A 55,591-nucleotide genomic window follows, 5' to 3' on the forward strand; every position below is an offset into this window, starting at 1 on the left:
GCCCCATAGTGGAAACAACTTGGGGGTGTTGCTGGGTAAAAGTTCCCAGAACACAGCGAGAATGCCGCCTGTCGCAAGGGCTAACGCCTTGTAATAAGACACCTCCGCCTCGCGGGACGCAGGTGGGGGAGCATTCATAATCTATCTAGCGATAGAAAAAACTCGTCCCATCGAGGGAAAAACCCCTTCGATCCCTCATGCGATCGCAACACTCCCGCGATCGAAATCGAGTATTTTTCGGCGATCGTTGCCGAGAAAGCGCCTCCGGCGTGGCGTCCCCTACCACACAGATTGGATGTCGATGGTATGATGACCTTGAATTCTAATCGCGAAAGGGCAACTGAGTTATGAGTCAAGCACCTGTATCTCCGGTGGTGCTGGTGATTCTAGACGGCTGGGGATATCGAGAAGAAACCAAAAATAACTCCATTGCCACAGCAAAAACCCCCGTAATGGATAGTCTCTGGACTGCATATCCCAGAACGACGATCCGCACGTCAGGTAAAGACGTGGGGTTACCAAACGGGCAAATGGGAAACTCCGAAGTCGGTCACCTCAACATCGGTTCGGGACGGGTGGTGCCTCAAGAACTGGTGCGAATTTCTGACGCGATCGAGGAAGGCACAATTCGAGATAACCCGGCGATTAACAAGCTGTTCGACGCCGTAAAAGCTTCGGGAGGGAAACTCCACCTGAGCGGTTTGTGTTCGGACGGTGGGGTTCACTCGCACCTCGATCACTTGTTAGGACTGATCGACTTGGCAAAAGCTGAAGGGATCGATCGCATCTGTATTCACGCCATTACCGACGGCCGCGATACGAAACCAACTTCGGGAATTCAAGCGATCTCGAACTTACAAGAGCATCTCGATCGCGTGGGAGTCGGCGAAATCGTCACCATTAGCGGTCGTTACTACGCCATGGATCGCGATCGCCGCTGGGATCGCACGGAAAAAGCTTATCGAGTCATGACCGAAAACGAGCCGAGGGTCAACAAATCGGCCGTCGAAGTCATGCAAGACTCTTACGCCGAAGAGGTGACGGACGAGTTCGTCCTTCCCACGCGCATCGCCCCCGGTGCAGTGGAAGCCAACGACGGATTTCTATTCTTTAACTTCCGTCCCGATCGCGCCCGTCAGCTCACGCAAGCCTTCGTGCAAGAGGGTTTCGACGGCTTCGATCGCGATCGCATCGAACCGCTACACTTGCTCACCTTCACGCAATACGATCCGAATCTTCCCGTGTTGGTCGCCTTCGAGCCGCAAAATCTCACCAACATCCTCGGAGAAGTCGTGTCCGACAACGGACTGAAACAGTTCCGTACCGCCGAAACCGAGAAATACGCTCATGTGACCTATTTCTTCAACGGCGGGAAAGAAATGCCGTTTGACGGCGAAGACCGCCATTTGGTCAACAGTCCTATGGTGGCGACTTACGATCGCGCTCCGGCCATGTCCGCCGAAGACGTGACGAATATCGCCGTAGACGCCATCGGACAACAGGTTTACTCCCTGGTGGTCATCAACTACGCCAACCCCGACATGGTGGGACATACGGGGATGATGGACGCGTCGGTACAGGCGATCGAAACCGTCGATCGCTGCTTGGGACGACTCCTCGAAGCCATCAGCCAAGCCGGAGGAACCACCCTCATCACCGCCGATCACGGAAACGCCGAATATATGAAAGACGAAAACGGCAATCCCTGGACGGCACACACCACGAACCCCGTTCCGTTTATTCTGGTAGAAGGGGAAGGGGTGAAAGTTCCCGGCCACGGTGGCGACGTGGTCTTGCGCGAAGACGGTCGCTTGGCCGATATCGCACCGACGATCCTGCAATTGCTCGGTTTACCGCAACCGCCGGAAATGACGGGGCGATCGATGATCGTTCCGGCTGGATACGAAGTGCGTCCGAACCGGACTCCGGTAACCGTGCGCGTTTAATCCCTCGAACCCGAGACAAAACCTAAACTGTAACCTACACAAGACATTTCGAGAATGACCACTATTCAACTCGTTCAAATTGCTTGGGTCGTTTCTGCGGTCAGCCTGATCGTGTTGGTGTTGCTACACTCCCCCAAAGGAGACGGCATCGGCGGGATTGGCGGACAAGCGCAACTGTTCACCAGTGCTAAAAGTGCCGAAACCACCCTCAACCGCATCACCTGGACGCTGACGATTATCTTTATGGGTTGCACGCTCCTTCTCAGTGCAGGATGGGTTTAAGACATCACAAACGCCTTCGACTCAAGCGACACTGCGTCTCGAGTAGATGGTATTACATAGGGCTGGCTGCGATCGCAGTCGCCCTTGTTTTATGGAATTCCCCGTTCGCAACGGGAGGCGTTTCAGCACAATTACCTCGCTTCTCATCGATCTCGAAAACCCTCGACTCGGCGATCGATCGCCTTCCCTTGCGTCCTCATCCCCTCCCCGAACTGCTGCAACAGGTGGAACTCGACGGCGACGACTATAGCGATCGCCTCGAATCTACTCCAGTCGGGGCGTTAGTTTGGTCGTCGTTTCCCGTTCGCGTTTACGTCGATGCTGACGCTCCCGCTGAGTGGAGAACTGCTGTCGAATCCGTTATAAACGAATGGAGCGCGTATTTGTCCCTCAGCCTCGCTCTAGACGCCGAAACCGCAAATATTACTATTTGGCGGCGCAACCCACCGCCAAGGCGTGAAAACGGGGATATACGTGCCGCTTCAGCCCGGACAATCTATCGGTTATTTTTGGACGATCGAACGCTACGCCACCAATTTTCGATTTTAGTCAGTCCGACTCAAGTGGGAGAGTACGTCAAATCAGCCGTTCGCCACGAACTCGGTCATGCTTTAGGAATTTGGGGTCATAGCGACGTGGAAACCGACGTGATGTATTTTTCCCAAGTCCGCCGTCCTGCGTCCATTTCGCCCCGCGACGTGCGGACGCTGCGACGAGTGTACGAACGACCGACTCGTTTGGGCTGGAACCTTGAAGAGTAGAAAAGCTGGATTTTTCGCCTTCGATCGAGATGAGAGAAAGGTCGAGTTTAGAATAGCGTTAGCCATTGGAGACGGTGGCTAACGATGCGTTTGAGATTTTGATATCGTCAACTAGGGTTATATTTCGTATCTCCCAATTACTTCTATTTTTCCCACGATATTCGCATTGAGTTCTTCTAGAAGATCGGCAGGAATCCACCATTCAGTATGGTAAGACGCACCGACCTGTTGAATATCGAAGCGATCGATAAAACTTTTCTTGACCTTAAATTTTGTCACGTAACCGATACCACCATCTCTAGCATTCCATTTTGTTGTAATTTCTTTAGCATATTGTTCGTTGGTTACGGGATAAAAGATAGGCTGACCTGTCAACCTCGGCGGCCACTTGGTATAGTTTGATGCTTTTACCAATTCTAGCTCTTTCGATCCAGTGGGTCGATATAAAGTAACTGTTTCGACATTCATATAACTCACTTAATTTTCAAAAATTTCGCTGAAGTCGAGGACGAATCCCGGTAATACGGGATCGCCAGAAACTTGGGTGGGGTTTTCGAGAATTTCGACGGAGCGATCGTCCCCATAGACTTCGACGATTTTACGCTGAGGATCGACAAGCCAACCGAGTTTTGCCCCATTGTCCATATACTCTCTCATTTTAGTTTGCACTTGACTCAAACGGTCTGACGGCGATCGCAATTCAACGACGAAATCGGGACAGAGGGGAAGGAATTTTTCTCGTTCTTCTGGGGTTAAAGCGTTCCAGCGATCGATTTTCAACCACGACGCATCGGGAGATCGATCTGCACCGTTGGGTAGTTTGAAACCTCCGGCAGAGTCGAAGACTTTTCCAAGTCGAGTTGTGCGGTTCCACGCTCTCAGTTGAAAGTTAATTTCAGAGTTGCGATCGCTAGTTGCCCCTCCAGTAGGTGGCATGATGATGAGTTCTCCCGTAGCGGTTCGCTCGAATTGCAACTCTGGATTATTTTGACATAAATTCCAAAATTGCTCGTCAGTGAGTTTGAGATCGAGTTCTAATGGAAAAGTTAGAGCAGTCATGGCAATAGAGGAAATGCTTAATTCTACAATCTGCTCGGAGGACAGGAGCTTAAAAGCCTGCGTTACGGGTTTCGATACAGTTTTCTATCTGCTCTCGTTGTTCGTTTTTTTTAATACGAACAATCATCTTTCTAGACAGTCTAAGACTACTGTTTTCTGCGTTTAACTTCTTTATACGGAATCTGAGTCCGAGCGGAGTCTAGAAACTCAAATACTGATTTTGCCCAACCCGGCAAGTCCCTCTCTGTGTCCTCTGTGTCTGGTGTGGTGAAGACTTCTTGAAAACTAGCTTATCGGAAACGGATTCCGTATTAGGTTTAAAGATATAGAAAATAGACTTCCCCGTAGAAGCGCTACCAACAACGTCTCTACGGGGCTAAAAACGAATGGAATTCGGTAATTTACCACTTCAACAGGTTGAACCGTTCCATATCGATAGTGTCGCGGTTGCGATAAATCGCCAGGACGATCGCCAAACCCACCGCAGCTTCGGCGGCGGCGATCGTAATGACGAAAACCGAAAACACCTGTCCTTTAGCGGCTTCGTCCAGGTAGTTCGAGAACGCCATCAAATTGAGGTTGACGGCGTTTAACAACAATTCGATCGACATCAACACGCGAATCGCGTTACGGCTGGTAATCAAACCGTAGATACCGATACAGAACAGCGCAGCCGCAAGGAGTAAATAATACTGGAGTTGCAGTTCCATTAATTTTCTCGTGATTTTCTCGAGTGACGAATTGCGAAAACGAAGTTGACGCTGAAGCGATCGCCCGTCAGGAGTTCTCCGACGCCGAAGAAGACTCACCAATCGCGCCGACGGGTTCGCGGGGACGCTCTGGCAAGCGGAACACCACTTCGCGCTGAGCGTCCGTCTCTTCAGGGACGAACTCGCGACGCGCCAGCACGATCGCGCCAATCATCGCAATTAACAGCAACACCGACGCCAGCTCGAAGGGGAGCAGAAAATCGCTAAAGAAGTGTTCGCCCAAGCGAATCGCCGTGCTTTCGATGGGTGCGACGCTATCCAACACCGCCCACGAGGTCGATCGCACCATCGTCGCCAGCAGAGCGAACAGTCCCACACACACCAAAGCGGTTGCTCCTTTGCGGAACCAGGCATTTTTCATCGGTTGGAACACTTCCGTTTTGTTCACCAGCATAATGGCGAACAAAATCAGCACGTTAATCGCACCGACGTAAACCAACACTTGGGCGGCGGCCACGAAATCCGCGTTCAGCAGCAGGTACATTCCCGCAATGCTGATAAACACGCCCCCCAACAAAAAGGCAGAGTAGACGATATTTTCCAACAGCACTACGCCCAGAGCGGCGGCGATCGTCGTTGCTGCCAAAATTCCAAACGAAACGAATTGAACGCCTTCGGCTAAATTCACGACTTTTTCCTTATCTCTTGTCTTTTGCGAACGGGGTCGAGCGACGGAACGGGACTCGAACCCGTTCCTGACTTCCTGTTGACGAGTTTCTAGTTTTTCTCGGCATCAGAAGCCGCATCGTCTCGATCGCCCTGTTCCCGTTCTAATTGTTCCAGAATTTGCTCCGGGCGAAGACCTGCCCGTTTAGAACCTTTGGGCAAATCGTGGGGATCGTTCACACCTTTGGGCAGGTACGCAAACTCGCGCATCGGCGTCACCATCGGGTCGAGGGTGACTTTTTCCGGCAAGCGACCCAAGGCCACGTTGTCGTAGTTCAACTCGTGGCGATCGTAAGCACTCAACTCGTACTCTTCCGTCATCGACAAGCAGTTGGTGGGGCAGTATTCCACGCAGTTCCCGCAGAAAATACAAACCCCGAAGTCGATGCTGTAATGGTTGAGTTTCTTTTTCTTTTGTTCTTTATTAAATTCCCAATCCACCACGGGCAGGTTGATCGGGCAAACCCGGACACAGACTTCGCAGGAAATGCACTTATCGAACTCAAAGTGAATCCGACCGCGATACCGTTCCGACGGAATCAGCTTTTCATACGGATACTGCACCGTCACCGGGCGACGGCTCATGTGGTCGAAGGTAACAGACAAACCTTGACCGATGTATTTGGCCGCTTGAAACGACTCTTTCGCGTAGTCGCTAACTTGTTTGAGGAACTTAAGCATGGTGTTCTCCCTATCTATCTCGTTGTCTGACGCGATATCTCACGCGATCGCGGACAACTGCACGAACTGGTTTAACCGCCAAACGCCACGGGGAAAGCCAGTTTCAACCCAGCAGTAATCAGCAGGTTTGCCAGGGAAACCGGAAGCAAGAACTTCCAACCGAGGTTGAGCAATTGGTCGATACGAACCCGAGGCACCGTCCAGCGAAGCAAAATCGCCAAGAAGACGAGTAAATAAGTTTTCAGCAAAACCATCGTGATGCCCAGGGATGCCGTAACCACTTGCACCCAAGGGGACATTTCGCTCAATCCCAACCAACCCGCGATCGCTTCTACGGGAACGGGGAAACTCCATCCCCCCAAGTAGAACACGGCGAACAGCAGGGCGCTCAGTACTAGGTTCACGTAAGACCCGAGATAAAACAGGGCGAATTTCATCCCGGCGTATTCCGTCTGATATCCCGCGACGAGTTCTTCTTCGGCTTCGGGTAAGTCAAAGGGCAAACGCTCGGTTTCTGCCAACGCCGCCACCCAGAAAATGATGAAGCCCACGGGTTGACGCCAGACGTTCCAACTGAGAATGCCGTAACCGGATTGCTGTTCTACGATGTCGATGGTGCTGAGGCTGTTCGACATCATGACGATCGCCAGAACGGATAACGCCAGAGGAATTTCGTAGCTGATCGATTGCGCGGCCGCCCGCAAGCCCCCGAGAAGGGCGTATTTGTTGTTGGACGAGTAGCCGGACATCAACAGCCCGATGGGGGTAATGCTGGACAGGGCAATCCATAGAAACGCCCCGATTCCCAAGTCGGTAATAACGAGGTTCTGTCCGAAGGGAACGATGAGATAGGACAGAAACACGGGAATTACCACCAACGCCGGGCCGATGGTGAACAGCCAGGGATCGGCACGGTTGGGGATAATGTCCTCTTTGAACAAAAGCTTTAGCCCGTCTGCAACCGGTTGCAGGCTTCCGAGGGGACCAGCGTATTCGGGGCCGATGCGCTGTTGCGCGGCGGCGGAGATTTTCCGTTCCAACCACACCGCCACGAGAACGCCCACCGTTGCCACGACGAGCATCAGCAACATGGGCAGGGGCATCCACACGACTTTCGCGACTTCGGACGGTAGGCCGAAGTTCGTGAGTAGGTCGATGAGACTGCCTTGAAGGTCAATTCCTGATTCCATATTGACGGATAAAATATGAAGATTTTTTACCAATACTTTTTCTAGTGTACATTGCAAGGTGAGGAGAGATGGCCGCAGGACTCATAAGAATTCCTACTCATTTGGGTTGAGGTCGATGATGAGGGGATGATGGGGTGATGAGAAGATTGGCGATCGCACTGCTGCTATGTGGGCTGTGGTTGGCGGGGTGTCAGCCTCAGTCGCCCCAAGAAACGGAAACCGCCCGCGTGGTGCGGGTTGTCAGCGGTCAAACGGTGGAAGTCGAATTCGCCGGAGAAGTCGAAACGGTACGCTTGCTCGGTCTCGATGTGCCGGATTTGCAACAAGTGCCGTGGGGTGAAGCGGCGAAAACGGCATTGGAAGCCGACATCGGCGGGAAAACAGTGCAGTTGGAATTCGATCTCGAGACCCGCGATCGCTTCGATCGCCGACTGGGATATATTTGGCTCGACGGCACGTTAATTAACGAACGGGCGATCGCCCGAGGTCACGGACTTTTCGCATCCCGTCCGCCGAACGTTAAATACGACACCCGACTCCAACACGCTCGCGATCGCGCCCGCATCTTAGGCTTAGGCATCTGGAATCCCGACGATCCCCTGCGCCAAACCCCCTCAGAATTCCGACGCCAACGCCGCTAACGCTAAATCCTTCTTGAAAGAAACCTGTCAGGGGCGGTGCGTGACGCGGCAAATCTCATGTTGCTGTCAATACAAGACATTTTCTGGCCGCGTCACACACCCTACCGCTGGCGACTGGTGACTGCACTAGCGCGGATACCAAAACATACCTTTAATACCCTCGGGGTCGGACATAAAGCCCAAGCCTCGGTAAAAATCGACCACGTGGGGGTCGGCGAAGAGAGTGATATTGCTAATATCTTCGCGACGGAGCTTACTAATTAAATAGTTCATCAACGCGCGGCCGAGACCCTTTCCTTGAAATTCCGGCCGGATAGCCACGTCCCAAACTGTGGCGTTGAAGGCGTAATCGGAGGTCGCGCGAGCAAAACCGATCAACCGCTTTCTCGCACCTCGAATTTCCCACATCGACACGACGAGGAAACTGTTTTCGAGTGCGCGGCGCACTTTGCGGAGGGGACGACGGGCCCAACCGACCGAGTCGCACAGTTCCTCGAGTTCGTAGAGGTCGATATTGCGATCGGTACTGAAGAAGATACGACTTTGCGTGCCTAAACGCTCGATCGTCCCTGGCGCAGCGTACTCTTCCAAAGACAGTGCTTTCGGCGACGGAGCCGGATCGGAACTACTGAAAATGCTTTTCCAAAAACCCATGCAGGCGTGGTAATGGTTAGTAGAAGTTCGCGAATGGGATAGTTGCCCTAGAGCTTCATTATATCTGGGGATTGCCTGTTCCAAGCGACGACCTCCCACAAATCCACGATTGTCGTCTATCCGTGCCAGGACGAAGGACTCGAAATCGCTTGGGGTAAGCCGATGTTCGACCCGTAAACGCCCGAACCTCTAACTTTCTATCGATCGCCTACAGTAGAATAGCGTTCTTCCGTTATCCATCGTGGTTGCATCTGACAAAGTCGCGCTCTCCCGTTGGGGCGCCATATCGACCGACGACCTGGCCTGTAACTGGACAATATCTATGGCTCCGGGCTTAAAATCATCTACCTTAGACCTGTTGAAACGCTTTAACCGGGCGTTTCCGCAGTTTTACGAGCAGTTTGTCAGCAGCGAGATCCAACTGCAAAACTTGAAGTTGGCGTACCATCTCTACAAAACGCGCCAAGCGGTCATCGAACTTCGTCCAGAAGGTCAGAAAAGCGCTCTACACTTCGCCTATCGCAATCAATCCTTTCTCCTCAGCGATATTTTCGGGGTGCTGGCGGCTTACGGACTGACGATTCACAGTTTGAGTTTGTACGGCCAGATCGCGCCGCCGATGTTGGTATTTATTAAGTTGGTGGTGTCTCGCGGCGGTCAGGCGCTTTCTGAGAAAACCTCCGAAAACGTGGCGCGTGCGGTTCAGGAGGCGCTGGCGGGACACTTCGAGGTCGAAGAGATGTTGGCGGTGGAGTTCAATCTCGATGCGGGGTTGGAGGATGTGGAAACGGAGTTTTACGTCGATCCCGTGTTTCACCTTCCGGCGTTGTTAATCGAGGCGGACAACCAACCGGGTTTGTTTTATAAGGTGATGTATGCCATTTGGCAAGAAGATTTGTTGGTGGTGAATGCGAATTTGTTGGTGTGGCGCGGTCGCACTCGGTTGATTTTGTATTTGCTGGGGCCGAATGAGTGCGCGATTCCCGATTATTTGGGAAATCAAATTGCGGACAGCGTGCGTCAGCGTTTGTTGGGAAGTTCTTAGGGTGGGGAGAAGTGAGGGCGATCGCACACTAACTCAAATTCCATCAAAATAGCGCCTAAACAGAGTCCATGAATACGATTACGCTATCGATTCCCAAATCCATCGAACTAACAGACGAACAGTTCGATCGCATCTGTACGGCGAATCGTGATTTGAGATTCGAGCGCACGGCGACGGGAGAATTAATTATTATGACACCGACAGGGGGCGAAACGGGACGGCAAAATTCAGAAATTCTCGGTCAACTGTGGCTGTGGAACCGCCAACACGAACTCGGTCACGTCTTCGACTCCTCTACGGGGTTCAAACTCCCAAACGGTGCGAATCGTTCCCCCGATGCGGCGTGGATTCCCCTGCAAACTTGGGAGTCTCTCAACGTCGAAGTCAGAAAGCGATTTCTTCCCCTGGCTCCCGATTTCGTCGTCGAGTTGCGATCGCTCAGTGACGAGTTAAAGTCGTTACAAGAGAAGATGCGGGAATATCTCGAGAATGGAACGCGCCTCGGTTGGTTGATTAATCCCGAGAATGAAGAAGTGGAAGTCTATCGTTTTGGGGAAGATTTACAAGTTTTGAACCGTCCTAACTCGTTGTCTGGCGAGCCACTTTTACCCGGTTTTGTCCTCGATTTATCTAATATTTGGCTCTCGAAAATGTAGAGCGATCGATGCCCACCAATAATGCTTTTTTGTAGCTAGAACAGCGGTACAAAAATCGCGTGGGGTGCGATCGCGGGAAACAAACCTAATTCGCGGGAAATCCAGTCCACAAACTTTCCGCAAACGCACTAACCCCCCATCACAACATCAAGCCTCCTGACTGGGTGTATCTCACTTTTGTTATCGCAACCCCACCCATCCTCCCCGAGATCGCGGGGAGGTACCGGAGGACGTTTGGCGAGCGCTCAGTCGAGGTGCGGAGGGGTCATGGCCAGTCACCAGTTACTGGCGATAGCGGCGCAACATTCCTGCAATTCGTTCGGCGCGATCGCGCTCGTAGTCGAGCAGTTTTCCGTAATACTCGTGTTCGCTCAAATTCAACGATAAATAAACGTGCTGTCGGGGATTTTTAAAGCCTTTGCTCGTGAAGAAATTAATCGCGGCTTCGTTGGAGGGATCGGTATCCATTAAAACGGTTTCAGCTCCCTGTCCGATCGTCCGTTCGATGAAGCGATCGACCAATTTTCCGGCGATACCAAGTCGATGAAAGTCTGGACTCACTCCCAACCAGCGAATATAACTGTAAACATTGAATTTTTTATCGGCTTTTTTCTCGACGATCGTGCCTAAAATAAACCCTGCAAATCGACCGCCTACTTCTGCCACTAAACACAAATCGGAATCGGTGTTGTAGGCTCCGGAGACTTCCCATTCATCCCAGGTTCGATAAAGTGAGGGATACAATTCGCTCGAAAAAAGTTGTTCGCCTAAATGGAAAATGGGCGCAATATCGTCAATTCCCATTTCGCGAACGGTAATTTCAGGGTGGGGGTTTGCTGTTTCTTCAGACACGATCGCTCCTTTATCATCAATGAATTTCAAATCAAACGCTAACGAGCTTGAAACTTGGGATATATCTCATACGGAATCTGTTTTCGATCGGCTAGATTTGCAAGAAGTTTTCACCACATCCCCCCTTAGCCCCCCACCCCAAAGGAGAGGGGGATGGAGGGGCTTGTCGGGTTGGGCAAAACCAGTATTTGAGTCCCCGATTTCGCTCGGACTCAACGCTGAGCGGAGCCGAAGCGAGCGGAGTCGAAGCGTTGAAATTCGGATTCCGTATTACACACTTCAGCGTTAACCACACTTAATGTAGAGGTCGGTGGGCATTGCCCACCCTACGGATAGCTTTCAAGCGCCCGATCTCTCGTGGTATCGACAGCACTGAAAGCCTTTTTGAAACGAGGTATTTCGAGTTAAATCGAAACGATGCTTCAAACGGCACTTTTCTGCTTCTTGCTCCGTTTCTTCTCCAACTGTTTCTGCTTTTGTTTCTCCCGCTTCTGCTTCCGCTTCTGTTCCTCTGCGCGTTGCTTTGCCTCTAAATCTGCCTTCACTCGCGCTTCTTCTTTTTTATCTAAGTAATAGTGATAGTCGCCGTTGTACAAATGTAACTCACCGTTTTCGATTTCGACAATTTTGTTGGCAACTTGCGAGATAAAGTAACGATCGTGCGAGACGATTAACGCCGTACCGTCGTATTCTTTCAGCGCCGTTTCTAACATCTCCTTTGCGGGAATATCCAAGTGGTTCGTCGGCTCGTCGAGAACCATCAAGTTCGCCGGACGCAACAGCATTTTCGCTAACGCCAACCGCGCCTTTTCACCACCGCTCAAGGAAGAAACAGGTTTAAAAACAGTTTCTCCACTAAATAAAAACCGTCCTAATAAGGTACGAACTTCTTCGTTTTTCCACGTTGGAACTTCTTGATGAATCGTTTCCATGACGGTTAGATTCAAATCCAAGGCTTCGGCTTGGTTCTGCTCGAAATAACCGGGGACGACGTTATGTTTTCCCAGTTCGACTTTTCCTTCCTCAATGGTTTCCATGCCCATAATCAACCGTAACAGGGTCGATTTGCCGCAACCGTTGGGGCCGAGAAAGGCAATACGATCGCCCCGTTCGACGAACAAATTGGCACCCAAAAATAAGATGTTGTCGTCGTAGGTATAGGTTAAATCTTCGATAGTGACGACTTCTCGTCCGCTGCGGGGCGCGGGGGGAAAGTGGAATTTCAAGCTTTTCGTGCTGCCCGCGGGAGCGTCCACGAGTTCCATTTTCTCGAGCTGTTTTTCGCGGCTTTTAGCCTGGGTGCTGCGGGTGGCACTGGCGCGAAATCGCTCGATAAAGGCTTGTTGTTTTTCGAGTTCTTTTTGTTGCCGTTCGTAAGTCGACAGTTGAGCCAGTTGACTTTCGGCTTTTTGCTCGAGATATGCCGTATAGTTGCCTAAATAGGTAGTAGAAACGCCCCGTTCGGTTTCGACGATTTGAGTACACAGGCGATCGAGAAATTCTCGGTCGTGCGACACGATAACCATCGGGGTGTTAATCCCTTTGAGGTAATTTTCTAACCATTCAATGGTTTCGAGATCGAGGTGGTTCGTCGGTTCGTCGAGGAGGAGAACGTCGGGGTCTTGCAGTAAGATTTTCCCTAAACTCATCCGCATTTGCCAGCCGCCGCTAAAGTCGCTGACGAGACGATCGCCGTCGCTGACAGAAAATCCCACTTCGGGAAGGATTTTTTCGATTTGAGACTCGAGACTGTAACCGTCGAGGGCTTCAAACTTGCGTTGGTGGCGATCGAGATCGTGAATCAGGCGATCGAGTTCCTCTGGGGAGGCGGTTTCCATCGCTTTCGTCACGTCGGCGATTTTCTGCTGGATGCAGTTGGCTTCCTCAAACACCGTCCAAAACTCAGCCCGGACGGTTCGCGTCGGTTCGACTTCAAACTCTTGAGTCAAATAGGCGATTTTCAAACTCGCCGGACGAATGACTTCGCCAGCGGTGGGTTCGATTTCGTCGGCGACGATTTTTAACTGGGTGGATTTTCCAGCCCCGTTAGCCCCGACGAGTCCGATGCGATCGCCGGGTTTGACTTCCCAAGTTACATCTTTGAGAACTTCGATCCCGCCGGGATAGATTTTGCTAATACGTTCGAGTCTAAGCATAAAATACGGTGTGAGGACTCCGGGTGTGCGGTGAGGTTTTGGCGAAGCAGTCTGCAAACTGCTCTCACTGTAACAAACCGTTACAACAATCCCAAGCATCAAATGTTACACGATGTTGGGGATGGGAGAGGAACGGGGCGCGTCTGGAATTTTAGGGTGTCAACGCAGTTGAAGAAACGCAGGGTTTGACAACGTGCGATCGTCAAGGACAGCAAGGGGGAGCAGGACGTCGGACAGTCGATCGCTGAAATTTTCCGAGATACTGTTCTAAGGCGGTAAGTTGAGAAAAATTAAGGCTGTAATACACCCAACGCCCTTCCTGACGAGGAGAAACTAACTTAGCGTCGCGTAAAACTTTCAGGTGAAACGACAGTTTCGATTGAGGCGTATCGAGGAGATCGCACAGTTCGCAGACGCAATGTTCGCGATCGCACAGCAAATCGAGAATTTGCAATCGCAGGGAATCCGACAGGGCGCGAAATCCCAGCCCGATCGATTTTTCGTCTAACACGTTCGGCGTTTTCATCTCTGCCTGCCAATACATCGATATTTCATTGTAACGAGTCGTCCGATTTTCCTAACTCGCCGTCTGTTGTCGCACCCGTTCTGAATAATCGGGCGATCGCACCCGTCGAAACAGTTGAAACGCCAACTTCCGCACGCTCGAGGGAAGATACGACAACCCCAGCCCCAATCGCGCTTTTTTCGACCCACCGCCGACCGCGATCGCTTGCTTTAACAAAGCGCGTCCCCGAGTCGCGTCTCCGGTTTCGATATATCGCAACCCCAAAGCTTCCTGAGTTCCCGCCAGTTTTTGACGCCGCAACTGTTCTAACTCCGCGTCGTCGAATCGATAACTGTCGAGACAGATGACTTTGGCGTTGAGAAAGCGCAGGTTCTGCTCGGGGCGAGTTTGTTGTCCGCCGTGAATGCGGTACTCCATTAAATATTCGGGAATATAGTACCCCTGCTTTCCCGCCAAGGCCAACCGGACGAGTAAATCGAAATCTTCGCAGCCGTCAGCCTCGGGGGGAAACGTCCGCATAAAATCCACCGCTCGCAACGCCTCGAGACGAAACAGCGTCGAACCGATTTGTAAGCTTTGATGGTGAAACGTCTGTAACGTTAAATCGGCAATTTTCCCCTCGGGAATTTTATCTTTTCCCCATCTGGCGGCGTTTTCCTGCGTCGTTCGCTCGTCTCGCCGACTGTTGGCGTCGATAATCCAGTGATTTGTACACACGAAGTCGATGTCGGGACGAGTTTCGAGAACGGCGACGGTTTTCTCAAGGAATTCCCGACAGAGTGCGTCGTCGTCGTCGAATTTAATGAAGTAGTCTCCCGTGGCGGCCTCGTATCCCGATCGCATATTAGGACTGCGCCGGATGTTCTGAGGGTGGCGGATGTAGCGAATGCGGGGGTCGTCCCACTGTGCGACCACTTCGGGGGTGTTGTCTGTCGACGCGTCGTCACAAACAATCAACTCGAAATCAGTATAAGTCTGGGCGAGAACGCTGTTGACCGCGTAGGTCAGGTAACGAGCGCGGTTGTAGGTGGGGATACAGACGCTAACTTTTGGCATACCACTTTGGGATAGGGGTTCGACGACGCCAGAAGGATGAGGAGAAACGGAGATACGAAAAACTCCGTGCAAAACAGCTAGATGTGGAGACGACCCGATCGCATCGAAAATTGGAGAGATTGGCAAGAAAGCCTCAACTGTAGTGTAGCTCGAACGCGATCGCCCCAACCATCGCCACAACGCGAAATCCGCCCGAAAGTTCGCAACCTCCAGACGGACTCACAAATTTCTCGTTTTATCCAACTCGGCGAAGCGAGCGCTTATCGAACTGCTTCAGCCAAACTGGGATTTTAGTAGAGAGCTTCTTCTTGGTGGGTGACGATGGTGCAGTCCGAGGTGGGATAAGCCACACAGGTTAAGATGTAACCGGCTTCGATTTGATCGTCGTCCAAGAAGGATTGGTCGGATTGGTCGATCGAACCTTCAGTGATTTTACCGGCGCAAGTCGAGCAAGCACCCGCACGGCAGGAGTAGGGTAGATCGATGCCTTGTTCTTCGGCTACGTCGAGGATGTACTCATCTTCGGGAACGTCGATTGTAGCGTTGAGACCTTCGTCTTCGTTAATGAGGGTAACTTTGTAAGTTGCCATGTGATTATTGTCTCCAGACTATAAGCTTTCCTAATCGCAAAAATCGACGTTTTTATCGCCGATCGGTCGCTGTTAGGTATCTACTATCTCTGATAGTACGGGAAAAAACGGATGATGCAACCCCTCGATCGAGGGCGATCGCAACGAAATTTATTATAACTATTCCTAATTCAACCTCGATTTACTTATGGATCGATTTCGTGAAAACCAATCCTATTAACAAAGTCTTTATATTTTGTCAATTCAACGAGAGTCGTAGCTTTTCAACTGCCTTGAGAGTTAAAGACGAGCGTTCGTCCGAGTAGGGGACAGCATGCAGCATGAAGGCTCGACGAGCGAATGAGGACTCTCTTCAACAAAACCGACAAGGATTCCCCGCTTGAAATCTCCGCGTTCGAGCGAGGGAGGAATTGTCGCTCCCCCGTGAAAAGTTTCACAAACCAAGGTTATAATTGCCAATAGGTGAAACTCTCGAGTCATGCAGCAAGTCCTAACAGCCAAACTCAAACTCGACCTGTCTCAGGAGCAGAAAGCGCTTTTAAGACAGGTCTGTTTGGCGTATCGGGACAGTTTGAACTACACTTCGCAAGTGGCCTTCGCGAACGGCCAACTTGACAGTGGGTACAAGCTGCAAAAACTGGTCTATACCGATCTCAGGCAGCGGTACGGGCTTCCGTCTCAAATGGCGTGTAATGTCCCTCGTCAGGTGGCCAGCACCTACAAAGGACTAAAAACGAAAGCCAAACAGAACGCCGCCCATCGCAAGGAGGGGAAAACCCAAAAACGATATAGGGGGCTAGAGAAGCCGCCCAAGTTTGTTTCCCGCACCTGCACTCTGAATTACGGACGGGACTACTCTTTCGTCAAGCCAGGCGTTAGCATTGTCACCTTACAAGGACGGATTAAGGTTCCCTACCACGGCTACCACAAGCACGTCCAACTGATTCGTTCGGGATCTGCCAAAATTGGAGCGGCAAAAATCTACTATGCTCGCTCGAGCCAAACCTATTATCTTCTGGTGAGCTTAGAACTGGAAATCCCCGACATCCAACCCGAAGACATTAAGCGCGTGGTGGGCGTAGACGTGGGACAGCGTTATCTGGCAGTTACCACCGATACTAACAATCGAACCCATTTCTATAACGGCAAACAGTCGGTTCACAAGGCAGCAGCTTATCAAAGAGCTAGAAAGTCCTTGCAGCGTAAAGGCACTCGTTCGGCCAAGCGGCGACTGGTCGCGTTGTCGGGACGAGAGAGACGGTTTATCGCCGAGAGAAACCACTGCATTGCCCAACAAATTGCCACTCCCGCCACTCTCATCGGCTTGGAGGATTTGACCCACATCCGGGAACGAACTCAGCCGAGACGTAAGGGAAAATCGGCATCATCTCGCCAACGTCAAGCCAACCACAGACAGGCAAAGTGGTCGTTTGCCGAACTGCATCAGTTCGTAGACTACAAAGCCATTCTCAAGGGTTCGTTGGCGATTAAGGTCGATGCTGACTACACCTCTCAGTCGTGCGTGTGCTGCGGACATACCTCTAGCAACAATCGCCCCAATAAAGGGTTGATTTTCCGGTGTGAAAACTGCGGCAAAGAACTCCATGCCGATTTAGTGGGGGCGAGAAATGTGGCCCTGAGAACGTTGCTTGTCCGGCAAGACTGGGCAAGCACGGGGCGCTTGTCAGCCGTCCCGGATGGTTCGTCGGATGAAACCAAAGCAGCAAGGCTTTCTCGCTTTGCTGAACTGCGGTGGACGGCAGAACCAAGCCCCGCTTGTAATCTTCGATTCAAGCGGGGTTGTTGACTCTCTCGATTTCCCGAGCGAGACACCCAGCAGTTTAAGCTGGAGAGAAGACGAACCGCGATGGATTCACCGAACCCCTATGCTCGTGTCCCCGTTTTCCCTCGGTACGTGGAACCTCGTAGCGGCGATCGCTCGAGGAAATCCCACCTTCGATCTCCAAGATGCGTTTTTCGCCTTTGTCATCGTGGGGCTTTTAATTCTCGCCGGACGCTCGATCCGCCAAAAGCTGAAGATCTTGCGAATACTCTACATCCCCAGTTCGATCGTTGCGGGGGTGTTGGCGTTGCTGCTCGGGCCGCAAGTTCTCGGACAATGGTTCGATCCCGATTCGCTACTCGGCGGGGGCTTGTTTTCCGAAGACGTTCGCAACGTTTGGAGTCAGTCTCCCGGTGTCTTTATCAACGTCGTCTTCGCGGCGTTATTTTTGGGGGAAACGCTTCCCAGTCCTCGGGACATTTGGCGCAAAGCTGCACCACAGGTAGCGTTCGGACAGAGTCTCGCCTGGGGTCAGTACGTGGTGGGATTGGTTTTGACGCTGTTTTTGTTGACGCCGATCTTCGGAATGTCTCCGATCGCGGGGGCGTTAATTGAAATTGCCTTTGAAGGGGGTCACGGAACGGCGGCGGGGATGGCTGAAACCTTTGTGGAGTTGGGATTTCCCGAGGGGGGCGATTTAGCTCTCGGATTGGCGACGATAGGAATCGTGTCGGGAATCGTATCGGGAATTTTGTTAGCCAACTGGGGACGCCGTCGGGGATGGGTGGCCTCGGCGAGACTGGAACCGGCTTCGGTGGAGGAACCTTACGAAACCGAAATCGCTCGCCGGGAAAACCCGGATATCGTGGCGGCTCGAAAACGGTTGACTCAGGATTTACTCATCGATCCGATTTCGCTGAATTTGGGATTTGTGGGGTTGGCGATCGCCATCGGTTGGTTGATGTTGGAATTTCTGAAAGCGATCGAAGCGGCCACCTGGGGACAGAACGGTTTGACGATCGTGGGCTACGTTCCCCTGTTTCCGATGGCGTTGTTGGGAGGAATCGCCGTACAGGGGATGTTGGCGCGGTTGCGTTTAACGCCGTTAGTGATGCGATCGCTGATGGAACGTATCGCTGGGGTGGCGTTGGACGTGACGATCGTTACGGCGTTGGCCTCGATTTCCCTGACGGCATTAGGGGCGAACGTGGTGCCGTTTACCGTGCTGGCGTTGGCAGGGATTGCTTGGAACGTCCTAGCCTTCGTATTTTTAGCCCCGCGTATGTTACCGACGTTTTGGTTCGAGCGGGGATTGGGAGATATGGGTCAGTCGATGGGCGTGACGGCCACGGGAATTTTGTTACTTCGGATGGTAGACCCTCACAACCGCTCGGGGGCGTTTGAAAGTTTTGCTTACAAGCAATTATTTTTCGAGCCGATCGTCGGTGGAGGGTTGTTTACGGCGGCGGCTCCAGTTCTCATCGTTCAGTTCGGAGCGACCGGGGTTTTGGTGCTGGCGGGGGGACTGTTGGTGTTTTGGCTAGTTTTGGGACTGTTCGTCTTCGGACGCAAGGTGCGATCGCTTCAGGAGTAATGGGTGCTGACGGTTTTGAATGGGCGAAGCGAATTCTCGATCTCGGGTCTCAGTTCGGCCTTGTCGATCGTGTTCGATCTCCTTAGCCCCCCGGCCGTAACGCCTCGAGCGTTTCGTCTGTAAAACGTAAATTAACTGTACTAACAAAATACTTATCTATAAATCCTGTGTTGCTTATTTCACAGGTCATTGAGAGCTTTTAAAAAAGAATTAATTTGTTGTATTTTCACCTTTGAAGAAAAATGCTTTAATCAAATTGGAGGGTTTGGAATTGGTGTTATGTATTGGATGACTTTAACATTAGCGATCGCCTACGTTAGCAGTGTTTATCTATTGCTGGCTTTGATTCGCAAGACGATGTTTCGCCGCGCAACTGCCAAAGTCAAATAATTGAAAGTCGGGGTCGAGAAACAGTAGATTAGCCGTTTCCCGACCTCGGCTCACAACCTATGCAATCGTACTTCGGGCGATCGAGGTTGAAAGGTGAGGCGTTTTAGAATCGTGCTTCTGGCCTAACGGTAGTGAAAATCCTTCGATCTCGCCGAGCAGATCGTCGAGTATCTGCCAGCGCTCGGCGGTTTCCAAAATCGTTTCCGTCACTTCTTGTCCCGGTGCGATGAGAAGAGTTCCGTCAGGTTTCGTGACGAAACGAGCCGCGTGACGCCCGAGAACGCGATGTTTGAGGTGATGGTACTCGATCGAGGACGAGTTCGTATCGGCGGTCTCGTCTGCTGTGCTGTAGGCAGTATCAGATGTCTCGAGGAGTCGAGATCCTCGTGTCATGATGAAATTCCTCCTTAGAATACGATGGTGTCACTTATCGAAAATAAAGCGATAACAAAAATATAGCTCGGACAGTGGAAAGCAACGAACCTGTCCCGAACTACGTTTAGTGTAACGAGTATCCGTCGTATTTCTGCCTATCGCTCGGTAGAGTTGCGATCGTTTTTTTCAAAAACGCGATCGATGGCATTTGCACGAAGATTACAAAGTTCTAGTGAAGTCATACCGATCTCGTATCGATATCGTCGTTGGAATCTAAAGTTTTTCTAAAACCATCGAGATTTTAAATCTTAACTATTTATAAAATTCTATTTTCGACAACCTTCACGAGTGTCCCTCGTCGAGGATAGAAAAAAACGCCCGATCGCACCTCGGTCGATCGGACGTTGAAAGAAAGCGCTAGAGAACTGAAAGCAGAAAGAACCTCTAATTCCCGTTGCGATCGGCAGAAAGCGGCATAAAATCAGCAAATTCACGCTGGTCGAAATGATAGACCGTGCGAATGGGATAGGGAATGCTAATGTCCGCGCGATCGCAGGCAGCCTTCAGTGCCATCACGACCTGAGTTTGCGTGCGCCGGACTGTCGCGCGTTCGGGATACGTCCAATAACGCACCACCAAATCGATCGAACTATCGCCAAAACTCACCACGTCCACTTCAATTTCCGGTTCTGCAAGAACCCCCTCGACTCCCTGGAGGGCTTCATAGAAAACCTCTCTAGCCTTGGGAAGTGGCGTGTTATAGTCCACCCCGATCGATAAATCCGTGCGGCGGTGAGACAAAGCCGTCAGCACCTGTACCGGACTCGTAAATACCAGAGAATTAGGAATGACGACGCGTTCGCCGCGATACGTCCGAATTTGCGTCGAACGAATGGCAATTTCCTCCACGGTTCCTTCATAATCGTCCACTACGATCTGATCGTGGAGTTGGAAGGGTTCGTGTAACAGCAGTAAGATTCCCGCCAGAAAATTCTTGAAAATATCCTGAAACGCAAAACCAACTGCCACCGAACTCAGCCCCAACAGAGCGATGAGATCGCCAACACGCAAGCCGGGAAACGCGATGACTCCCGCCGCGAGAATTCCCGCCACCCACGTCGCCACGAAACTCGTTTGTACCGTCAACGACTGGAGCGATCGACTTTTGAGAACGCGCCGCGCCGTTGCCGAAACCAGCCGCTGTACCAAACGGGAAACGTAGCGAGTCAGCAGCAAAACGACCGCTGCAACCAGCAACGCCGGTAGCAGTTCGATCGCCTGTCCCACGAGGTTAACCAGGCGGGACTGAATTTCTTGAATTAATGCAGTCATCTTGATGATTCCTTTAAAAAACGCAGCAGAGCGTGCGGCGTTCTTCCTAACAAGCACCGCTAACCTAGACGGAAATTGCCATTTTGTCATCTACCACTCGAGAGAGAGTCGAGGGTGCGATCGCCCAAAATGCCGAGACAGGACAGTTCTCTTTCCATCGAACGTCGCCCCGATCGCACAATCTGTCGTTTGACAGACGACTGCACCCCCCGCTCGTTGTTGTAATAGAGGTGAAGCGAAACGAAAGGAGTTTTTTATAGTATGCGTCCGATTAATATTGGATTAACCGATCGCCAACGTAAAGGAGTTATCGAACTTCTCAATCAAGACTTAGCGGACTTATACCTGCTGTTAGTCAAAACGAAGAAATATCACTGGGATGTCGTCGGTCCTCAGTTCCGTACGCTTCACGAACTTTGGGAAGAACACTATACCAGTCTGACTGAAAGCATCGACGAATGTGCCGAACGAGTGCGTGCGTTGGGTGGCTATCCCATCGGAACCGTCGAAGGCTTTTTACAACTGTCGTCGATTAAAGAACATCCCGGCGACGTGCCGACAGCCAATCAGATGGTCGAACGCTTGATGAACGACCACGAGCAAATTATTCGCAACTTGCGCGGTCATATCGATCGCTGCTCTGAAGAATTTGACGACGAAGGTACCGCCGATTTCTTAACTGGATTGATGGAAGACCACGAAGAGATGGCGTGGATGCTGCGTTCCTTCCTCGGCGGCGAATCTGTTACCGCAGACGGAACGGGTCGCGAATCCAGCGTCAGTGAAGAAATGCCGACCGGCGTGCGGTAATCGCTTCAGATTTATTACCGTTTGTTGTTGGAATGAAGTCGGTACTCTCTAACGGCTTAGCGTCCGAACTCCCCAGTTTCCCGAGGGAAACTGGGGGGTCGAGCGATAGCTGCTCTTTATTCCTAAAATAATTTTATAGAAATATTTTCACAAATACTCAATCTATCGAAAATTTATCATCTATCAATACATTTAGGGCTAAGTGCTGAGTGCATCTCAAAAATGTAAATCGATCGGAGGCAAGCTTGAGTCCTCGATTTAGCTGCTGTTGGGTTGAGCGAAGCCGAAACCCAACCTACCCCAGACTCATACATATTTTTACAAAAGTGAGATGCCCCCTAGGTGTTAGCCCTAATTTTCAATGCTTATTCTCTCGACCGAACCGATAATCTCTAACAATTGATGACTCTACCTAGAGTTTTAGATAAATTCACAAACATCTCAAAACAATCTACTTCTAGATAGATGCAAGACAACTGCCGTTTTCGTTAAAGTAAGAAGTGAAGATAAAGAAACACGCGAGGTAAAACACTTTGAGTATGTATTTATTAGTTGAAGGCTCTCAACAAGCCTTTCAATACCCGCTTTCTTTAATTGCCGTGGGTGTTGTAGGATTCATTGCCGCCGCTGCGTTAGGATCGATCGCCTGGTATAACTCCAAACGTCCTCCCGGTTGGCAAGATAAAGAACGTCCCGATGTCGTTCCCGACATTGACACCAATCAATAATTAAAGAGGGTTCTCAACGCCTCGCATTGGAACGAAATTCAAAATCTCTTCCAATCGCGAATCGAACGAAACCGCTCTGTTTGTAAACCACCGAAATCAGGAGACCAAAGTATGAGTATCAAACCGACACCGGACGCTGAAAACCTACATTACGATCGCGAAATCCTTCCTACCGAAACCGGAGAACGGTTAAAACGCGAAGGTGAAAACTTTCAAGAAACTCCCGAACCGGCCAAAGATCCCAGCGAAGGACATATCGACACCACTAAGGGTTACACCGTCGATCGCGAAGGCTTGGCGAACAACTACGCCATCGAACCGGAAATGTATTACGAAGTTCCCGGCGATCGCCGCGAGAAAAAGGAAGCACTCGAGCAGCAACGGGCTGAAGAAGTAGAAACCGTCAACGAAACCGACGAAGACGGCAAACTCGAAGTTGGAGAAGACCGCCGTGGTAAAGGCCCTGGCTTGTTCTAAACCCATCAACTGAATCTGACAGCCCAAGCTCAGCTTTCCCGCTGAGCTTATTCCTTTGGTATTAGAGAAACAGGGGTTGTCTGAGCGATTTTGTTTACATTCAAATCCTATTCTCCAATCTTTCATAAATTCTCGTTATTGCGATGCTACAGACCCTCAAATATCCCTCTAAAAAATGGATCGCTTGGTGGGCGAAATTCACGGCGATTCTCGCAGCGTTCAACCTGTTTTTAGGATTGTTCGACCTCAGTTACATTACCATGCGGGACGTCTATTTACGCTACGTTCCCGAACTCGTGACCCTTTACGATCCCGTCAAAGGCATCGAACCCCACCCTCAAACCGAAAAATATCTCGAGAGCGTCGATCGCCTCGTCGATCGCGTGGGCGAATCCGGTCTCGAATCCCAACAAACCGAAGCCTTACTAACCGGGTTGCGATCGCAAAGTGACGCCCTCATCGACGAAAACCCCTTTACCGGATCGGGAAAATTCGCCACCTTCGCCAAACTACAACGACGCGTCAGCGATCGCGTTGGTAGCGATTCCGCCAAACAAGCCTTGCGTCGCTTTTGGACGACAGACTACCTCCAGACTTACGGCGTGCGATCGGAACTGGCATTTTTCCAAACCCGCATCGCCCCCCTACTCGACGGTAACTATTACCGCCCCACCGACGATTACGGCCAACCTGTCGATTGGTACTGGCGCATCGACGCTTGGTTTATTGCCTTTTTCGCCATCGAATACCTCGCGTTGACCTTTTTCGTCTCTCGCCGTCGTCCCGGTGTAAGCTGGGGAGACGCCATGTTACGACGCTGGTACGACCTGTTTTTACTGGTTCCCATTTGGCGGTGGTTGCGAATTATCCCCGTCGCCGTAAGACTGCACCAGTCGAAAGTGGCGAACATGGAAGGGATTCTCTCGCAGATTACCTACGAACCGGCAGCGTATCTCTCCGATCGCGTGTCGGAGTTCGTCACCGTTCGCACGTTAAACCAGGCACAGGAGGCAATTACCGAAGGAGACATGGCCCGGGCGATTTTGCAACCCTCGTCCTACATTAGCGTCGGCGACGCCAATACCCTAGAAACCATTACCGATCGCCTGTTGCAACTGACCATTTATCGCGTCTTACCCGAAGTACAACCGGAACTGCGATCGCTGCTGCACTATTCCCTCGACAGTGCCTTTCGCGAATCGGCGTTCGTCGAACTCATCGAACGCATTCCCGCCTTACAACATTTGCCTCAAGACACCATCGATAACTTGTCCAACTACCTGGCCAACGCCACCTGCGACGCTTTAGCCAACGCCTACGCCGACGAAATCGGACGGGAACGCTTCGACGAACTGACCCAAGAATTTCAAGTGGCGTTGCGGCAAGAACTTCAAGACGAGAAGACCTTAGACGAATTGCAGACCTTGTTATCCGACCTTCTCGAAGAAGTGAAAATCAATTACGTGCAGCGATCGGCCGAACGCACTCCCGAAGAAACCATCGAAGATGTCGAAGCGGTCTTCGATCGCATCGAACGGGAAAACGCCGCCGCCTCGTCCCAAGACTCTACCTAGGGACAGACGACCGACCTCTCGAAGATGAGATAAGGTCGCACCAAAACCTTTGAATTTTGGCGATATTCATCGGGCGATCGCTCGTTTTTGAAAAGCCATTCCTTTGCAAACCTCAAACTGAGTCATCTTCCTTTATGACCTCCATTGCCACCGAACAGATCGATCGCATTGCCAACAACCAACATCACAACCCCTTTGAAATCCTCGGATCGCACAAAATCTCAGACAACGGAAAAAGCCAGTGGGTCGTCCGGGCCTATCTGCCCAAAGCCGAAGCCGCCTGGGTGGTTCGTCCCGAAGAACGGCAAGAATACCCCATGAAAGCCGTTCACCACCCCAACTTTTTCGAGTGTGCGATCGACGTTCCCGAACTGAAGAACTACCAACTCAAAGTCAGAGAAGGCGATCGCGAACGAGTGTTTTACGACCCCTATGCCTTTCGATCGCCTCGATTTACCGACTTTGACTTTTTCCTGTTTGGCGAAGGGAACCACCACCGCATTTACGAAAAACTCGGGGCGCACTTAGACACCGTAGACGGCATCGCGGGTGTATACTTCGCCGTTTGGGCCCCCAACGCCCGCAACGTCTCCGTCGTGGGCGACTTCAACAACTGGGACGGCCGCGAACACCAAATGCGCCTGACGCAAAACGGCATCTGGGAACTGTTCGTTCCCGAACTGAAGCCGGGAACCCTCTACAAATACGAAATCAAAAATCCCCAGGGTCACATTTACCTCAAATCCGATCCTTACGGATTCGATCGCGAAGTGCGACCCGACACCGCCTCCGTCGTCGCCGACTTAGATACCTACCAATGGGGCGATCGCGACTGGCTAGAACAACGACGTCACAGCGACCCTCACGATCTCCCCGTTTCCATCTACGAAATGCACGCCGGATCGTGGTTGCATACCCGTGCAGACGATCCCCCCGAAAGCGGAAAAGTCGTCCGCGTCTCCCAAAAACCCGAAGGTCGCTTTTTGACCTATCGCGAACTGGGCGATCGCCTGATTCCCTACATCAAAGAACTCGGTTACACCCACATCGAACTGATGCCCGTCGCCGAACATCCCTTCGATGGCTCTTGGGGATACCAAGTCACCGGGTACTTCTCCCCCTCCTCCCGCTACGGAAGTCCCGAAGACTTCATGTATTTTGTAGACCAGTGCCACCAAAACGACATCGGCGTCATCGTCGATTGGGTTCCCGGTCACTTCCCCAAAGACGACCACGGCTTAGCCTTCTTCGACGGAACGCACCTCTACGAACACGCCGATCCCCGTCAAGGCGAACATCAAGAATGGGGAACTTACGTGTTCAACTACGGTCGCAACGAAGTCCGCAACTTCCTCGTTTCCAACGCCCTGTTTTGGTTTGACAAGTACCACATCGACGGAATTCGCGTCGATGCCGTCGCCTCGATGTTGTATCTCGACTACAACCGCAAAGATGGCGAGTGGATACCCAACAAATACGGTGGGAACGAGAACTTAGAAGCTGCGGATTTTCTACGCCAACTCAACTATTTAATTTTCGGCTACTACCCCGGAATTCTATCGATCGCCGAAGAATCGACAGCCTGGCCGTTAGTGTCGCGTCCCACGTATCTCGGCGGCTTGGGCTTTAACTTCAAATGGAACATGGGCTGGATGCACGATATGCTGGATTACTTCAGCATCGATCCCGTCTATCGCCGCTACCACCACAACCACGTCACCTTTAGTTTGATGTATGCGTTCAGCGAAAACTTCATGCTGGCGTTGTCTCACGACGAAGTGGTTCACGGAAAGGGCAGCCTGTTCGACAAAATGCCGGGGGACGACTGGCAGAAATTCGCGAATTTGCGTTGTTTGTTCGCCTATATGTTTACCCATCCCGGCAAGAAAACCATGTTTATGGGGATGGAGTTCGGACAAGGACGCGAATGGAACGTTTGGGACGATCTCGATTGGGATTTGTTGAACCACGAACCCCATCAGAAACTCAAACAGTTTTTCTGCGATTTGAATCAGTTGTATCGCAGTCAACCGGCGTTGTACACGCAAGACTTTTCTTTTGAAGGATTTGAGTGGATCGATTGTAACGATGCCGATAACAGTATCGTCTCGTTTTTGCGGAAGGATAAATACACTCAAGAATTCGTCGTGACAGTGTGTAATTTTACGCCCGTTCCTAAAGAAAATTACTGGGTTGGCGTTCCTCAACCGGGATTTTACGACGAAATTTTCAACAGCGACGCGGAAAATTACGGCGGTAGCAATATGGGCAATATGGGCGGCAAATGGTCGATTCACTGGTCGAATCCTAAATGGAAACTTGCCTTAGACTTGTGTTTGCCTCCGTTGAGTGTAGTGGTGTTTAAATACAATCCCCAGAAATCACAACGGTAACGGTTTCACTTAATTAAAACCGTAAACTGTAGGTTTTTTTCGAGCGCACGAACTGAACTCAATCTTAGTTTTTTGGTCAATTTTCAACAGAAGAACGCACGTCTCGCAGTACAGCGGTGGAGTGCATCTCAAGGGATGTAATACGGAATCCGAATCTCAATGCTTCGACTCCGCTCGCTTCGACTCCGTTCAGCGTTGAGTCCGAGCGAAGTCGAGGACTCAAACACTGGTTTTCCCCAGTCAGACAAGCCCCTATATCCCGCCAACCCCCCTTTGAAAGGGGAGCTAACGGGGGGGATGTGGTGAAGACTTCTTGAAACCGAGCTTATCGGAAACGGATTCCGTCTAAAAATATGAGTTTGGGTTGGGTGGAGCGATCGCAAAACTCAACAACATCTCAATTCATTGCAGAGACTGCAATCTGATAAATTTACATTTTTGAGATGCGCCCGTTTTAAATGGGAGCGATCGCGGTATTTCGAGATGGGATTTTTTAAAAGGAGAGAAATTCTAATGGTTGCGACGGTAAACACTGCATCAAAAATCAAACTGGTTGAAGAAGAAACACAAAAATTACTCGACTGGGCAGAATCCGTCGAAAAGTCCGATGAAACCCTGTTTCACAAAGCCCAAACCCTGGCGACGAAATTAGGAGCGTGGTATCGTTCCGACGGACTGACTGAAATCGGGTTTTGGGTTCCCGAATTGAGTCCTGGTGAAATCCAACCGAAAAACATTTACCTGGAAATCTTCACCCCCCTCGACCCGATCGATCCCTTTTCTGACTTGCAAACCGTCAAATTCCGTCGCGAGTACGTCAACCTCGAGCGTCAAGGGGAGTATATGTGGGGTGTGTTGACGGGAATGCAACCGGGAACGAAAGAGCGATTCGGGTCGTTGTATTGGTTGCGATATCTCGACTACGACAACGAAATTCGCACCATCGGAGATTTTCTCGCCGATTCCCTCCCTTACGGCGTGTACGCCCCAGCAGAACTGTACGATCGCGATCGCCTGCAACAAGAACGGGAAGATTTACGGTATTTTCACAACTTCGCCAGCGAAGACGGAACCCCCGTTCGCGTCAAATCGCCCCAAAACATCCTGCAACTGCACGTTAACACCGCTTCTCCAGAAGGGTCTTTAGCGGGGCTGACGCGGCTGTTCCAGCGGATTTCCGACAAACTCGCCAAGGGGGAAGATCTGACCCCCGCCGAACAGAATTACGTGGGGTACGAGGCGGTACAACTGTTACCCATCGAGCCGACGGTCGAATATTTGGGCGATCGCGACCATGGGAAAGGCTTTTTTCTCTGCGACGAAGAAGATCGCTTGAAAATGGACCCTGACAGCGAAGCGATCGAATACGAAACCGACGAAATCGTCGTCACCCTCAAAAAACCCGATACAGAAAACTGGGGATACGACATCGTGATTTTCGGCATGGCGGCCACCAATCCCGCCGTTCTCGAAACTCAGCGTCCCGACGAAGTGGTGGAATTCGTCTCCACCTTGCACAACTTCCACAGCGGCCCGATTCAAGTCATCTACGATATCGTCTACGGCCATGCCGACAACCAGGCGTTGAACCTCCTCAACGGACGATTTCTCAAAGGTCCGAATATGTACGGCCAGGACGTGAACCATCAAAACCCCGTGGTTCGCGCCATTTTACTCGAAATGCAGCGACGCAAAGCCAACACCGGTATCGACGGTATCCGCGTCGATGGGGCGCAGGATTTTAAATATTTCAACCCTATGTCCGGCCGCGTCGAATACGACGATGTCTATTTACAGGAAATGGCACGGGTTCCCCAGGAAATCGGCGACAGTTGCCGCTATCCCTTCGCCATTTTCGAGGACGGACGACCCTGGCCCGCCGAAGGTTGGGAAGAGATTTCCACCTATCGCGACATTGTCGAATTTTTGCCGGAGAGTTTCCAGTGGGGACCGCTGATTTTCGCCCACAACACCCCCAGTCTGACGAAGTTCTGGAGTCGGAAATGGCGTCGCGTCTGCGAGGTTATGCAAGTGGGGGAAAACTGGATTACCGGATGCGGCAACCACGACACCCTACGCCGAGGTACGCAAGTCGATCCCAGTTTGCCCGTGAACTGGAATTTAGGGCAAACGCTGCCAGAGGTGTTGAACAACGCCTACGACAATCCGGCAATTTCTATGTTGGTGTATGGGTTTAGTCCCGGTCTTCCGATGGACTTTATCAACTGTACGATGCGCGCACCTTGGGGCTTTCTCCGCAACACGGACGATCGCTACGGGGTGAAAGTGGTCGCCGAGGAAGCGGGATTTCTCGATTGGCAAGTCGAACCCGAGGTGTACGCCAATGCGGGTATTTTCCCCCGGTTAAAACAGATGGGATTCACTAAGTTGGGCGAGTTGCGTCAGTTTATGCGGGGACTCCACGACGCGATCGCAGAAACCGACTACGATCTCGATGCAGTGGCGCAGATTTGTCAGCGTCATTTGGGGGCGTTTTCGGAAACGGAGGAAGCGAAAGCCGAAGCGACGGAACGCAAATCGGCGGCAGAGTTGCAAAAACTCAACGTTCCCGACAAGTCACCCATTTTGACCGAGTTAGACGTGGGTAAATTGAAGGATTTCGCCCGTGCGTTCATGGAAGACGCCCACGAAATTTGTAACGTCTGGCTGCACGAGGAGTTTTTGAACCCGGAACAGACGGCGTATAACTTGGCGTTGCGTCAGTTCCGGTTACAGCGTCCGTGGTTGGGACACAATTGCGGCGGACGCGATCGCTTCAACCACATCGACGAGGACACGCGCACGGTGTATTACGGAATGCGAACCGCCCCGGACAACGGGGAACGGGTGGCGATGGTGGTTCATATGGGCGGCGAACCGTTGACGGTGACGTTGGGGGATTGGTTACAGTTGGATTGGGACGAATCGACGGTGGCGATCGCCTCCCCAGGGGTCGAAATTGAAGACGTGCGATCGTTCGAGTTGCACGACAGTCAAGGGGTCTTGTTGACGTCAAACGCCGAGGCGTAAATTGCGCTATCCCTTTTCGGTCAAAGATCTCGCCCCGATTTGACCGAAGAGGGATAAATACCCGACTCGCAACCGACGGCGATCGCGCCAGAACTCAGCGTCGATCGAACCGGCGATGGCGGGAACACCCGCACGGCCGTTTCCGACACTGAAAGCTGAACCCGCGCCCCGACGGGCAATACCGACAGCTCGGAACTACGAGCGTGGAGACATTGACCCGAGGGCATCATCAAACAATAGCGGTGTTCCCGGCCGAGAAACTGTCGGTCGCGAACGGCGATCTTGCCCGTTTCGTCTGGCTTGACGACGATGTCTTCCTCGCGAACCATCACTTCGGCAATATCTGAGGACAATTCTCCGGCCGCCGAAACGTCGAATTCTCCCATTTCGGTTTCCCAATACGACCCGTTCCGACGCGCTTCGAGAAAGTTCGCCTGGGTTACGAACTCCGCCACGAAGCGAGAGGCCGGTTCGCGATAAATTTCTTCGGGCGTTCCCAGTTGTTCGAGGCGGCCTTGGCGCATCACGCCGATCGTGTCAGAAATGGCCATGGCCTCTTCGCGATCGTGGGTGACGAACACGGCCGTCGTTCCCGTGGCTTTGAGGATGTTACGGATTTCGTTTCGCAGGTACAACCGCACCTGAACGTCGAGATTGCTCAGGGGTTCGTCGAGTAACATCAACACTGGACGGGGAGCTAAAGCCCGAGCCAGGGCGACTCGCTGTCGTTGACCGCCCGAGAGTTGGTGGGGGTAGCGGTCGTTGAGTCCTTCGAGATCGACAAGGGCGATCGCCTCGCGCACGCGGCGATCGATGTCGCTGGGTTTGAGCTTGAGTTTCTTTAAGCCAAACGCAATGTTATCGGCAATGCTGAGATGGGGAAACAGGGCGAATTCTTGGAAAACCATGCCCAAATTCCGTTTTTCGGGGGGGAGCGATCGCCCTCGAGCGGCGACGACTCGTCCGTCGAGAACGATCTGACCGCGATCGAGCATCTCGAATCCTGCCACTAACCGCAGTAACGTTGTTTTTCCACAGCCTGACGGACCGAGTAACGATAGAATTTGGCCTTGATGTAGCGTCAAGTCAATGGCTTCAACAGCAGGAACGGTGGTTTGGGGATATTGCTTGCAAACCCCTTCCAGCTTCAGGATTTCTGAGGTCATAGGCAGTCGAGCGCTTCGTCAGGAGCTTCGCGAACACAACAAATTAAAAATTCTCTCAATTAGGATAGCAACAAGAGGACAGATCTTCCAACAAGTTTTCGTAAAGACTGGCAGTGATGTCGTTGCAGCCAAAAACCTAGCATTCGGGGCTTCTTGAGGATGTCGAGACGGGGAACTCTGCGATCGCGCCCGGTTTGAGTCGGTTGAAATCTAGGACGTTATTGAGACTCAATTTTATTTGGTGTCCTCAGCGGCGATCGCCCCGATCGATTCGAGATCGCGATCGATGCCAATCCTCGCGATCGAACAGAACTTCCATACAGAGCGCCAATCCCACAAATCCGAACGAATCTAACACCGATTGCCAAACGGCAAACGGGAGATGTCCCGAAGGTGCGTCGTTCGTATAGTTGGCGCGATCGAGATCGAACCACTTGCCCCCACTCACCCACTGCGCGCGGGTTCCGACGGCCGAATATTCGCCGTCCGCTTCGAGATAAAATTGCCGTTGAACGCTCAATCCAAACCGTCCGTCGCTGTAGGTTTGCCACAGGCGATCGAGAGTTCGCAACCGATCGCCCGAGAGAGACTCCCAATCGTCGAGTTCCAAATATCCTCGCTGTTCGGTGCCAGCGCTTCGTAACAACAACCGTAGCGTTTCGCGATCGGCCGCTTCGTACTTCCCCTGACTTAACAAGTCTTCTAAGCGAGTAAAATCGAGCGAGGCTGGGGGAGCGTGAGGCTCAGCTAAAGTCAGTGGCGATGCTTTCTCTAAGGAGGTCGAACCTCGACTCGTCGAGATTTCGTCGACACTGCGACGCGCGAACTCCCGTTCTCGTTTTTGGCGCGATCGCCCCTCGAGATACAGCTTGCTCGTTATCCACACCACACCCAGCGCGATCGCCACCATCACAGCGATCCATTCCATACGGCCTCAATCCCCAAATTTCCTCTAACAGTCTATAGGCTGGCTAAAACGGGTGACTGATACTCCCTCCTCCGATCGGCTGGGTTTCGAGAAGTCTTCACCACATCCCCCTACCCCTCTCCCTTCGGGGGATGGAAGGACTTGTCGCGCTCGTTCAAATTATTGTTTGAGTCCTCGACTCCGCTCGGACTCAACGCTGAGCGGAGCCGAAGCGTTGAAATTCGGATTCCGTCTAAAACACCGTTCGCGGCTCACCGATCGCTGCTCGCTGAAAAAGGGGTAGTTCCCAAGGCACTACCCCTACAATCTTGTTCGGTTAACGTCAGACGTGACGCCAGTTAAACAGTCAACTAGGCGGAAACCGCAGACTTGGTTTTCGCAGCCAGTTCGCCGCTGGCATATTTCGCCGCAAATTCATCCAGCGGAATTTGCTCGATCTTCGTGGCGTTGCCAGCCGTGCCGAAAGCATCGTAACGCTTCGCGCACACTTGTTTCATGTACTTGATAGAGGGTTTCATGAAGTGGCGAGGATCGAAGTTAGAAGGATCTTTCGCCGCCGCTTCGCGAATTGCCGCCGTGATAGCCAAGCGGTTGTCGGTGTCGATGTTGACTTTGCGAACGCCGCTCTTAATGCCTTTTTGAATTTCTTCGAGAGGCACGCCGTAGGTTTCGGGAATTTGACCGCCGTATTGGTTGATCATATCCAACCACTCTTGCGGCACGGAGGAAGAACCGTGCATGACCAAGTGGGTGTTGGGCAGACGGCTGTGAATTTCTTCAATGCGGCTGATAGCTAAAATTTCACCCGTCGGTTTGCGGGTGAACTTGTAAGCACCGTGGCTGGTACCGATGGCAACTGCCAGAGCGTCAACTTGAGTGCGCTCGACGAATTCCACGGCTTCGTCGGGATCGGTCAACAGTTGCTCGCGGCTGAGAACGCCTTCTGCACCGTGACCGTCTTCTTTATCGCCTTTACCGGTTTCGAGAGAACCGAGGCAGCCCAGCTCGCCTTCAACGCTAACGCCAATCGAGTGAGCTACATCGACGACGGTTTTGGTAACGTTGACGTTGTACTCGAAGCTAGCGGGGGTTTTCGCGTCAGCTTCGAGGGAGCCGTCCATCATCACGCTGGTAAAACCGTTGCGGATGGCAGAGTAGCAGGTGGCGGGGCTGTTGCCGTGGTCTTGGTGCATCACCACGGGGATGTGGGGATAGGTTTCGACTGCCGCCATCACCAAGTGACGCAGGAAGTTTTCACCCGCGTACTTACGCGCACCGCGAGATGCCTGGAGGATCACGGGGCTGTTGGTTTCATCAGCCGCTTGCATGATCGCCAGGATCTGCTCCATATTGTTGACGTTGTACGCCGGGATACCGTAACCGTTTTCTGCCGCGTGGTCGAGCAGCAGGCGCATGGGGACTAACGCCATAAACTTCCTCCTGTTAAATTCCGCTTTCCGAGCTAGCGTTTATCAAACTAGCAAGTTGATTACAACAATATTAAGATAAATTTCATCCGTTGGCGAATAATTACAATATCTCGATCGAAATATCGATCCCGGCCGACCTGGGTTAAAGGAATCTTACTCAGGGTCGATCGCAAGCCCACAGCAACAGTTAAAGGACTGGCTTCGATTAAAATTCCAAATTTTTTTGATAAAAAACTGCAATCCAACAAAACGATCCCCGTAGGGACGTTGCAGATAACGTCACCACAAGGGATCGATCGAGGGACAGTCGATCGAGGGACAGTCGATCGCAGATCGTGAAGAAGAGAAACCGAACGATCGCGTTTCTGTATCCTCTGTCTCGAAATCCTGACAGTCTAAACCGACAGGCGATCGCGGCTGACCGACGCCAAGGCTTCGCTCAACGCGCGAACGGCGGCGATCGCTTCGAGATCGCTTTCGAGACGGTTGACTGCCGAACCGACGCCGATTCCAGCCGCCCCGGCCGCCACGGCCATCGGTGCCGTCACGCTAGAAAGCCCAGAGGCGCAGAGGACGGGAACCGATACGGCGCGAGAAATTTCAGCCGCCGCGGCCAACGTCGGCGCAGCTTTTTCGATCAGTCCGAGCGTTCCGGCGTGAACGGGTTGGCTGCTGGTGCCGCCTTCGGTTTGGATAATGTCAGCACCGGCGTCGACTAAGGCTTCGGCCAAACGCACCTGTTCGTCGAGCGCCAAAATATGAGGAACCGTCACCGACAGGGTAATTTCGGGGAACAATGCCCGAGTTTCGCGGGTCAGCTGTAGGACTTCGGGCGCTTCAAAGCGGCGTCCTAAAGCGTAAAAAGCATCGTAATTTCCGATTTCGAGGAGGTCGGCGCCAGCCTCGACAGCGGGAACGAATTTTTCCGGTTCTACCGCCGAAACACACACCGGAAGGTCGGTAATGGATTTGGCCGAGCGCACCAAATCCGCGTCGGCGGCGATATCGACAAAGGTAGCACCGCCGAGATGGGCAGCTTTCACCGTGCGGGCGACGCGATCGGCGTCGAAGTTCGTCAGTCCGCTGATGATTTTGAGGGCTTGTCCGCGATCGAAGGCTCGCTGTAGCGTTGCAAGCAAGGTCATAGGGTTTTCGTTGACAACTTACAAATTAACTTGACCTATTTTGACATCGAACGGGATGCGATCGGGCTGCGACGACAGAAACCCCCACGCGATCGCTACTGCGAGCTAATCCAAAACCCGACGCATATAATTGCGCCACAACTGGGCTGCATTGCCGCTGCTGCCATAAGTTCGGCTGTTGTCGTCGTTGCCCAACCAAACCCCCGTCACGATCGCCCGTTCGGGAACGTAACCGATAAACCACAAATCTACGCTGTAATCGGTCGTTCCCGTTTTTCCAGCTTCCCCCAATCCCAAATAGGCGTTCGCCCCAGTGCCGTTTTCGATAACGCCGCGCAACATATTTGTCATCAATGCCGCTACCTCCGAGGAAATCGCCTGACGCCCGATCGGTTCGTCTTCAGCGTAATCGTAAATGGTGCGACAGGTGCGGAAGTCGCCGCGATCGCTGCAATCGCTGCTATCGAGAATCCGACGGATGGCGTGAGCTTGGTTCCACTGTCCCTCGTTGGCCAAAATTCCGTAAGCCCCGGTCATCTCCAGCAAGTTCACCTCGCTTTGTCCCAATACCAACCCCGGAACCGGATTGAGTTCCGACTCGATACCCATGACCTGCGCCCGATCGACGACGGCCTCGAGTCCCACTTCCCGCGCCACGCGCAACGCTACGGCGTTTTCTGACTGCGCCAAGGCGCGATACATATCGATACTGCCGCTACTGCGCTCGCACCCGCTGTATCCCCGACCCTGCCAAGTCAAGGGAGCGCAAGAAAACTGCGTGCCGGGCGAAATTCCCCGTTCGAGGGCTTCGACGTAAGCGAAGACTTTAAAGGTCGAACCGGGTTGTCGTTGAGCTTGAGTCGCGCGGTTGAACTGGCTGTCTCGATAGCTGACCCCTCCCGTCATGGCGATAATCTCGCCGTTGCGGAAGTCTAGGGAAACTAACGCCCCCGTAGAAAACCCCAGTTGAGCGCCTTCAGTGCGGACGTACTGTTGCAGGCTGTTTTCAGCTTGGGCTTGCATTTGGGGATCGAGTCCCGTTTCGACGATAAAGTTGCCCTCGCGAGCCAGTTCTTCGCCGAGCAACCGCTCGAGTTCTACGAAAACGTAATCGTAGAAGTAAGGGGCGACGGTGCTTTCGAGGATTTCCCGCGCTCTGGGATCGATCTCGATGCGCGATCGCCGAGCGCGATCGGCTTCTTCTTGGGAGATCGTCCCCAAGGCTCGCATCCGAGCGATGACGCGATCGCGGTACTGAACGGCGAGATCGTAGTTTTGGATGGGGTTGAAGCGGTTCGGAGCGGGTAGGATTCCCGCTAGGGTGGCCGCTTCGGAGAGGGTAAGGGCGTCGGCAGATTTGCCGAAGTAGAACTGAGCGGCGTCCTCGAACCCGTACAAGTCGATGCCGAGAAAGACTTGGTTGAGATAGGTTAACAGCAGTTTGTCTTTGCTGTAGAAGGTTTCGAGCTTGAGGGCGACGACGGCTTCTCGCAGTTTGCGGCCGGCAGAATCGGCAGTTCCCACGTAGTCGCGATAGAGGTTGCGAGCGAGTTGTTGGGTGAGGGTGCTGGCCCCTTCGCGAATTTCGCCCCCTCGCAGGTTGGTAACGGCCGCTCGGGCGACGCCGATGGGATCGATGCCCAAATGCCAGTAGAAACGGCTGTCTTCGGAAGCGATGACGGCGTCGGGGAGGTAGGGGCCGAAATCGGCGAGCGTGGGATTTTCGGCGTGGCTGGTGCTGTAGGGTTCCCGTAAGGGCTGCTCGCCGTCGCGGGAGTAGACGACGACGGGGCCGGTCACGGAGCGAGGGAGGGGACGCACGGCAAATTTCTGCCATTCGGCGAGAACCCACATCGCGCCGAGGGCACAGATTCCTGTAAAACTGTAGGCACTCCAGCGAAAAGCGCGGGCGTACCAGGGGGGCGGGTTGTGAAATTGAATCTGTACTGCATCGATTAAGTCTGGAGGACCGAGGCTGAGAATATCGCCGTGTTTGAGGGGCAGTTTGCGAATTCGTCGCTTGCGGATGTAGACGCCGTTGGTCGAGTTTTCGTCCCGCAGGACGAAGCGATCGCGGCGGTTTTGGCGATCGCGCGTTAGAGATACGTGCGTTTTGCTGACGAGGGGAGTCGGAACGACGATGTCGCATTGAGAAGACCGCCCGAGTAGGTAGCGATCGCCGAGCAACGGGTACACTTGGGCTTTAGGGACTCGAGCGTCTCGAACCCACAGCTCGGGGACGCGAGCGTTCGGCTTGAGGACCAGTTGCCCGAAGTTCACCTTCGCCTGAAGGTGTCGTGCGACTTGCGTCACCGTTGAGAGGATCGTTCTCGGGGCTTGCGTCGGTGGAGGTTCGGTCTGGGGAGAACGCGCTTGGGGATCGCGAGGAGGTTTGGGAGAAGTCACGATCGTGCTAGACGTGAAAATGGACGGACGTGCGCTATAAGCTACTCGGCGATCGATCGCCGTTCCTGAATTTTATTGCGGTCTCTGCGTGACCTTATCTTATGGCCGATCGCCCTTCTCTCGCTCGTCGAACGATAGCGCTATCGATCCTCGATCGACTCCCGCTCGAGAAATTTCTGTTCGAGGATGGCGAGTCGCTCCTCAACCTGAGTCAGGCGATCGTGGGACGATGGCAAGCCCAGGTAAGCTCGCAGCGACTGAATGACGATATCGGATTTGGATTCTCCCGTTTCCTGCATTCGCGCGAGAATCGCTTCGTGGATGTCTGGCGGAATTCTCACGCCCAGAAATGGATTTGGCATCGGATTATCTAGCTCACCGCCACGAAGGAGACATGAACAGTCTTGATTTGAAGGTTCCCCTCGATAATTTCGGGGGAGTCGGTCGGCGCGCGGCGCTCCCGTCAACTCACCTCGAGCGAGGCCGGACGCGATCGCCGAGTGACAACTCTTGGGCGATCGGAGGATCGAGACCCGAGAGTTCGCGCTCGTCGTTTTTTGGTCTTTTTGAGGACAGTGTGGGCCTGGGTTGACACCACTGTTGCCATAAATCAGGTTGCCCGAACTTGCGTTTGGCAGAGTTCGAGCGAACTCGCGATTTAAAGGATTTTCGCTATTTTCAGCCCCTTTTTATTTTCCTATTACAACCGTTTCTCCTGTTTGGAGAACGATATCGGCGGATTTTCAACCTGAAGGCTGTCGCCATTCTAGCACTGAGAAGATCGATTCTACGATGAGACCTTAACGAGCTTGCAACGGACAGAGTAAATATATCCTTAATTGCTTTTTGTCAAGTTAAAAAACGTTGTTGATTTTCATTTGTAACGAAATATGAGAGCAATTGCTCTCAGGTTTAAAAACGCGAAAATCAAACTCATATATAATTTAAAGCATTACCCTGTAAGGATTTTGAAGGATACGGTCGGAACGAGACTTGACCGAACAACTTTACATAATATAACATTTTGAAAAAAATGTTATCAAAATCCGAACCCAATGTTGACTCATCTGCACGGGAATTCCAGCGTTCGCTTTGTCGAGGGCAGCGATCGCCGGCAGTGTTTCGAGAACGGAAGGAGTGAAGTTTTGAAACGAAACAAAGATAAAATCTTAGTCGTCGATGACGATGCTGCGATCCGTCAAATGCTCCAAGTGCGCTTGTCGATGGCAGGTTACGACGTAGCGACGGTCGGCGACGGTCGCTCGGCGCTCGAGTGCTTTGAGGACGAACGACCCGATCTCATCGTGTTAGACGTGATGCTCCCCGAACTCGATGGTTGTCAGGTCTGTCAACAACTACGGGAGCGATCGCAAGTTCCCATCATCATGCTTTCGGCTCTCTCGCAAATCAAAGACCGAATCGCCGGACTCGAAGCCGGAGCTGACGATTACCTGGTCAAACCCTTCAGTCCCAGAGAACTCGAAGCCCGTATCGCAACGATCCTACGGCGGTTGCGAGATGTGTCTCCCGCCCGCGAGACTCCCCCAGGTACCCTCGAAATCGGTTCTTTGCGGATCGACACCAATCGCCAACAGGTTTACAAAAACAGTCAACGCGTTTGGCTGACCTATACTGAATTCAAACTTCTCGAGCTGCTGTTCGAGCGTGCTGGAGAACCCGTCTCTCGCGCCGAGATTTTAGAAAAGTTGTGGGGGTATCCGCCAAATCGCCAATCGGACTTACGAGCGATCGACGTTTATGTGGCGCGATTGCGAGCCAAAATTGAAGACGATCCGAAAAATCCAGAACTCATTTTGACGATTCGTGGCTTTGGTTACGTCGCGCAACGGTTGACGCAGTATCGCGAACCCATTTCGTTTTAACGCGACTGCATTAGAGATGAGGTGACGAGGAGAGAAATCGATATCGTTCCATCATCAGGTCACCCCATCATCACATTAGCGACTCTCGCGATCGCTCGGCGATCGCAGTGCCACGAGAATCAAGCAAAACATCCCGATGTTAATCGAAACGTCGGCTAAGTTGAACACGGGAAAGTCAATCCAGCGAAAATCGAGAAAATCGATGACTTCTCCCCGAACGAAGCGATCGATCCCGTTTCCCACTGCACCGCCGAGAATACATCCGTACCCGAACTGCTCCCAAAAATTAATACGAGGTCCCCACAGAGCCAGGGCGATCAGCCCCAAGCTCACCAACAGCGACAGCCACTTCAACCATTCGCTCCCCGAAAACAAGCTGAACGCCGCCCCTGTGTTGGTGACGTAAGTAAAGTGGAAAACGCCGGGAACGATGGGAATCGATTGAAACAGCTCGAAGGTTTGGACGACCCAAATTTTCGCGAGTCGATCGGCGATCGTACTCACCACCGCCGCGATCCAAAACAAAGCGTTTTTATATCGTCGCTTGGACATTCAACAATTTTACCCAGTCGGGTAAGGAATTAAGACTCTTGGGAAAACCGCTCCTCACTGTATCAAACATTGGGGACGAGAGAAACGCCAGTACCACAATACAGTTGAAGTCAGCACGACCGACACCGATCGCGCCGGACTTCAACTATCTAGAAGGCGTCGTCAACACGCGGGATAGCGGACGTTCGATTCCGACTTTCGATAACGGATTGGGCAAGACGCACGAGAAGACTCCTGTAGAATGACAACGAACCGTCAGAAGAAATGCCGGTATATCCTTTAAAAACGTCCGAAAATGTAGCTCGGAGTGCGCCCGGATTCGCCGCAGTTCGTAACGGAGGGACGAATCGATCGCGCAGACCAACGCTTTAGGTGACGACGTCCTCTTCGTCGAGCGGCTTGAGGAGTTCGACGGTGTCGCGACCGTCCCAATTTTTCAGGTAGACTTTAACTTGTTCCTCTTTCGCCGTCGGTAAAACTTTTCCCGTAAAATCGGGATGGATCGGTAGCTGTCGGTGTCCGCGATCGACTAAAACCGCCAGCGCGATCGCCTCGGGACGACCGTATTCTTGAACGGCGTTGAGGGCGGCGCGAATCGTGCGACCGGTGTAAATGACATCATCGACTAAGATGACGATTTTATCCGTTAGATCGAACGGAATATCCGTTTTTTCTGGCGTTCGCACGCCAATGCGATCGAGGTCGTCTCGGTAAAAGGTAATATCGAGAGCGCCGACAGGAACTGAAACGTTTTCCAGCGCTTCGATTTGGCTGGCTAACATTTGGGCTAGGGGGACACCTCGAGTATGAATCCCCAACAGGACTAATCGATCGGGCTGTCCTGACTTTTCGATGACTTGAGATGCAATGCGGGTCAGGGTTCGACGGATTTCTTCCTCAGAAAGAATTTCCACAATTTTCATAACACGACTGGCCAGTAATCGACATCGGCTAAACGACAAAACTCGTCTGTTCTCCCTGCGCCGCTTGCCAACTGCGAGCGTCGTGGTAGAGATCTTCTAAAGAGATACTGTAAAGTGCTTCTTTAAGCTTTCGGTGCAGTTGGTTCCACAAGACGAACGTGACCCAATCTTCAGCCCTCTCCGCGTCAGGAGTATGATGAGGTAAGGGATCGAGCGTTTCACCGACCGCTTCGAGAATTTGTCCGAGGGAAATTCGATCGGGGCTTCGAGCCAGTTGATATCCTCCTTGCGCGCCCCGTACAGATGTGACTAATCCCGCTTGACGTAAGGCAATGGATAGCTTTTCTAAATAAGGCGCAGGTAAACCTTGCCGTTCGGCGATCGCTTTAACAGAAGTCGGGCGATCGCGGGCGTTGGCACATAAATCTAAGAGAGCTTTGACGCTATAGTGGCCTCGGGTGGTTAACTTCATCGACCTCTCCTAATTTTTATCGGTTCCTCACTCTCCACTACCGGTTTGTTGGGAGTTTGGGGAAAGATTTCAAGCCGATTTGCATCTCAGCACCGACCTCGAGAGTCCCCCGACTCTCGAAACCCCTGAGATCGCCTCTCCCGATTCTATCGCCCCCAGGTAAAGATGGAGTTTCAATCGTCGAGGGATGTTGGAGGATTTGCCGTTGGCGATCCGATCTAAGTTTGCAAAATAAGTTGATACGAAATTAAGAATTTTATTTCAATGAAACTTCAGTTAAGATACAATAGTATCGACAGGTTGTCTATCGTTTTAGAGAGAAGTTAATGAGTAACCCGAGTAACGAACCGTTGACTGGTCAAGCTTTGCTAGAAAAAGTCAAAGAGCTGGGAAACCTCCCGAAAGAGGAAAAGGCTCGACAATGTGGCTATTACACCGTCACAAAAAATAACGTCGAACGAGTCAACATGATGAAGTTCCTCAACGCACTGATCGATGCAGAGGGGATTCAGCTCGACAGCAAACAACCCTCGAACGGACGGGGCGGACGGAGTGCCAGCTATCGCATCAGCGTGCAGTCGAACGGAAACTTACTGATCGGCGCGGCTTACACCAAACAAATGGGTCTTCAACCCGGCGACGAATTCGAGATCTCTTTAGGTCGCAAACACATCCATTTGAAACAAGTCGGCGCAGAAGAAGACGAAGAGTAAGGTCGGATCGCCAGCAACGCGATCGCCCGTAAAATTTCGGCTACCCCAACCCCCGTCTGTTGTCATAAAGGCGGGTCAGCTTGCGTTTGAAATCGAGACCCCAGACGTTCGCCCGACTCGATCGCGCGTCAGAGTCGAAGACGGCGAACCTCGTTTCAAACGATCTGACCTTCTGACCTTGAGGGGGGCGACCGTTAACGAGAAGACAGTTGCGAACTTCAACTGCTAAGCTAAACGAATTGAGTCATCTCGTTCGACCTCGACGATTTCCATCTCGAGGTCGGCGGCGATCGCTCGGCTGCGAGATCGTACTGAAGGACAGGCGAACTTGCCAAAAAAGTCGCGATCGAGGTTAGGCTAGTGAAAGAAACGAGGTCGTCCTTCAACGGCAGTTTCCCGACTGCCAGCTCGAAACATTCCCCGTCAGGATGAAAAAGCCGAGCTGTTCGCTGGCGAGGACAGCCGACGCATCGACCCAGCAAGCCGACGGAGCGAGAGCGCCCTTTTCCGTCAGCGCGTTCGCAAAAATCCCAAACCCTAAATCCGACCTAACTTCCGAACCGCTATCGCCAATCGAAGCGAAAAACACCCATGTCTAGCATGCAAGACCAATTCACGGTTCATTTCTGGGGCGTTAGAGGTAGCATTGCCTGTCCTGGCTCCGAAACAGTTCGATACGGTGGAAATACACCTTGCGTTGAAATGCGCGTGGGGAGAAAGCGCCTCATCTTCGACGGAGGAACGGGACTACGGGTGCTAGGTCAGCACCTACTCTCGCAAATGCCCGTCGAAGCCTATATGTTCTTCACCCATTCCCATTGGGATCACATTCAAGGCTTTCCGTTCTTCGTTCCCGCCTTCGTCAAAGGAAACAAATTTCGGATTTACGGAGCAGTCGCACCCAACGGCGCCACGATCGAACAGCGACTCAACGACCAAATGCTCCACCCGAACTTCCCAGTTCCCTTGCAGATTATGGGAGCGCAGTTAGAATTTAACGACCTCGAAATCGGTCAGACGGTCTCCCTCGACTCCGTTACCGTCGAAACCGCCTTACTCAACCATCCCGGCGAAGCCGTCGGCTATCGCGTCAACTGGAACGGCCACGCCGTCGCCTACATTACCGATACCGAACACTACCGAGACCGACTCGATCCCAACGTTCTCAATCTAGCTCGCAACGCCGACGCAATTATCTACGACGCCACCTACACCGATGAAGAGTACCATTCTCCCACCACGAGTAAAAAAGGTTGGGGACATTCGACGTGGCAAGAAGCCGTAAAAGTCGCCAAAGCCGCCAAGGTCAAACAACTCGTCATTTTTCATCACGACCCTCTTCACAACGACGACTTTCTCGACAACGTCGGTAAACAAGTCAAAGCAGCTTTTCCGAACAGCGTGATGGCTCGCGAGGGGATGACGCTACAAATTGCCTCGCCCCTGGCTGTATTGATGCCCGATTCCTCAGAAGATGCTAAAGTTTCAGTCTAGAGGCCGCACGCACGTCGTGGGTTCGAGATTGCAAGCCTTATTTATCCCATCAAGCCTGTGTGGGTGACTTCTTCTTTAACCACAGTTTTAAAACCAGCAAAAGTCGCACTCGGAAATTTCGACGGCGTCCACCTCGGACACCAGCAAGTGATTCGGGAAGTCCTGCACGACACCACACCAGATGCAGACGTCTCGCTCCGCGATCCGAGGGGCGCGAACCTCGATCGCCCTCGTTCCGTCGACCTCAACTCGAAGGACTCGAAGGTGCGGGGTGGAGGTCGGACTTACACCACAGTCGTAACCTTTAACCCCCATCCCCAGGAGTTTTTCAGCGGTCGCAAGCGGTTGTTACTGACACCCGTACGGGAAAAAGTCGACTATCTCAAAACCCTCGGCGTCGATCAGGTAGTCTTACTTCCGTTCGATCGCGAATTAGTGAATTTGACCCCCGAAGCCTTCGTCGAAAAAATTTTGGTGCGCCATCTCGAGGCGAAGCACGTCAGCGTCGGCGAAAACTTCCGATTCGGACGAAACCGTTCCGGTAGCGTCGTCGATTTGCAAGACTTGGCCGCCGCCTACGGAATTCGGACTAGCATCGTCGGTCTTTGCTGTTTAGAAGACGATCGCATCAGCAGTTCCATCGTGCGTCATGCCTTAGAACTGGGCAATCTCGCCCAAGCGAACCGACTGTTAGGACGACCCTACCGCCTCATCGGAACGGTGGTGAAAGGTCAACAACTCGGGCGTCAGTTGGGTTTCCCCACCGCCAACTTACAACTGCCTCCCGATAAGTTTTTACCCCGTTGGGGCGTTTACAGTACTTGGGTCGAAATCGACAACTGCGAGACGGTCGTTCCCGGCGTCGCGAACTTCGGCTGTCGTCCCACAGTAGCCGGCGATCGCCCCACCGTCGAAGTTCACCTGCTCGACTGGCAAGGGGATTTATACGATCGCACCGTGACGTTACATTTAACGGGTTTCTTGCGTCCCGAACACAAATTCGACTCGATCGACAGCTTGAAAACCCAAATTCAACAGGACTGTGAATCCGCTCGCGAACAACTCGCACAGACGACGTTCGCCGCAGACCGCGATCGACGAACCCCAAGCAGTGAGTACAGTTGACTGTTTCGCGCCAGTCACCTTCTCACCGTCCGTTATCCCGATAAGCCCCAGTAACAGATGCAAACTGCCCCAAAATCCGACCCGAAATGGCTTCTGTGGCTCGACAACCTGGCGATCGCCGCTTGGGGAGTTCTGATCCTGAAATACTGGCTGAACGGGAAACTGCGGATTCTCATCCACCCCGCCTATACCTGGCTGTGTGTCGCCGCCGCGATCGGCTTTCTCCTCGTCGCCACCTGGAAAAGCCTGCAACTGTGGAAACGTCGTCGCCTTCCGATCGTTCCCCAACAACACATCAGCCTGTTTCCCCCCGGTTGGAGTTCCGCCTTACTCCTACTCGCCGCTTTCGCGGGATTGGTCATAACGCCCCGTCCCTTTACCAGCCAAGTCGCCCTCGAACGCGGCGTTACCGATGCCTTAGCCATTACTCGCGTCGAACCCCAGAGTTTCCGAGCCAACCTCAATCCAGAAGATCGATCGATTATCGACTGGACGCGTACCCTGAGCGTGTACCCCGAACCCGACGCCTACGCCGGAGACCCCGTCGATGTCGTGGGTTTCGTCATTCACGCCCCCGACCTCCCCGAAAATTACTTTATCGTGGCGCGATTCACCATCACCTGTTGCGCGGCCGATGCCTATCCCGTCGGTTTACCGGTCAAACTGACGGACGAACGCCAAGCCTACCCTCCCGATACTTGGGTGCGCGTGCGCGGCAAAATCCTCTCAGCAGTCTTACAAGACCGGCGACAGGTGGCAATTTTAGCCGAGGCGATCGAATCCGTTCCCGAACCCGAAAATCCCTACAGTTATTGACGAGGAGATAAGGAGATAAGGAGACACTGCGATCTGTTCGCTGTCTTCACTGGTGACTGGTGACTGGCGACTGGTGACTGGTTCGAGTCCCAAACAACGACGCGGTTTCAGGTAGAATAACTTGGATCGACTAAAATCAATAACCCTGTTCACAGCCCGTTGCAATGGCAGAAACCTTATTTTTCAACGCTTTAAGAGAAGCCATCGACGAAGAAATGGCGCGAGACGAGACCGTCTTCGTCCTCGGAGAGGATGTCGGTCACTACGGCGGTTCCTACAAAGTTACCAAAGACCTCTATCAAAAATACGGCGAACTGCGCCTGCTCGATACGCCCATCGCCGAAAACAGTTTCACGGGGATGGCCGTAGGTGCGGCGATTACAGGGTTGCGACCCATCATCGAAGGCATGAACATGGGGTTTCTGCTCCTGGCCTTCAACCAAATCGCCAATAATGCCGGGATGTTGCGCTACACCTCCGGCGGAAACTTCAAAATTCCTATGGTGATTCGCGGTCCGGGTGGTGTCGGACGCCAACTCGGTGCCGAACACTCCCAACGGCTCGAAGCGTACTTTCAAGCCGTTCCGGGGTTGAAAATCGTCGCTTGTTCGACCCCATACAACGCGAAAGGTTTGCTCAAAGCCGCTATTCGCGACAACAACCCAGTGTTGTTCTTCGAACACGTGCTGCTCTACAACCTCAAAGAAAACTTACCCGAGGGCGAATACGTCGTTCCCCTCGATAAAGCCGAAGTGGTGCGAGACGGAAAAGACGTGACGATTTTGACCTACTCGCGGATGCGCCACCACTGCACGCAAGCGGCAAAAACCTTAGAAAAAGACGGGTTCGACCCGGAAATTATCGATTTGATTTCCCTCAAACCCTACGACCTCGAAACCATCGGAAATTCGATTCGCAAAACCCACCGCGTTATCGTCGTCGAAGAATGTATGAAAACTGGCGGTGTCGGAGCCGAACTGATCGCCACCATTAACGACCATTTCTTCGACGAACTCGACGCCCCCGTGATTCGTTTGTCTTCACAAGACATTCCGACGCCCTATAACGGAATGCTCGAACGGCTGACGATCGTGCAACCGCATCAAATCGTCGAAGCGGTTCAGAACATGGTGGCGTTAAAAGTGTAGCCGTCTCGTTTCTGACACTCTCAAAGCAGGTTCCCCTCCCAGTCGTCGTTATGCGAAAACAGCAGTCTCTACTCGTTCTCATCGCCGTCTTGCTCTTAGCTGCGATCGTGGTTTTGGTTCAAGTCCCGATTCGCTTGGGATTAGACCTCGAAGGTGGGTCGCAACTTACCATTCAGGTGCAACCGACTGAAGAAATCCAGACGATTACCTCCCGCGAGATGGAGGCGGTACTGACCGTGATTCGCAACCGCGTCGACGGATTGGGGGTGAGCGAACCTCAAGTTCAAACGGTGGGAGAAGACCGAATTTCAGTGCAGCTTCCCGGCGTCAACAATCCCGAACAAGCCGAACGGGTGCTGGGAGGAACGGCGCAACTGGAGTTTCGAGAAGAAACGAAAAATCCCGAAGTTCGGGCGCAGTTGAGAGTCCGACAGGAAGAGTTACTCGGGCTGTTGCAGAAGCAAGAACAGCTCGAACTCGAGGGAACTTCCGAACAGCAGCGGGAAATTCGCCAGGCGATCGCTGCCAAAGAAGAGCAAATTCGGGAACTCAACGCTCGTCTGTACGAAAAGGTGGGTTTGACCGGTAAAAACCTCGAAGACGCCAACGTGGCCTCGACTCCACTCGAAGGAATTTGGAGCGTCACCATCGATTTCGATCGCGAAGGGGGCGACAAGTTTGCCGAACTGACGAAACGGATTGCGGGAACCGGTCGGCGGTTGGGGATTTTTCTCGACGGCGAACTGATTAGCGACCCCGGTGTCGGAGCTGAATACGCCGAAACCGGGATTACGGGAGGCGGCGCTCGCATCGACGGACAGTTTACTCTAGAGCGAGCGAACACGCTGGCGACTCAACTGCGGGCTGGGGCGTTACCCGTTCCCATCGAAATCGTCGAAAACCGAACGGTCGGAGCGACCCTCGGCCGAGACAGCATCCGCAGCAGCATCTACGCTGGTCTCGGAGGCTTGGTGTTGGTGTTAGGGTTTATGGTGGTCTACTATCGCCTACCCGGTATCATTGCCGACGTGTCTCTGGCCATTTATGCTGTATTGACGCTTTCCTGTTATGCGTTGCTGGGCGTCACGCTGACCTTACCGGGAATTGCTGGATTTATTCTCAGTATCGGTATGGCGGTCGATGCGAACGTCTTGATTTTCGAGCGCACGCGGGAAGAACTGCGATCGGGCAAGACCTTGTATCGATCGGTCGAGTCGGGATTTTACCGGGCGTTTTCCAGTATTTTGGATAGTAACGTGACGACGCTGATCGCGTGTTTGGCGCTGTTCTGGTTCGGTGCGGGATTGGTCAAGGGCTTTGCTGTCACTTTAGCCATCGGTGTCGGCGTCAGTATGTTTACTGCGATTACCTGTAGCCGAACGCTGCTATTTTACGTGTTGACTCTGCCCGACCTCAAAAAACCGGAACTGTTTTGTCCGAATTTGGCGAACCACTAATTTCCTCCCAACACCCGTTTATCTTAAAGTGAAGGGTTTTCGGGACAGCGTTTCGAGTCAACCCGAAAACCGACCCAGTTAGATTTTCAAGTTTTGGGGAACCCCCGCCCCGTTCCCCGTTCCCTGTTCCCCGTTCCCCATCCCAAACTGATGAAACTGAGCGTTACCCAACAACGAAATTTTTGGTGGTCGCTGTCGATCGCACTGGCGGCGATCGGAACGATCGCGATGGCTATATCGTTCGGCCAGTTTGGGGCCCCGATTCCCCTCGGCTTAGATTTTGCCGGAGGTACGCGCTTGCAGTTGGAACGGGACTGTTCGATTCCCGATAACTGCGCCGCGCCCATCGATGTCTCAGTGGCGCGAGAGGTGATGACCTCCCAGGGCTTGGGGAATAACGTACAGGTCATCGGTGAAAATCAACAGGGATTGTTGGTGCGGACGGGAGATTTGGGGGTCGAGCAGCGATCGCGCTTGCAAGACGCGTTAGAAACGGAAATCGGCCAGTTCGATCCCGAGAAACTGCAAATCGATACGGTCGGCCCCACCATCGGACGGCGGTTACTGCGGGCGGGGTTGGCGTCGCTGGTGGCGGCCAGCGTGGGTATCGTCTTGTATTTGAGTCTTCGTTTCCAATTCGATTACGCCGTTTTTGCCATCGTTGCCCTGTTGCACGACGTTTGGATTACCGTCGGACTGTTTTCGCTGCTGGGACTCGTTTCGAGTTTCGAGGCGGATAGTTTGTTCGTGGTCGCGCTCTTGACAATTATCGGATTTTCTGTTAACGATACCGTGGTCATCTACGATCGCGTCCGCGAAATCCTCAAACTCCAACCCGAATGGGAGATTAACGAGGTCGTAGACGAAGCGGTCAACCAAACGTTAACGCGATCGATCAATACCACGGCCACGACGTTATTGCCCCTGGTGGCAATTTTTATCTTCGGCGGCGAAACGCTGAAGTATTTTGCCCTGGCGCTCTCGATCGGGTTTGCGCTGGGGGCATATTCGAGTATTTTCATCGCGAGTGTGGCGCTGGCCTTGTGGCGATCGTCTCGTCCCCAACCGGTCGAAGCCGTTACCGTTTCCGAGACGCCGACCTCAAAAGAAGAGCGATCGTAATCGCTCGCTGACAAACTTTCCAGGTAGCATCCCGTTCGTCCCGACGACGACCTCATGCACGACGACCCCACCCTCCCGAACTTCAAGCGGCAACTCCAACGGCTGCATCGCCTGACCGTCGTTGCCCGTTGGATCGTTGTCAGTTTACTGTGGTCGAGCGTCGGGATCTGGAGTCTGTGGCAGTTGCGCCACGAGATCGCGTTGTGGGTCGAGTATTTTACTTGGGTTGCCGTGTGGTATGGATTTCGCCATCGTATTTGGGCGGCGATCGGGTTAGGGCTATGTACGGGAAACACCCTGGCTGTCCTCCTGTGGCAAAGCCGCAACCTTCTGTGGGGATTGCCGGAGATCGAACGCCGACGCTTAGAACGGCAACTGTACCGAATTCACCGTACCGGGCCGTCCCATCCTCTGTGGAAATGGGTCGTTTCTCCAACATCGGAAAGCCTCTCTAAAGGAGAGTAGACCCTCGCTTTACCGCCGTCTCGAACCAGAAACCTCTACAATGAACAAATAAACGTTGTATCCTAACTGGCAACTCCCCTTTATAGCGGTCTTTGTCAGATGTGAAATGCAACGGATTCTCGGGATTTCCCCCTAGTAACTTTTACGGGCGATCGCGCCAGAGAACGGCGTGGCGTCCTCGTCGATCGCTGTCCCTAACCTTCCGTCAGATGTCGCTTGCATCGCACTGGGCGTTTTCGCTCGGCAGTCGCGTCAGTGGGCGATCGCACTGAAGCTCCCTAGCTCCCTCGCTGTCGTAGAGATGAGTGGCGATCTCGGCTGACGAGATTTTGTGCGTTCGGGATGGTTCCAGCCTTTGAAGCTTTTGCCTATGTTCGGCCCGACTTCCTTTCGTCGTATTTTGCTATCGCGCATCTTGCTGCTCAGCGTTCCGGTGTTGGCGATCGGACAGTACGTGACTTATCGCAAAGCTCGTTCTAGCTTACTCGAAACCGCCCGCCAAAACTTGACCGAAAGCGCCGTTCGTAAGAGCAATAGTATTTACGAGAGCGTCAACGCTTTAAAGGTCAGCGTCAGTGCAGCCAGCGAAGCCGCTGCTATTAAATCGGGATCTCCGAGCGAAGCACAAGCATTTTTAGATCGTTTTGTCAAGTCTCTTCCTCCGACCGTGCGCTGCGTTGAAGTGGCGGACTTGCAGGCCGAACGTCCCATCGCCAGTACTTGCGATCGCCCGATCTTTGAGGCGTCCGCTTCGGACTATTGGGCGTCTCGAGTGACGGCGTCACCGTTTCATAACAATGCAATTTACGTGAGCGCCCGCGTTCCCGACCCGATCGCAGCCGATATCGACGACGAGACCGACAATCCCCGAGGCGAAACCTATCTCAACTTTAGCGCTCCCGTCTACGTGCGAGCCGACGACGGAACGGACGCGCTCCGTTATGCTCTGACCTTGCGATCGATCTTGTATCGACCCAACGAACCGAAAAACCGGCCCGGGTCGCTCACCGGTTCGACCGTGGCGATCGATTCCAACGGTATCGTCTTGGAACATCCCATTCCGTCCCAGGTGGGCTTGAGCGTGGACGCCACGGCCAACAGCCAACGTCTGCGCGACCTCATCGGAAGCGCCCTCGCTGGAAATCAGAACTTCCTGCATCTCTTTGCCTTTGAATCCGATACCGTAGAACTGTTGGCAGGTTATACCGCCATGCCGTCTCCCTTGACGACGGGAGAAGAAGGCGATCGCTGGGTTATCCTGGCCGTCACGCATCTCGACGACGCGCTCGCCGGACTCGAACCCATTCGTCAAGTCATGTTCAATCTCGTCTTGGGCTTACTGGCTGCCAACCTCATCGCGACGTTGTATCTAGCCCGAGATTTAGCCCGTCCGGTCGAACAACTCGGCGAATACGCCCGAAACGTCGAATGTAACACCGCCTCCGAACCGATTCCCGAGAGTTTTTTCATTCACGAATTCAACCAACTGGCCACCGCCCTCAACCGCACCATCGAACGGTTGAAATCTTGGGCGCAAGAACTCGAAGCGGCTTGGAAAGAAGCCAAAACTGCCAACCAGCTCAAAAGCGAATTTCTCACGACAATTTCTCACGAACTGCGAACGCCCCTCAACGGCATTATCGGCAGCGTTCGTCTCGTGCGGGACGGCTTTTGCGATAATAAAGACGAAGAACGAGACTTTTTACAGCGAGCAGACGACGCCGCCGTTCACCTGCTCGGGATTATCAACGATATTTTGGATATTTCTAAAATCGAGGCGGGAACGCTGACAGTAGCGATCGAAACAGTCGATTTGCACGCGATCCTCCAAGAAGCCATCGATTTATATGCGGCAGCGATCCGAGAAAAAGGGTTAGAGTTAAATTTGTGTGGGAGGTCGGACGACGAGCGATCGCTGTGGGTTCGTGCCGATGCGGGCAAGCTCAAACAAGTCTGCCTCAACGCTTTAAGTAACGCCGTTAAGTTTACAGACACTGGCAAAATTTCAATTTCAACCCGCATCGAACTCGACGAACCCGAGTCGGAAAATGCCGTAGACCGACGAGCTGTCGTCGAAATCAGCGATACGGGTATCGGTGTCGAGCCAGCAGATTTCGACAAACTGTTCGAGCCTTTCGTTACGATTGACGGGTCGCGAACGCGGCGATTTGGTGGAACGGGTTTGGGATTGGCAATTTCTCGAAACTTGATGGAGATGATGCACGGCTCGATTTCCCTGTACAGTGAAGGGGTCGGACGGGGAGCGACCGTGACGTTAACGATTCCATTAGCCCAGCGCGCCCCTTCGAGTTCTACGGCAGACGTCGGCGATCGCGCCAACTGTTAGCGACGCTGCCACAACAAACACAGGATTAAGAACAGCAGTTGCACGGCGGTCGGCGCTAAGCACAACGCGACGACGAAACAGACGATGGCGATCGCGCCTGCGAGAACGGATTCGATTTCTTCGTCAGCCCCGGCACAGAGAATTGCAGCGATCGAGCCGAGAGCTAAGGGAACGACAGATGCAGAGAACATGGACAGGTCACCTCGGGAGTTATCGACCGCATCGCGCGACGGTCGAGGGAATTCTTACGACGCTTTTATTCAACTGGACTTTGTGGCGTGCGATCGCGCCGGAGGTTCCACAACCCGATCTGTCACGGAAGACGACAGACAGTTGGGCGATCGGTCGGGCGATCGTCGTCCAGTGCTGCATCCCCACAAGGCGACTTTATAATATAGCCTGTGAGGTTCTGTCTTCTCACCGAGCGTGGTTTCGCGTATGAAAGCCCTGCAAACTCTGACACAGCAGCTCGGCCGCCAATGGCATCGGTGGCGCGAAAATGCGACGCACCGCCGCGAAAGCGGTGCGGCCGGTTCCCCTGCGGTCGTAGCGTCGTCGAACCGACGGCATCGCCCGGAACTCGGGGTAAAATCCTCCCGAAAGCGGACGACTTCGAGTCCCGTGTCGATCGCCGTCGCTGTGTTCTGTCTGACGGGAACGCTGGGTCAGCGCTTCTACAATCAACCGGAACTCGGGGTGGGAAGTCAGGCGTCGAAAACGATTGTCGCCCCCGAATCGGCGAAGGTCAGAGACACTCAAAGTACCGAGGAAAACCGCCGCAACGCCCGCGTCGGAGCAACGCCCGTTCTCGTGGGAGATCCGGTCGTCAACACCCGCGTCCTCAACACCATCGAAGGCTATTTGGAACAGGGAAACGCCCTACGGGATCTCGTTGGCGAATTTCCTTACGTGGCGACGGGCATTCTGTCGACTGACATTCAACGGTACTTGCGAGAATGTTCGGTGTGGGAATGGCAAGCGATTCAATGGGCGATCGAACCGCCCGAAAATTCTGAAGTCTCGAGTCCTTTCGATCGCCCCTCCGAAGATAGCGGCGATCGCCTCGAGAACGCCGACGACGAGTTATTGCAAGCCACTCGCCTCGGCGCTCTCAACGGCGTGTCTCAAGGATTGTCGAACTTGCTCCAAACGCCCAACAGCCTGACCCGTCAAGCGACACAGCAACTTCGCGCTTATCGAGATCGCGCCTCAGACGAAGAGTTCGACAAACTCGTTCGTCAAATCGAGACCGTTCGACAACGGTACACCATCGCGATCGCCAGTTTGTCGGAGGTTCCCTATGTCGACTCGCAATTGATTTATACCAGCACCCTGTTCGACTTGTCCGACGCCCAATGGCAGCAAACACAAAAAAACGTCTTACAGGTGGCCAAGCAGATGTTAGCCCAAGGTATCTCGCAAGGGGTACTGCCCGAATCGATCGAAGCTTCCGTGTCCATGCAGCTGTCGGCCCTGCAACCGAACGCCCGCAGCAACGCCTTCGCGACGGTACTGCTAACGAGCGCCTTGGAACCCAACTTAACGGTGGATAAGGAGAAAACTCGCGAACGCGCCGAACAAGCGGCCGCCGCCCAGGATGTGGTTTTTGTGAGCGTCGATCGCGGCGATATCATCGTTGAAGCCGGGGACACCATCACGCCGTCTCAATTCGCGCTCCTCGATCACTTTAACCTCGTACGGCGCGACCCCGTCAACGGGTTGGGCTGGATTGCCTTCGGAGGGATCGTCTGGGTGGGAACGTCTCTGTATTGCGCGATCGAAAAACGAGTCCATCCGAAAATTCGCCAACGCGATCGCCTGTTAGTGTTGATACTGAGCCTGAGCGCTCCGATTCTCGTGATGTTTGGCGTTCCGACGACGAGTCTTCCCGCGATCGGCTTAGCTGTGGGCAGCTTTTACGGATCGTTAATGGGCGTGACCGTCGTTTCGATCCTCGGTATCCTCATGCCCTTGGGGTTAGAAATCGAGTTCGGCTATCTGATCGCTGGCGTCGTCAGTGGTGCATTGGGGGGCATCGTCGCCGGACGCTTGCGATCGCGCGAAGAACTCGCCCTGTTAGGTGTGGGTGTCGGGGTATCCCAGGCGATCGCCTATCTTCTCATTACAGTGACCGAACTGCTCCTCTACGGTACTCTCGGTCCGGTGTGGTCGCTTCCCCTGAAAGGGGCGCTCTTACAAGGTCTGTGGGGCGTTGCCTGGAGTATCGTCGTCTTAGGCGTCAGTCCCTATCTCGAACATCTATTCGACCTAGTCACGCCGGTTCGTCTCTCGGAACTGTCGAACCCCAACCGTCCGCTGCTCAAACGCTTGGCAGCCGAAGCCCCCGGAACCTTCCAACATACGCTGTTCGTGGCCACTTTGGCCGAATCGGCGGCGAAGGCGTTGGGCTGCAATGTGGAGTTGGTGCGGGCGGGAACGCTCTATCACGACATCGGTAAAATGCACGACCCGTTGAGCTTCGTTGAAAACCAGATGGGCGGCCCGAACAAACACGATCGCATTAACGATCCGTGGAAAAGTGCCTCGATTATTAAAAAGCACGTGAGCGAAGGGTTGGTGATGGCGAGAAAAAGTCGCCTTCCTAAAGCGATTCAGGCGTTTATTCCCGAACACCAAGGGACGATGCTCATCGCTTATTTTTTCTATCAAGCCAAACATCGCAGCGATCGCGACGTTTGCGAACCGGATTTCCGCTATGAGGGGCCGATTCCCCAATCTCGAGAAACGGGAATTGTCATGTTAGCGGACTCTTGCGAAGCAGCACTGCGGTCGTTGAAAGATGCCACTCCAGATGAAGCCTTTTCGATGGTGAACAAAATTCTTCGGGCGCGATGGCAGGACAATCAACTCGTGGATTCGGGGTTGACGCGATCGGATATGAGCAAAATTGCCGAGATTTTCGTCCAGGTTTGGCAACAGTTCAATCACAAACGAATTGCGTATCCGAAAGCGGTTTTATCGAATAAGTAGTATTTTTTTAGCGACGGTTGTTAAATGATGAATGCGAAGGAATTTCTCCAGCGCTATGATGCTGGAGAACGGAATTTTGTTAGCGCCGGGTTGAGAGATGTTTCGATCGTCGATCGAACGTTGGAAAATCTCTTTTTAAATCAGTCCGATTTAATTTTTTCCGATTTCTGTCGGTTGAAGTTCAATCATGTAGATTTAAGCCATTCCGATTTACGAGGTACGGATTTTTTACTTATCGATTTTAGCGATTGCGATCTGAGTGATGCGAACTTAAAAAAGTCTTCATTTCGAGAAGTTCTCATCAAAAATACAACGCTCGATCGAGTCGATTTTAAAAAATCTGATTGGACGGGAGTTAAGTTCGTACAAGTGAAGATGCGAGAAACCCATAGCTTAGATGCCAATTTTCATGGAGTTGAGTTTAGAGAGTCCGATTTGAGTTTTGTCAATTTCTCGTTGAGCGATCTGAGTGCGGCGAACTTTATCGATACAAACTTAAGTCACGCCAATTTTCGAGGTGCAAATCTCAGACAAGCTGACTTTTCGGGATGCAATCTGAGTCATGCAAATTTAAGAAATTCAGATTTGAGTTATGCGTGTTTAGATGGTGCAGATTTAACACAAGCCGATATCAGAGATGTAAACTTAAGTCATGCTAGTCTTAGAGAAGCGAATTTAAAATTTGTCTGGTTTGACAATGCAAATGTAGACTCTGCCGATCTCAAAGGTACTTATCCCTGTGTTCGCTATCGACGAGGACTATTTTTTGGTCAGACCATTTTGTCAGACGGAGAATTACAAAGAAATCAAGAATATTACGGGTCGCAATGTGAATGAGAAAACAGAAAATCTGGCTCTTCCGATTTTGTTATGCAAAAAAATACTAATTTAACCCCAATTCCGATATTTGAAATTCAAAGCCGAAATTCTGTAAAGCTTGCAGAACTTGACATAGAGCGATCGATTAATGTAGAATAAATTTAATTATTTA

General features: G+C 52.6%; 54 protein-coding genes. 29 read left to right on the plus strand and 25 right to left on the minus strand.

Features of this window, described 5'->3' with window-relative positions:
- Window positions 1-347 precede the first annotated feature (347 nt).
- The 3 genes from gpmI to POG22_RS05215 are packed head-to-tail and all read left to right on the plus strand — an operon-like array spanning window position 348 to window position 2,989.
- Entirely contained in the window at window positions 348-1,946 is a 1,599-nt protein-coding gene (gpmI, locus tag POG22_RS05205; protein ID WP_063716309.1) for a 2,3-bisphosphoglycerate-independent phosphoglycerate mutase, read from the plus strand.
- A gap of 54 nt (window positions 1,947-2,000) precedes the next feature.
- Entirely contained in the window at window positions 2,001-2,228 is a 228-nt protein-coding gene (gene secG, locus POG22_RS05210; RefSeq protein WP_017662164.1) for a preprotein translocase subunit SecG, read from the plus strand.
- Entirely contained in the window at window positions 2,219-2,989 is a 771-nt protein-coding gene (locus POG22_RS05215; RefSeq protein ID WP_498904005.1) for a peptidase, read from the plus strand. The genes secG and POG22_RS05215 overlap by 10 nt, the downstream gene beginning before the upstream one ends.
- Before the next feature lie 117 nt (window positions 2,990-3,106).
- Here the strand turns inward: POG22_RS05215 and POG22_RS05220 are convergent, their stop codons facing one another.
- The 6 genes from POG22_RS05220 to nuoH all read right to left on the minus strand — a co-directional run bounded on the left by POG22_RS05220 (window position 3,107) and on the right by nuoH (window position 7,355).
- Window positions 3,107-3,457 carry a hypothetical protein gene (locus tag POG22_RS05220; protein ID WP_063716316.1) on the minus strand — a complete coding sequence of 117 codons (351 nt, stop codon included), beginning with the start codon at window positions 3,455-3,457 and terminating at the stop codon, window positions 3,107-3,109.
- Between the two features lie 9 nt (window positions 3,458-3,466).
- Window positions 3,467-4,048: a Uma2 family endonuclease gene (locus POG22_RS05225; protein ID WP_017662159.1), complete on the minus strand. Its 582-nt coding sequence runs from the start codon at window positions 4,046-4,048 to the stop codon at window positions 3,467-3,469.
- 401 nt (window positions 4,049-4,449) lie between these two features.
- Window positions 4,450-4,758: an NADH-quinone oxidoreductase subunit NuoK gene (gene nuoK, locus POG22_RS05230; RefSeq protein ID WP_017662157.1), complete on the minus strand. Its 309-nt coding sequence runs from the start codon at window positions 4,756-4,758 to the stop codon at window positions 4,450-4,452.
- 67 nt (window positions 4,759-4,825) lie between these two features.
- Window positions 4,826-5,446 (minus strand): NADH-quinone oxidoreductase subunit J, encoded by a 621-nt coding sequence (locus POG22_RS05235; protein ID WP_063716305.1) that lies wholly within the window; start codon window positions 5,444-5,446, stop codon window positions 4,826-4,828.
- Between the two features lie 89 nt (window positions 5,447-5,535).
- Window positions 5,536-6,165, minus strand: a complete 630-nt coding sequence (gene ndhI, locus POG22_RS05240) for an NAD(P)H-quinone oxidoreductase subunit I (protein WP_063716303.1) — start codon at window positions 6,163-6,165, stop codon at window positions 5,536-5,538.
- Window positions 6,166-6,236: 71 nt separating this feature from the next.
- Window positions 6,237-7,355: an NADH-quinone oxidoreductase subunit NuoH gene (gene nuoH / locus POG22_RS05245; protein WP_017662154.1), complete on the minus strand. Its 1,119-nt coding sequence runs from the start codon at window positions 7,353-7,355 to the stop codon at window positions 6,237-6,239.
- Between the two features lie 137 nt (window positions 7,356-7,492).
- On the opposite strand from nuoH, the gene POG22_RS05250 reads away from it, so the two are divergent.
- Window positions 7,493-7,996: a thermonuclease family protein gene (locus POG22_RS05250; protein ID WP_063716302.1), complete on the plus strand. Its 504-nt coding sequence runs from the start codon at window positions 7,493-7,495 to the stop codon at window positions 7,994-7,996.
- A gap of 126 nt (window positions 7,997-8,122) precedes the next feature.
- Here the strand turns inward: POG22_RS05250 and POG22_RS05255 are convergent, their stop codons facing one another.
- Window positions 8,123-8,650 (minus strand): GNAT family N-acetyltransferase, encoded by a 528-nt coding sequence (locus POG22_RS05255; RefSeq protein WP_017662152.1) that lies wholly within the window; start codon window positions 8,648-8,650, stop codon window positions 8,123-8,125.
- Window positions 8,651-8,972: 322 nt separating this feature from the next.
- On the opposite strand from POG22_RS05255, the gene POG22_RS05260 reads away from it, so the two are divergent.
- Window positions 8,973-9,695: an ACT domain-containing protein gene (locus POG22_RS05260; RefSeq protein ID WP_017662151.1), complete on the plus strand. Its 723-nt coding sequence runs from the start codon at window positions 8,973-8,975 to the stop codon at window positions 9,693-9,695.
- Between the two features lie 68 nt (window positions 9,696-9,763).
- Window positions 9,764-10,351: a Uma2 family endonuclease gene (locus tag POG22_RS05265; RefSeq protein WP_063716301.1), complete on the plus strand. Its 588-nt coding sequence runs from the start codon at window positions 9,764-9,766 to the stop codon at window positions 10,349-10,351.
- A gap of 282 nt (window positions 10,352-10,633) precedes the next feature.
- Here POG22_RS05265 and POG22_RS05270 read toward each other — a convergent pair whose 3' ends face one another.
- The 4 genes from POG22_RS05270 to POG22_RS05285 all read right to left on the minus strand — a co-directional run bounded on the left by POG22_RS05270 (window position 10,634) and on the right by POG22_RS05285 (window position 14,941).
- Entirely contained in the window at window positions 10,634-11,233 is a 600-nt protein-coding gene (locus POG22_RS05270) for a GNAT family N-acetyltransferase (protein WP_498904008.1), read from the minus strand.
- A gap of 392 nt (window positions 11,234-11,625) precedes the next feature.
- On the minus strand, window positions 11,626-13,359 hold the full coding sequence (locus POG22_RS05275; RefSeq protein ID WP_498904009.1) for an ABC-F family ATP-binding cassette domain-containing protein: 1,734 nt from the start codon (window positions 13,357-13,359) through the stop codon (window positions 11,626-11,628).
- A 202-nt stretch (window positions 13,360-13,561) separates the two neighbouring features.
- Window positions 13,562-13,885: an ArsR/SmtB family transcription factor gene (locus tag POG22_RS05280; protein WP_498904042.1), complete on the minus strand. Its 324-nt coding sequence runs from the start codon at window positions 13,883-13,885 to the stop codon at window positions 13,562-13,564.
- 51 nt (window positions 13,886-13,936) lie between these two features.
- On the minus strand, window positions 13,937-14,941 hold the full coding sequence (locus POG22_RS05285) for a glycosyltransferase family 2 protein (RefSeq protein ID WP_026097803.1): 1,005 nt from the start codon (window positions 14,939-14,941) through the stop codon (window positions 13,937-13,939).
- 81 nt (window positions 14,942-15,022) lie between these two features.
- Between POG22_RS05285 and POG22_RS05290 the strand changes: the two genes are divergently transcribed.
- Window positions 15,023-15,235 (plus strand): hypothetical protein, encoded by a 213-nt coding sequence (locus POG22_RS05290; protein ID WP_017662145.1) that lies wholly within the window; start codon window positions 15,023-15,025, stop codon window positions 15,233-15,235.
- On the opposite strand, the gene POG22_RS05295 is transcribed toward POG22_RS05290, so the two are convergent.
- Complete coding sequence (locus POG22_RS05295) at window positions 15,232-15,531, minus strand: ferredoxin (protein WP_498904012.1); 300 nt, start codon at window positions 15,529-15,531, stop codon at window positions 15,232-15,234. The two genes, POG22_RS05290 and POG22_RS05295, sit on opposite strands and share 4 nt — an antisense overlap.
- Before the next feature lie 478 nt (window positions 15,532-16,009).
- Between POG22_RS05295 and POG22_RS05300 the strand changes: the two genes are divergently transcribed.
- Window positions 16,010-17,338 (plus strand): RNA-guided endonuclease InsQ/TnpB family protein, encoded by a 1,329-nt coding sequence (locus POG22_RS05300; protein WP_498904014.1) that lies wholly within the window; start codon window positions 16,010-16,012, stop codon window positions 17,336-17,338.
- 79 nt (window positions 17,339-17,417) lie between these two features.
- On the plus strand, window positions 17,418-18,908 hold the full coding sequence (locus POG22_RS05305) for a sodium/glutamate symporter (RefSeq protein ID WP_498904016.1): 1,491 nt from the start codon (window positions 17,418-17,420) through the stop codon (window positions 18,906-18,908).
- A 447-nt stretch (window positions 18,909-19,355) separates the two neighbouring features.
- On the opposite strand, the gene POG22_RS05310 is transcribed toward POG22_RS05305, so the two are convergent.
- Together POG22_RS05310 and POG22_RS05315 are read right to left on the minus strand one after the other, a co-directional pair.
- Complete coding sequence (locus POG22_RS05310) at window positions 19,356-19,691, minus strand: hypothetical protein (RefSeq protein ID WP_498904018.1); 336 nt, start codon at window positions 19,689-19,691, stop codon at window positions 19,356-19,358.
- A 426-nt stretch (window positions 19,692-20,117) separates the two neighbouring features.
- Window positions 20,118-21,005 (minus strand): mechanosensitive ion channel family protein, encoded by an 888-nt coding sequence (locus POG22_RS05315; protein ID WP_017662140.1) that lies wholly within the window; start codon window positions 21,003-21,005, stop codon window positions 20,118-20,120.
- A 261-nt stretch (window positions 21,006-21,266) separates the two neighbouring features.
- Between POG22_RS05315 and POG22_RS05320 the strand changes: the two genes are divergently transcribed.
- From POG22_RS05320 to gghA, 6 genes are all read left to right on the plus strand, one after another.
- Window positions 21,267-21,815: a Dps family protein gene (locus tag POG22_RS05320; RefSeq protein WP_017662139.1), complete on the plus strand. Its 549-nt coding sequence runs from the start codon at window positions 21,267-21,269 to the stop codon at window positions 21,813-21,815.
- Between the two features lie 539 nt (window positions 21,816-22,354).
- On the plus strand, window positions 22,355-22,543 hold the full coding sequence (gene psb35, locus POG22_RS05325; protein ID WP_498904043.1) for a photosystem II assembly protein Psb35: 189 nt from the start codon (window positions 22,355-22,357) through the stop codon (window positions 22,541-22,543).
- Window positions 22,544-22,654: 111 nt separating this feature from the next.
- Window positions 22,655-23,020, plus strand: a complete 366-nt coding sequence (locus POG22_RS05330) for a hypothetical protein (protein WP_026097802.1) — start codon at window positions 22,655-22,657, stop codon at window positions 23,018-23,020.
- Between the two features lie 143 nt (window positions 23,021-23,163).
- Window positions 23,164-24,594 (plus strand): hypothetical protein, encoded by a 1,431-nt coding sequence (locus POG22_RS05335; protein WP_498904020.1) that lies wholly within the window; start codon window positions 23,164-23,166, stop codon window positions 24,592-24,594.
- A 134-nt stretch (window positions 24,595-24,728) separates the two neighbouring features.
- The gene (gene glgB, locus POG22_RS05340) at window positions 24,729-26,987 is read left to right on the plus strand and encodes a 1,4-alpha-glucan branching protein GlgB (protein ID WP_498904021.1); all 2,259 of its coding nucleotides are present in this window, start codon (window positions 24,729-24,731) and stop codon (window positions 26,985-26,987) included.
- Between the two features lie 513 nt (window positions 26,988-27,500).
- Entirely contained in the window at window positions 27,501-30,017 is a 2,517-nt protein-coding gene (gene gghA, locus POG22_RS05345; RefSeq protein ID WP_498904022.1) for a glucosylglycerol hydrolase, read from the plus strand.
- Window positions 30,018-30,037: 20 nt separating this feature from the next.
- Here gghA and POG22_RS05350 read toward each other — a convergent pair whose 3' ends face one another.
- The 6 genes from POG22_RS05350 to POG22_RS05375 all read right to left on the minus strand — a co-directional run bounded on the left by POG22_RS05350 (window position 30,038) and on the right by POG22_RS05375 (window position 37,454).
- Window positions 30,038-31,183, minus strand: a complete 1,146-nt coding sequence (locus POG22_RS05350; protein WP_063715210.1) for an ABC transporter ATP-binding protein — start codon at window positions 31,181-31,183, stop codon at window positions 30,038-30,040.
- A gap of 247 nt (window positions 31,184-31,430) precedes the next feature.
- Complete coding sequence (locus POG22_RS05355) at window positions 31,431-32,111, minus strand: GUN4 domain-containing protein (protein WP_063715211.1); 681 nt, start codon at window positions 32,109-32,111, stop codon at window positions 31,431-31,433.
- A gap of 350 nt (window positions 32,112-32,461) precedes the next feature.
- Window positions 32,462-33,541, minus strand: a complete 1,080-nt coding sequence (gene fba, locus POG22_RS05360) for a class II fructose-bisphosphate aldolase (protein ID WP_017662130.1) — start codon at window positions 33,539-33,541, stop codon at window positions 32,462-32,464.
- A gap of 395 nt (window positions 33,542-33,936) precedes the next feature.
- On the minus strand, window positions 33,937-34,686 hold the full coding sequence (locus tag POG22_RS05365; RefSeq protein ID WP_498904025.1) for a DUF561 domain-containing protein: 750 nt from the start codon (window positions 34,684-34,686) through the stop codon (window positions 33,937-33,939).
- 105 nt (window positions 34,687-34,791) lie between these two features.
- Window positions 34,792-37,092 (minus strand): transglycosylase domain-containing protein, encoded by a 2,301-nt coding sequence (locus POG22_RS05370; RefSeq protein ID WP_498904027.1) that lies wholly within the window; start codon window positions 37,090-37,092, stop codon window positions 34,792-34,794.
- Between the two features lie 140 nt (window positions 37,093-37,232).
- Entirely contained in the window at window positions 37,233-37,454 is a 222-nt protein-coding gene (locus POG22_RS05375; RefSeq protein WP_026097800.1) for a YlcI/YnfO family protein, read from the minus strand.
- Between the two features lie 783 nt (window positions 37,455-38,237).
- Between POG22_RS05375 and rpaB the strand changes: the two genes are divergently transcribed.
- Entirely contained in the window at window positions 38,238-38,975 is a 738-nt protein-coding gene (rpaB, locus tag POG22_RS05380; RefSeq protein ID WP_026097799.1) for a response regulator transcription factor RpaB, read from the plus strand.
- A gap of 75 nt (window positions 38,976-39,050) precedes the next feature.
- Here rpaB and lspA read toward each other — a convergent pair whose 3' ends face one another.
- Complete coding sequence (lspA, locus tag POG22_RS05385; protein ID WP_017662123.1) at window positions 39,051-39,527, minus strand: signal peptidase II; 477 nt, start codon at window positions 39,525-39,527, stop codon at window positions 39,051-39,053.
- Between the two features lie 104 nt (window positions 39,528-39,631).
- On the opposite strand from lspA, the gene POG22_RS05390 reads away from it, so the two are divergent.
- Window positions 39,632-39,772 (plus strand): hypothetical protein, encoded by a 141-nt coding sequence (locus POG22_RS05390; RefSeq protein WP_190288476.1) that lies wholly within the window; start codon window positions 39,632-39,634, stop codon window positions 39,770-39,772.
- Window positions 39,773-39,895: 123 nt separating this feature from the next.
- Here POG22_RS05390 and pyrR read toward each other — a convergent pair whose 3' ends face one another.
- On the minus strand, window positions 39,896-40,450 hold the full coding sequence (gene pyrR / locus POG22_RS05395) for a bifunctional pyr operon transcriptional regulator/uracil phosphoribosyltransferase PyrR (RefSeq protein WP_017662122.1): 555 nt from the start codon (window positions 40,448-40,450) through the stop codon (window positions 39,896-39,898).
- Window positions 40,451-40,478: 28 nt separating this feature from the next.
- Complete coding sequence (locus tag POG22_RS05400; RefSeq protein WP_017662121.1) at window positions 40,479-40,922, minus strand: Rrf2 family transcriptional regulator; 444 nt, start codon at window positions 40,920-40,922, stop codon at window positions 40,479-40,481.
- Window positions 40,923-41,248: 326 nt separating this feature from the next.
- On the opposite strand from POG22_RS05400, the gene POG22_RS05405 reads away from it, so the two are divergent.
- Window positions 41,249-41,635, plus strand: a complete 387-nt coding sequence (locus POG22_RS05405) for an AbrB family transcriptional regulator (protein ID WP_017662120.1) — start codon at window positions 41,249-41,251, stop codon at window positions 41,633-41,635.
- A 382-nt stretch (window positions 41,636-42,017) separates the two neighbouring features.
- Here POG22_RS05405 and POG22_RS05410 read toward each other — a convergent pair whose 3' ends face one another.
- Complete coding sequence (locus POG22_RS05410; protein ID WP_017662118.1) at window positions 42,018-42,224, minus strand: hypothetical protein; 207 nt, start codon at window positions 42,222-42,224, stop codon at window positions 42,018-42,020.
- A gap of 2 nt (window positions 42,225-42,226) precedes the next feature.
- Between POG22_RS05410 and POG22_RS05415 the strand changes: the two genes are divergently transcribed.
- From POG22_RS05415 to POG22_RS05450, 8 genes are all read left to right on the plus strand, one after another.
- Window positions 42,227-43,129 carry an MBL fold metallo-hydrolase gene (locus tag POG22_RS05415; RefSeq protein ID WP_026097798.1) on the plus strand — a complete coding sequence of 301 codons (903 nt, stop codon included), beginning with the start codon at window positions 42,227-42,229 and terminating at the stop codon, window positions 43,127-43,129.
- Window positions 43,130-43,186: 57 nt separating this feature from the next.
- Window positions 43,187-44,254 carry a bifunctional riboflavin kinase/FAD synthetase gene (locus POG22_RS05420; protein ID WP_498904031.1) on the plus strand — a complete coding sequence of 356 codons (1,068 nt, stop codon included), beginning with the start codon at window positions 43,187-43,189 and terminating at the stop codon, window positions 44,252-44,254.
- Between the two features lie 57 nt (window positions 44,255-44,311).
- The gene (locus POG22_RS05425) at window positions 44,312-45,070 is read left to right on the plus strand and encodes a TIGR03943 family putative permease subunit (protein ID WP_017662115.1); all 759 of its coding nucleotides are present in this window, start codon (window positions 44,312-44,314) and stop codon (window positions 45,068-45,070) included.
- Between the two features lie 164 nt (window positions 45,071-45,234).
- Window positions 45,235-46,218, plus strand: coding sequence for an alpha-ketoacid dehydrogenase subunit beta (locus tag POG22_RS05430; RefSeq protein ID WP_063715214.1), 984 nt, complete (start codon window positions 45,235-45,237; stop codon window positions 46,216-46,218).
- A 50-nt stretch (window positions 46,219-46,268) separates the two neighbouring features.
- Entirely contained in the window at window positions 46,269-47,675 is a 1,407-nt protein-coding gene (gene secD, locus POG22_RS05435; RefSeq protein WP_063715215.1) for a protein translocase subunit SecD, read from the plus strand.
- A 150-nt stretch (window positions 47,676-47,825) separates the two neighbouring features.
- Window positions 47,826-48,797: a protein translocase subunit SecF gene (gene secF, locus POG22_RS05440; RefSeq protein ID WP_063715221.1), complete on the plus strand. Its 972-nt coding sequence runs from the start codon at window positions 47,826-47,828 to the stop codon at window positions 48,795-48,797.
- A 54-nt stretch (window positions 48,798-48,851) separates the two neighbouring features.
- Window positions 48,852-49,262 carry a hypothetical protein gene (locus POG22_RS05445; RefSeq protein ID WP_498904033.1) on the plus strand — a complete coding sequence of 137 codons (411 nt, stop codon included), beginning with the start codon at window positions 48,852-48,854 and terminating at the stop codon, window positions 49,260-49,262.
- Between the two features lie 370 nt (window positions 49,263-49,632).
- On the plus strand, window positions 49,633-51,609 hold the full coding sequence (locus POG22_RS05450) for a sensor histidine kinase (protein WP_498904035.1): 1,977 nt from the start codon (window positions 49,633-49,635) through the stop codon (window positions 51,607-51,609).
- Here POG22_RS05450 and POG22_RS05455 read toward each other — a convergent pair.
- Window positions 51,606-51,800, minus strand: a complete 195-nt coding sequence (locus POG22_RS05455) for a hypothetical protein (RefSeq protein ID WP_017662108.1) — start codon at window positions 51,798-51,800, stop codon at window positions 51,606-51,608. The two genes, POG22_RS05450 and POG22_RS05455, sit on opposite strands and share 4 nt — an antisense overlap.
- Between POG22_RS05455 and POG22_RS05460 the strand changes: the two genes are divergently transcribed.
- The 3 genes from POG22_RS05460 to POG22_RS05470 are packed head-to-tail and all read left to right on the plus strand — an operon-like array spanning window position 51,799 to window position 55,437.
- Window positions 51,799-52,002: a hypothetical protein gene (locus tag POG22_RS05460; RefSeq protein ID WP_498904037.1), complete on the plus strand. Its 204-nt coding sequence runs from the start codon at window positions 51,799-51,801 to the stop codon at window positions 52,000-52,002. The two genes, POG22_RS05455 and POG22_RS05460, sit on opposite strands and share 2 nt — an antisense overlap.
- A gap of 45 nt (window positions 52,003-52,047) precedes the next feature.
- A complete protein-coding gene (locus POG22_RS05465) occupies window positions 52,048-54,600 on the plus strand; it encodes an HD family phosphohydrolase (RefSeq protein ID WP_498904039.1) in 2,553 nt (850 codons plus the stop codon).
- Between the two features lie 24 nt (window positions 54,601-54,624).
- A complete protein-coding gene (locus POG22_RS05470; protein WP_498904040.1) occupies window positions 54,625-55,437 on the plus strand; it encodes a pentapeptide repeat-containing protein in 813 nt (270 codons plus the stop codon).
- Window positions 55,438-55,591: the final 154 nt, after the last annotated feature.

The organism is Geitlerinema sp. CS-897 (genome assembly GCF_028368005.1).
GTDB lineage: Bacteria > Cyanobacteriota > Cyanobacteriia > Cyanobacteriales > Geitlerinemataceae > Baaleninema > Baaleninema simplex.

Bases quoted from the DNA above. Each gene is read 5' to 3' on its own strand.
- POG22_RS05405 (WP_017662120.1), top strand. From the start codon at position 41,249: ATGAGTAACCCGAGTAACGAACCGTTGACTGGTCAAGCTTTGCTAGAA.
- POG22_RS05305 (WP_498904016.1), top strand. From the start codon at position 17,418: ATGCTCGTGTCCCCGTTTTCCCTCGGTACGTGGAACCTCGTAGCGGCG.
- POG22_RS05320 (WP_017662139.1), top strand. From the start codon at position 21,267: ATGCGTCCGATTAATATTGGATTAACCGATCGCCAACGTAAAGGAGTT.
- POG22_RS05425 (WP_017662115.1), top strand. From the start codon at position 44,312: ATGCAAACTGCCCCAAAATCCGACCCGAAATGGCTTCTGTGGCTCGAC.
- POG22_RS05375 (WP_026097800.1), bottom strand. From the start codon at position 37,454: ATGCCAAATCCATTTCTGGGCGTGAGAATTCCGCCAGACATCCACGAA.
- POG22_RS05290 (WP_017662145.1), top strand. From the start codon at position 15,023: ATGTGGAGACGACCCGATCGCATCGAAAATTGGAGAGATTGGCAAGAA.
- POG22_RS05225 (WP_017662159.1), bottom strand. From the start codon at position 4,048: ATGACTGCTCTAACTTTTCCATTAGAACTCGATCTCAAACTCACTGAC.
- POG22_RS05415 (WP_026097798.1), top strand. From the start codon at position 42,227: ATGTCTAGCATGCAAGACCAATTCACGGTTCATTTCTGGGGCGTTAGA.
- POG22_RS05365 (WP_498904025.1), bottom strand. From the start codon at position 34,686: ATGACCTTGCTTGCAACGCTACAGCGAGCCTTCGATCGCGGACAAGCC.
- secD (WP_063715215.1), top strand. From the start codon at position 46,269: ATGCGAAAACAGCAGTCTCTACTCGTTCTCATCGCCGTCTTGCTCTTA.
- POG22_RS05460 (WP_498904037.1), top strand. From the start codon at position 51,799: ATGGACAGGTCACCTCGGGAGTTATCGACCGCATCGCGCGACGGTCGA.
- POG22_RS05265 (WP_063716301.1), top strand. From the start codon at position 9,764: ATGAATACGATTACGCTATCGATTCCCAAATCCATCGAACTAACAGAC.
- POG22_RS05255 (WP_017662152.1), bottom strand. From the start codon at position 8,650: ATGGGTTTTTGGAAAAGCATTTTCAGTAGTTCCGATCCGGCTCCGTCG.
- POG22_RS05450 (WP_498904035.1), top strand. From the start codon at position 49,633: ATGTTCGGCCCGACTTCCTTTCGTCGTATTTTGCTATCGCGCATCTTG.
- POG22_RS05250 (WP_063716302.1), top strand. From the start codon at position 7,493: ATGAGAAGATTGGCGATCGCACTGCTGCTATGTGGGCTGTGGTTGGCG.
- POG22_RS05355 (WP_063715211.1), bottom strand. From the start codon at position 32,111: ATGGAATGGATCGCTGTGATGGTGGCGATCGCGCTGGGTGTGGTGTGG.
- nuoH (WP_017662154.1), bottom strand. From the start codon at position 7,355: ATGGAATCAGGAATTGACCTTCAAGGCAGTCTCATCGACCTACTCACG.
- POG22_RS05260 (WP_017662151.1), top strand. From the start codon at position 8,973: ATGGCTCCGGGCTTAAAATCATCTACCTTAGACCTGTTGAAACGCTTT.
- gpmI (WP_063716309.1), top strand. From the start codon at position 348: ATGAGTCAAGCACCTGTATCTCCGGTGGTGCTGGTGATTCTAGACGGC.
- gghA (WP_498904022.1), top strand. From the start codon at position 27,501: ATGGTTGCGACGGTAAACACTGCATCAAAAATCAAACTGGTTGAAGAA.
- POG22_RS05315 (WP_017662140.1), bottom strand. From the start codon at position 21,005: ATGACTGCATTAATTCAAGAAATTCAGTCCCGCCTGGTTAACCTCGTG.
- POG22_RS05280 (WP_498904042.1), bottom strand. From the start codon at position 13,885: ATGAAAACGCCGAACGTGTTAGACGAAAAATCGATCGGGCTGGGATTT.
- fba (WP_017662130.1), bottom strand. From the start codon at position 33,541: ATGGCGTTAGTCCCCATGCGCCTGCTGCTCGACCACGCGGCAGAAAAC.
- POG22_RS05465 (WP_498904039.1), top strand. From the start codon at position 52,048: ATGAAAGCCCTGCAAACTCTGACACAGCAGCTCGGCCGCCAATGGCAT.
- POG22_RS05285 (WP_026097803.1), bottom strand. From the start codon at position 14,941: ATGCCAAAAGTTAGCGTCTGTATCCCCACCTACAACCGCGCTCGTTAC.
- POG22_RS05430 (WP_063715214.1), top strand. From the start codon at position 45,235: ATGGCAGAAACCTTATTTTTCAACGCTTTAAGAGAAGCCATCGACGAA.
- pyrR (WP_017662122.1), bottom strand. From the start codon at position 40,450: ATGAAAATTGTGGAAATTCTTTCTGAGGAAGAAATCCGTCGAACCCTG.
- glgB (WP_498904021.1), top strand. From the start codon at position 24,729: ATGACCTCCATTGCCACCGAACAGATCGATCGCATTGCCAACAACCAA.
- POG22_RS05470 (WP_498904040.1), top strand. From the start codon at position 54,625: ATGATGAATGCGAAGGAATTTCTCCAGCGCTATGATGCTGGAGAACGG.
- POG22_RS05445 (WP_498904033.1), top strand. From the start codon at position 48,852: ATGCACGACGACCCCACCCTCCCGAACTTCAAGCGGCAACTCCAACGG.
- POG22_RS05350 (WP_063715210.1), bottom strand. From the start codon at position 31,183: ATGACCTCAGAAATCCTGAAGCTGGAAGGGGTTTGCAAGCAATATCCC.
- POG22_RS05455 (WP_017662108.1), bottom strand. From the start codon at position 51,800: ATGTTCTCTGCATCTGTCGTTCCCTTAGCTCTCGGCTCGATCGCTGCA.
- secG (WP_017662164.1), top strand. From the start codon at position 2,001: ATGACCACTATTCAACTCGTTCAAATTGCTTGGGTCGTTTCTGCGGTC.
- lspA (WP_017662123.1), bottom strand. From the start codon at position 39,527: ATGTCCAAGCGACGATATAAAAACGCTTTGTTTTGGATCGCGGCGGTG.
- secF (WP_063715221.1), top strand. From the start codon at position 47,826: ATGAAACTGAGCGTTACCCAACAACGAAATTTTTGGTGGTCGCTGTCG.
- POG22_RS05330 (WP_026097802.1), top strand. From the start codon at position 22,655: ATGAGTATCAAACCGACACCGGACGCTGAAAACCTACATTACGATCGC.
- nuoK (WP_017662157.1), bottom strand. From the start codon at position 4,758: ATGGAACTGCAACTCCAGTATTATTTACTCCTTGCGGCTGCGCTGTTC.
- POG22_RS05295 (WP_498904012.1), bottom strand. From the start codon at position 15,531: ATGGCAACTTACAAAGTTACCCTCATTAACGAAGACGAAGGTCTCAAC.
- POG22_RS05275 (WP_498904009.1), bottom strand. From the start codon at position 13,359: ATGCTTAGACTCGAACGTATTAGCAAAATCTATCCCGGCGGGATCGAA.
- psb35 (WP_498904043.1), top strand. From the start codon at position 22,355: ATGTATTTATTAGTTGAAGGCTCTCAACAAGCCTTTCAATACCCGCTT.
- POG22_RS05300 (WP_498904014.1), top strand. From the start codon at position 16,010: ATGCAGCAAGTCCTAACAGCCAAACTCAAACTCGACCTGTCTCAGGAG.
- POG22_RS05220 (WP_063716316.1), bottom strand. From the start codon at position 3,457: ATGAATGTCGAAACAGTTACTTTATATCGACCCACTGGATCGAAAGAG.
- ndhI (WP_063716303.1), bottom strand. From the start codon at position 6,165: ATGCTTAAGTTCCTCAAACAAGTTAGCGACTACGCGAAAGAGTCGTTT.
- POG22_RS05310 (WP_498904018.1), bottom strand. From the start codon at position 19,691: ATGACACGAGGATCTCGACTCCTCGAGACATCTGATACTGCCTACAGC.
- POG22_RS05215 (WP_498904005.1), top strand. From the start codon at position 2,219: ATGGGTTTAAGACATCACAAACGCCTTCGACTCAAGCGACACTGCGTC.
- POG22_RS05335 (WP_498904020.1), top strand. From the start codon at position 23,164: ATGCTACAGACCCTCAAATATCCCTCTAAAAAATGGATCGCTTGGTGG.
- POG22_RS05400 (WP_017662121.1), bottom strand. From the start codon at position 40,922: ATGAAGTTAACCACCCGAGGCCACTATAGCGTCAAAGCTCTCTTAGAT.